At 51.7% G+C, this 57190-nt stretch carries 49 protein-coding genes and 1 pseudogene; 36 read left to right on the forward strand and 14 right to left on the reverse strand.

Annotated features, from left to right (window positions below; all coding sequences use genetic code 11):
* From mnmE to lipA, 23 genes are all read left to right on the forward strand, one after another.
* On the forward strand, positions 1-1276 hold a 1276-nt coding region (mnmE, locus tag J7L64_07170), incomplete at its 5' end, for a tRNA uridine-5-carboxymethylaminomethyl(34) synthesis GTPase MnmE (GenBank protein MCD6452121.1).
* A gap of 4 nt (positions 1277-1280) precedes the next feature.
* Entirely contained in the window at positions 1281-3167 is a 1887-nt protein-coding gene (gene mnmG, locus J7L64_07175) for a tRNA uridine-5-carboxymethylaminomethyl(34) synthesis enzyme MnmG (protein ID MCD6452122.1), read from the forward strand.
* Positions 3115-3744 (forward strand): 16S rRNA (guanine(527)-N(7))-methyltransferase RsmG, encoded by a 630-nt coding sequence (rsmG, locus tag J7L64_07180; GenBank protein ID MCD6452123.1) that lies wholly within the window; start codon positions 3115-3117, stop codon positions 3742-3744. The genes mnmG and rsmG overlap by 53 nt, the downstream gene beginning before the upstream one ends.
* A gap of 87 nt (positions 3745-3831) precedes the next feature.
* Positions 3832-4617 carry a ParA family protein gene (locus tag J7L64_07185; GenBank protein MCD6452124.1) on the forward strand — a complete coding sequence of 262 codons (786 nt, stop codon included), beginning with the start codon at positions 3832-3834 and terminating at the stop codon, positions 4615-4617.
* Positions 4586-5437: a ParB/RepB/Spo0J family partition protein gene (locus tag J7L64_07190; GenBank protein MCD6452125.1), complete on the forward strand. Its 852-nt coding sequence runs from the start codon at positions 4586-4588 to the stop codon at positions 5435-5437. Before J7L64_07185 ends, J7L64_07190 begins: the two co-directional genes overlap by 32 nt.
* Positions 5438-5461: 24 nt before the next feature.
* Positions 5462-5866 carry a polymer-forming cytoskeletal protein gene (locus tag J7L64_07195; GenBank protein ID MCD6452126.1) on the forward strand — a complete coding sequence of 135 codons (405 nt, stop codon included), beginning with the start codon at positions 5462-5464 and terminating at the stop codon, positions 5864-5866.
* Positions 5867-5999: 133 nt separating this feature from the next.
* Positions 6000-6425, forward strand: a complete 426-nt coding sequence (locus J7L64_07200) for an ATP synthase F0 subunit B (GenBank protein ID MCD6452127.1) — start codon at positions 6000-6002, stop codon at positions 6423-6425.
* Positions 6426-6475: 50 nt separating this feature from the next.
* On the forward strand, positions 6476-6979 hold the full coding sequence (gene atpF, locus J7L64_07205; protein MCD6452128.1) for a F0F1 ATP synthase subunit B: 504 nt from the start codon (positions 6476-6478) through the stop codon (positions 6977-6979).
* Positions 6957-7523 carry an ATP synthase F1 subunit delta gene (atpH, locus tag J7L64_07210; GenBank protein ID MCD6452129.1) on the forward strand — a complete coding sequence of 189 codons (567 nt, stop codon included), beginning with the start codon at positions 6957-6959 and terminating at the stop codon, positions 7521-7523. The genes atpF and atpH overlap by 23 nt, the downstream gene beginning before the upstream one ends.
* A complete protein-coding gene (locus J7L64_07215; GenBank protein ID MCD6452130.1) occupies positions 7504-9072 on the forward strand; it encodes a F0F1 ATP synthase subunit alpha in 1569 nt (522 codons plus the stop codon). The genes atpH and J7L64_07215 overlap by 20 nt, the downstream gene beginning before the upstream one ends.
* On the forward strand, positions 9029-9898 hold the full coding sequence (atpG, locus tag J7L64_07220) for an ATP synthase F1 subunit gamma (protein MCD6452131.1): 870 nt from the start codon (positions 9029-9031) through the stop codon (positions 9896-9898). The genes J7L64_07215 and atpG overlap by 44 nt, the downstream gene beginning before the upstream one ends.
* 2 nt (positions 9899-9900) lie before the next feature.
* Positions 9901-11319: a F0F1 ATP synthase subunit beta gene (atpD, locus tag J7L64_07225; GenBank protein MCD6452132.1), complete on the forward strand. Its 1419-nt coding sequence runs from the start codon at positions 9901-9903 to the stop codon at positions 11317-11319.
* A gap of 3 nt (positions 11320-11322) precedes the next feature.
* Complete coding sequence (gene atpC / locus J7L64_07230) at positions 11323-11742, forward strand: ATP synthase F1 subunit epsilon (protein MCD6452133.1); 420 nt, start codon at positions 11323-11325, stop codon at positions 11740-11742.
* A 6-nt stretch (positions 11743-11748) separates the two neighbouring features.
* Entirely contained in the window at positions 11749-12480 is a 732-nt protein-coding gene (locus tag J7L64_07235) for a tRNA1(Val) (adenine(37)-N6)-methyltransferase (protein MCD6452134.1), read from the forward strand.
* Between the two features lie 62 nt (positions 12481-12542).
* Positions 12543-13331, forward strand: coding sequence for an ABC transporter permease (locus tag J7L64_07240; protein ID MCD6452135.1), 789 nt, complete (start codon positions 12543-12545; stop codon positions 13329-13331).
* 1 nt (position 13332) lies between these two features.
* A complete protein-coding gene (locus tag J7L64_07245; GenBank protein ID MCD6452136.1) occupies positions 13333-14628 on the forward strand; it encodes an ABC transporter ATP-binding protein in 1296 nt (431 codons plus the stop codon).
* Entirely contained in the window at positions 14625-15101 is a 477-nt protein-coding gene (rfaE2, locus tag J7L64_07250; GenBank protein MCD6452137.1) for a D-glycero-beta-D-manno-heptose 1-phosphate adenylyltransferase, read from the forward strand. Before J7L64_07245 ends, rfaE2 begins: the two co-directional genes overlap by 4 nt.
* Positions 15102-15113: 12 nt before the next feature.
* Positions 15114-18524 (forward strand): transcription-repair coupling factor, encoded by a 3411-nt coding sequence (gene mfd, locus J7L64_07255; GenBank protein ID MCD6452138.1) that lies wholly within the window; start codon positions 15114-15116, stop codon positions 18522-18524.
* A gap of 17 nt (positions 18525-18541) precedes the next feature.
* Positions 18542-19492 carry a peptidyl-prolyl cis-trans isomerase gene (locus J7L64_07260; protein ID MCD6452139.1) on the forward strand — a complete coding sequence of 317 codons (951 nt, stop codon included), beginning with the start codon at positions 18542-18544 and terminating at the stop codon, positions 19490-19492.
* Positions 19479-20444, forward strand: coding sequence for a peptidyl-prolyl cis-trans isomerase (locus J7L64_07265; GenBank protein ID MCD6452140.1), 966 nt, complete (start codon positions 19479-19481; stop codon positions 20442-20444). The genes J7L64_07260 and J7L64_07265 overlap by 14 nt, the downstream gene beginning before the upstream one ends.
* Positions 20445-20467: 23 nt before the next feature.
* The gene (locus J7L64_07270) at positions 20468-20728 is read left to right on the forward strand and encodes an RNA-binding S4 domain-containing protein (protein MCD6452141.1); all 261 of its coding nucleotides are present in this window, start codon (positions 20468-20470) and stop codon (positions 20726-20728) included.
* A 2-nt stretch (positions 20729-20730) separates the two neighbouring features.
* Complete coding sequence (locus J7L64_07275; protein ID MCD6452142.1) at positions 20731-21693, forward strand: HD domain-containing protein; 963 nt, start codon at positions 20731-20733, stop codon at positions 21691-21693.
* A 3-nt stretch (positions 21694-21696) separates the two neighbouring features.
* Positions 21697-22563, forward strand: a complete 867-nt coding sequence (gene lipA / locus J7L64_07280; GenBank protein ID MCD6452143.1) for a lipoyl synthase — start codon at positions 21697-21699, stop codon at positions 22561-22563.
* Positions 22564-22616: 53 nt separating this feature from the next.
* On the opposite strand, the gene J7L64_07285 is transcribed toward lipA, so the two are convergent.
* From J7L64_07285 to J7L64_07345, 13 genes and pseudogenes are all read right to left on the reverse strand, one after another.
* Positions 22617-22877 carry a hypothetical protein gene (locus tag J7L64_07285; GenBank protein MCD6452144.1) on the reverse strand — a complete coding sequence of 87 codons (261 nt, stop codon included), beginning with the start codon at positions 22875-22877 and terminating at the stop codon, positions 22617-22619.
* Positions 22878-22903: 26 nt separating this feature from the next.
* The gene (locus tag J7L64_07290) at positions 22904-25108 is read right to left on the reverse strand and encodes a UvrD-helicase domain-containing protein (GenBank protein MCD6452145.1); all 2205 of its coding nucleotides are present in this window, start codon (positions 25106-25108) and stop codon (positions 22904-22906) included.
* A 1-nt stretch (position 25109) separates the two neighbouring features.
* Positions 25110-26900, reverse strand: a complete 1791-nt coding sequence (locus J7L64_07295; protein MCD6452146.1) for a chloride channel protein — start codon at positions 26898-26900, stop codon at positions 25110-25112.
* Positions 26901-26923: 23 nt separating this feature from the next.
* On the reverse strand, positions 26924-28753 hold the full coding sequence (gene glmS / locus J7L64_07300) for a glutamine--fructose-6-phosphate transaminase (isomerizing) (GenBank protein ID MCD6452147.1): 1830 nt from the start codon (positions 28751-28753) through the stop codon (positions 26924-26926).
* Positions 28753-30138 (reverse strand): bifunctional UDP-N-acetylglucosamine diphosphorylase/glucosamine-1-phosphate N-acetyltransferase GlmU, encoded by a 1386-nt coding sequence (gene glmU, locus J7L64_07305; protein ID MCD6452148.1) that lies wholly within the window; start codon positions 30136-30138, stop codon positions 28753-28755. Before glmU ends, glmS begins: the two co-directional genes overlap by 1 nt.
* 19 nt (positions 30139-30157) lie before the next feature.
* The gene (locus J7L64_07310; protein ID MCD6452149.1) at positions 30158-30835 is read right to left on the reverse strand and encodes a tetratricopeptide repeat protein; all 678 of its coding nucleotides are present in this window, start codon (positions 30833-30835) and stop codon (positions 30158-30160) included.
* A gap of 59 nt (positions 30836-30894) precedes the next feature.
* A pseudogene (locus tag J7L64_07315) lies at positions 30895-33428 on the reverse strand (efflux RND transporter permease subunit).
* Between the two features lie 24 nt (positions 33429-33452).
* Positions 33453-33797, reverse strand: coding sequence for an efflux RND transporter periplasmic adaptor subunit (locus J7L64_07320; GenBank protein ID MCD6452150.1), 345 nt, complete (start codon positions 33795-33797; stop codon positions 33453-33455).
* Complete coding sequence (locus J7L64_07325; protein ID MCD6452151.1) at positions 33797-34153, reverse strand: efflux RND transporter periplasmic adaptor subunit; 357 nt, start codon at positions 34151-34153, stop codon at positions 33797-33799. Before J7L64_07325 ends, J7L64_07320 begins: the two co-directional genes overlap by 1 nt.
* Positions 34154-34323: 170 nt before the next feature.
* The gene (locus J7L64_07330) at positions 34324-34476 is read right to left on the reverse strand and encodes a hypothetical protein (GenBank protein MCD6452152.1); all 153 of its coding nucleotides are present in this window, start codon (positions 34474-34476) and stop codon (positions 34324-34326) included.
* A gap of 19 nt (positions 34477-34495) precedes the next feature.
* Positions 34496-37378 (reverse strand): PD40 domain-containing protein, encoded by a 2883-nt coding sequence (locus J7L64_07335; protein MCD6452153.1) that lies wholly within the window; start codon positions 37376-37378, stop codon positions 34496-34498.
* 19 nt (positions 37379-37397) lie between these two features.
* Positions 37398-38099, reverse strand: a complete 702-nt coding sequence (locus J7L64_07340) for a hypothetical protein (GenBank protein MCD6452154.1) — start codon at positions 38097-38099, stop codon at positions 37398-37400.
* Positions 38096-38455: a tetratricopeptide repeat protein gene (locus J7L64_07345; GenBank protein ID MCD6452155.1), complete on the reverse strand. Its 360-nt coding sequence runs from the start codon at positions 38453-38455 to the stop codon at positions 38096-38098. The genes J7L64_07340 and J7L64_07345 overlap by 4 nt, the downstream gene beginning before the upstream one ends.
* A 149-nt stretch (positions 38456-38604) precedes the next feature.
* Here J7L64_07345 and dprA point away from each other — a divergent pair, with 149 nt between their 5' ends.
* The 13 genes from dprA (at position 38605) to J7L64_07410 (ending at position 55896) form a co-directional block, all read left to right on the forward strand.
* Positions 38605-39714: a DNA-processing protein DprA gene (dprA, locus tag J7L64_07350; GenBank protein MCD6452156.1), complete on the forward strand. Its 1110-nt coding sequence runs from the start codon at positions 38605-38607 to the stop codon at positions 39712-39714.
* Positions 39715-42111, forward strand: a complete 2397-nt coding sequence (gene topA / locus J7L64_07355; GenBank protein MCD6452157.1) for a type I DNA topoisomerase — start codon at positions 39715-39717, stop codon at positions 42109-42111.
* Positions 42108-43415, forward strand: a complete 1308-nt coding sequence (trmFO, locus tag J7L64_07360; GenBank protein MCD6452158.1) for an FADH(2)-oxidizing methylenetetrahydrofolate--tRNA-(uracil(54)-C(5))-methyltransferase TrmFO — start codon at positions 42108-42110, stop codon at positions 43413-43415. Before topA ends, trmFO begins: the two co-directional genes overlap by 4 nt.
* 8 nt (positions 43416-43423) lie before the next feature.
* Positions 43424-44359 (forward strand): tyrosine recombinase XerC, encoded by a 936-nt coding sequence (xerC, locus tag J7L64_07365; protein MCD6452159.1) that lies wholly within the window; start codon positions 43424-43426, stop codon positions 44357-44359.
* A gap of 3 nt (positions 44360-44362) precedes the next feature.
* On the forward strand, positions 44363-45700 hold the full coding sequence (locus tag J7L64_07370; GenBank protein MCD6452160.1) for an NCS2 family permease: 1338 nt from the start codon (positions 44363-44365) through the stop codon (positions 45698-45700).
* Positions 45701-45751: 51 nt separating this feature from the next.
* Positions 45752-46318, forward strand: coding sequence for an ATP-dependent protease subunit HslV (hslV, locus tag J7L64_07375; GenBank protein ID MCD6452161.1), 567 nt, complete (start codon positions 45752-45754; stop codon positions 46316-46318).
* Positions 46319-47710, forward strand: coding sequence for an ATP-dependent protease ATPase subunit HslU (gene hslU / locus J7L64_07380; protein MCD6452162.1), 1392 nt, complete (start codon positions 46319-46321; stop codon positions 47708-47710).
* 19 nt (positions 47711-47729) lie between these two features.
* Entirely contained in the window at positions 47730-49283 is a 1554-nt protein-coding gene (locus J7L64_07385) for a fibronectin type III domain-containing protein (GenBank protein MCD6452163.1), read from the forward strand.
* A 25-nt stretch (positions 49284-49308) separates the two neighbouring features.
* On the forward strand, positions 49309-50136 hold the full coding sequence (locus J7L64_07390) for a diaminopimelate epimerase (GenBank protein MCD6452164.1): 828 nt from the start codon (positions 49309-49311) through the stop codon (positions 50134-50136).
* A 110-nt stretch (positions 50137-50246) separates the two neighbouring features.
* Positions 50247-51596, forward strand: a complete 1350-nt coding sequence (locus J7L64_07395) for a sodium:alanine symporter family protein (protein MCD6452165.1) — start codon at positions 50247-50249, stop codon at positions 51594-51596.
* Between the two features lie 4 nt (positions 51597-51600).
* Entirely contained in the window at positions 51601-52812 is a 1212-nt protein-coding gene (locus J7L64_07400) for an Nramp family divalent metal transporter (protein MCD6452166.1), read from the forward strand.
* A gap of 14 nt (positions 52813-52826) precedes the next feature.
* Complete coding sequence (locus tag J7L64_07405; protein ID MCD6452167.1) at positions 52827-54749, forward strand: glycosyltransferase family 39 protein; 1923 nt, start codon at positions 52827-52829, stop codon at positions 54747-54749.
* Positions 54750-54762: 13 nt separating this feature from the next.
* Entirely contained in the window at positions 54763-55896 is a 1134-nt protein-coding gene (locus tag J7L64_07410; protein MCD6452168.1) for an aminotransferase class V-fold PLP-dependent enzyme, read from the forward strand.
* Here the strand turns inward: J7L64_07410 and J7L64_07415 are convergent.
* Positions 55893-57134, reverse strand: a complete 1242-nt coding sequence (locus J7L64_07415) for a DNA helicase UvrD (GenBank protein ID MCD6452169.1) — start codon at positions 57132-57134, stop codon at positions 55893-55895. The two genes, J7L64_07410 and J7L64_07415, sit on opposite strands and share 4 nt — an antisense overlap.
* Positions 57135-57190: the final 56 nt, after the last annotated feature.

A 57190-nucleotide genomic window follows, 5' to 3' on the forward strand; every position in this document is an offset into this window, starting at 1 on the left:
CTCCATTGCCAAACGGGTATTCGTTCCCAGAAGGGGGAGGGTAGAGCCTTTCCGGGCGGAACTGGGGGAGGTAGTGGACCCAGAATCGGGCGAGGTGATCGATATCGCCCTTCTCACCTATTTCAAAGCACCCCGTTCCTACACCAAAGAGGATGTAGTCGAGATAAGTGCTCATGGGAGCCCGGTCGTCCTCCGAGAGATCCTCTCTCTTTTGATTAGGGAGGGGGCACGACTCGCCCAGCCCGGCGAATTCACCTACCGTGCCTTTATAAATGGGAGGCTCGATCTCCTCCAGGCGGAGGCGGTAGCCGACCTCATTTCCGCCACCACGAAGAAACAGGCGAAATCAGCCTTAGCCAAACTATCGGGTGAGCTTTCATCGCGCATAAGAGAGGTGGATGAGCTTATGCTCGATCTCATCGCCCGAGCGGAAGCGTCCCTTGACTTCTCCGAGGAGGAGGATGAATTTATAACCCAGAAGGAGCTTTTGGAAGGGCTTCGTCTTCTTGCTCGTCGGGTAAGGGAACTCAAGGAGGCGATGAGCCGGGGTCGACTTCTCAAGGAGGGGATAGCCCTTGCCATAATCGGGCGCCCCAATGTCGGCAAGTCCAGCATTTTCAATAGGTTAGTCGAAAAGGAGCGGGCGATAGTTACCGAGATCCCCGGCACCACCCGTGATGCCTTGGCGGAGGAGGCGGAGATAGAGGGAATCCCCATAAGGTTTGTCGATACCGCTGGCATTGCCTCTCCCCGCAACCGGCTCGACGAGGAGGGGATGAAGCGCTCTTTGGCTGCCACCTCGGAGGCGAAGCTAATCCTTGCTGTGTTCGATTCCTCCGAGCCCCTCACCCCGGAGGACGAACGTATTCTCTCCCTTCTTAGGGACAAGGAGGCTCTTTTGGTGGTGAACAAGAAAGACCTCCCCCTGGCGCTTGATCTTTCTCGCCTTAAGACCCTCTCTGAGGGGAAGAAGATGGTCCGCACCTCGGCGAAGACCGGTGAGGGGATAGAGGAGTTAAAGCGAGAGATAGCCTCCTTCTTCAGTGAGGGCTTTTCTGGGGATCTCATCCTCGCCGGCTTGAGGGAGCTCGAGATAGTCTCCGATGTGGAGGAGGGGGTAGCTTCTGCCCTTTCGGCAGCGGAGGAGGGGGAGGGAGAGGAGATCGTTCTTGTCGATCTCAAGCAGGCGTTTTCCCGGCTCGGGGAGCTCACCGGGAGGAGCCCGGTGGAGGATGTACTCCATACCATCTTCTCCCGCTTCTGCATCGGGAAGTGAAACGATGACCGCCTTTTCTTCAGAATACGATATCGTGGTAATCGGGGCGGGCCATGCGGGTTGTGAGGCGGCACTCGCCTCTGCTAAGCTTGGTTATGCCACCGCCCTTTTCACCATCAACTTGGAGACAGTCGCCCAGATGTCCTGCAATCCAGCGATAGGGGGACTGGCAAAAGGACAGCTCGTCCGGGAGATAGACGCCCTCGGCGGGGTGATGGGGAAGGTGATCGACGCCACCGGCATCCAGTTCCGCCTTCTCAACAGGAGCAAGGGGGAGGCGGTCCAAGCGCCGAGGGCACAGGCGGACAAGGTGGAATATCGCCTGCTGATGAAGAGGACCCTTGAGGAAGCGGAGAACCTCCATCTATATCAAGCTGAGGTGGCGGAGATACTCGTATCCGGGGGGAAGGTTCTCGGAGTAGCTTTAAAGGACGGAGAGCGGGTAAAGGCAGGGGCGGTCATCGTTACCACCGGCACCTTCCTGAACGGATTAATCCACATTGGGCTCACCTCCTACCCCGCGGGAAGGGCGAATGAACCTCCCTCTTGCGAGCTTTCTCAATCCCTTAAACGGCTCGGGTTTGAGATGGGTAGGCTCAAGACCGGCACTCCTGCCCGGGTGCTCAAGGACAGCATAGACTTCTCCAAATTCGAGCCTCAGGAAGGGGACCCGGATCCCGTTCCCTTCTCCTTTGAGACGGAGAGGATAGATCGTCCCCAGGTCCGCTGTTATCTCGGCCATACCAACCCTGAAGTCCACCGGGTGATAAAGGCGAACCTCGACAAATCCCCTCTTTATTCAGGGAGGATCGTGGGTATCGGTCCCCGGTATTGCCCCTCGATCGAGGACAAGGTGGTCAAGTTCCCGGATAAGGAGCGTCATCAGGTCTTCCTCGAGCCGGAGAGCCTCCATTCGAACGAGATCTATCTCAACGGAGTCTCGACCAGCCTTCCCGTCGCGGTGCAGAGGGAGTTCCTGAGGCGGATCCCTGGGCTGGAAGACCTGGTGATTATGAGGCCGGGATATGCCATAGAGTATGACTTCGTTCAGCCTACTGAGCTTTTCCCTTCGCTCGAGACGAAGCGGGTCTCCGGGCTCTTCTTGGCTGGGCAGATAAACGGGACATCGGGTTACGAGGAGGCGGCAGCACAGGGGCTCATCGCTGGGATAAACGCGGTTCATAAACTCAAGGGGAAACCACCCCTCGTCCTTTCCCGGTCCCAAGCCTACATTGGGGTGTTGATAGATGACCTGGTCACGAAGGGGGTGGATGAGCCCTATCGGATGTTCACCTCCCGGGCGGAATATCGTCTTCTCCTTCGGGCAGACAACGCTGATGCCCGGCTTACCCCAATCGGCTATGAGATCGGTTTGATCTCCGAGGAGCGATACGAACGTTTCAGAAAGAAGCAAGAGCGGATCAAGAGAGCCCTTTTCATTCTCGAGAAGGAAAAGACGAAGGGTGATCATCCCTTGGGAGAGGGGAGGAGTTTCAAAGAGCTCCTGAGGCGTCCCGAGATTAAACTCCTCAAGATTGTCTCAGAGCTTCCCCGGTTTCCTTCGCTGACCGTTGAGGAGATGCGCCGGGTGGAGGCAGAGGTGAAGTACGAGGGGTATTTGAAGAGGCAGGAAAGGGAGTTGGCGCGACTCTCCCGACTTGAGAAGCGGAAGATACCACCAGGTTTTCCTTTTGGAAAGATCCCCGGTCTCTCCCGGGAGGTGGTGGAGAAACTTTCTCGAGTCCGTCCCCTCACTCTTGGTCAGGCAAACCGGATCCCGGGGATCACCCCGGCGGCGATCGCCATTATCGATATCTATTTGGAGAAATGGAGGAAGGATGGTACCCTTCAAAAAGTTGCTGGAGGAAGAGGGAAAGAGGATCGGGCTTGAGCTTCCTCCAGAGGTTTTGGAGAGGAGTGATCGTTATTACCGCCTTCTGGCTGAGTGGAATCAGAAGGTGAGCCTTACCTCGATAGTGAAGGAAGAGGAGGTGGTTCGCTACCATTTCCTGGAGGGCTTTTTCCTCGCCCAATTCCTTCCGGGGAGGGGGAAGATGGTCGATGTGGGAAGTGGGGCTGGTTTCCCTGCTCTTCCTGCGAAGCTTCTCCTTTCTAAAATGGAGCTCATTTTGGTTGAGCCGGTGATGCGGAAGGTATTGTTCTTACGAGAGGTGGTGCGAGCGCTTTCCCTTTCCTCGGTCGAGGTTTTTCGGGGGCGGATGGAGGAATTGTCCCACTTCTATCGCGATTTGCAGGCTGATGTGGTTACCTCCCGTGCTTTGGGACGATATGACGCGTTTTTTTCTTTTTGTCGGCAGGCGCTCTCCCCTTCGGGGCGGGCTATCCTTTTTGTATCCGAGCGAGGGCGTCGCGATCTAAGTTCTTCTACATCGGGTTTTAGCCTCGTTCAAGAGGTTCAACTTCCCACCAGGAGGAGGGGTTTTCTCCTTTTTTTCTCCCCGGGTTAGTGTTTCACGTGAAACTTTTGCTTGTCTCTCATCCCCCTTTTTGTTATCTTAAAAGGGGCAGGTAAGGATCTTCCACACTATGAGATTATGGGAAAGATAATCGCGATCGCTAACCAGAAAGGAGGGGTGGGGAAGACCACCTCGGCGGTGAACCTTTCGGCTGCTCTGGCAGTTGCCGAGCGAAGGACGCTCCTGGTTGACATCGATCCCCAGGCAAATTCCACCTCGGGGCTCGGGTTCACCCCCGATCCTACCCGGAGAAGCATCTACGATGCCCTTCTCCTCCAAGCACCGGTTGAGGAGCTCATCCTCGATACCGAACTTAAGTTCCTAAAGCTTCTCCCATCGGAAAAGGATCTGATAGGGGCGGAGGTAGAACTCCTTTCCCTCGAGAAGCGCGAGTTCATTCTGAAAACGATCTTGGAGAAGGTGCGGTATAACTTCCATTACATCGTTATCGATTGTCCTCCCTCCCTGGGTATCCTCACCATAAACGCTTTGGCTGCCGCCGATTCCCTGCTCATCCCCCTTCAGTGCGAGTATTACGCCTTGGAAGGTTTGTCCGAGCTGATGCGCACCCTAACTCGGGTGAGAGAGGGGCTTAATCCTCACCTGAAGATAGAGGGGATACTATTTACTATGTACGATGAAAGGACCAACCTGTCCCAGCAGGTGATGGAGGAGGTACGGAATTACTTTAAGGGGAAGATATTCAGAACAATTGTCCCCCGCAATGTCCGTCTAGGAGAGGCGCCCAGTTTCGGGAAGCCTATAATCCTCTATGACCTTAAATCGAAGGGAGCAATGGCATATCTCAATTTAGCCAAGGAAATCATCGAAAATGAAAAGGAAGGCATTAGGAAGAGGGCTTGACGCCTTAATCCCGAGGCGGCAGACCGCGGAAGGCGGGAGACCGTTTGAGGTCGATATAGACCTTATCTCTCCCAACCCCTATCAGCCCCGGGATAATTTCGACGAGACGAAAATAGAGGAGCTCGCTCGCTCAATAAGAGCCAATGGAGTGATCCAACCCCTTCTCGTCCGTCCCATCAAGGGAGGATATCAGCTAATCGCTGGAGAACGGAGATGGCGAGCGGCTCAGCTCGCTGGATTACTTAAGGTCCCGGTGGTAATTCGGGAGGTGCCCGACGACAAATTACTCGAGCTCTCCTTGATCGAAAACATCCAGCGGGAGGAATTGAACCCGATAGAGGAGGCAAAGGCTTACCAGCTTTTGGTAGACCAGTTCGGCCTCACCCAGGAGGAGATCGCCAACCGGGTGGGTAAGGATCGTTCTTCGGTTGCCAATTACCTTAGGCTTCTAAAACTCCCTCCGGAGGTGCAGAGTGAGTTGACCCGGGGAAGGGTAACTATGGGACACGCTCGGGCTCTTCTTGGACTTGAGGAGAAAGAGCTCCAACTCGCTTTGCTCACAGAGATAATCAAACGAGATTATTCGGTGAGAGAGACCGAACGGGCGGTGAAAAGGTTAAAACGGGGGGGGAAGAGGAAGAGAGAGTCGATATTCGATCCCTTCATCGCCGAGATCGAAGAACGCCTTTCTCGGACCCTTGCCACCAAGGTGGAGGTGAGGAAGGAGGGGGCGAAGGGGAGGATCGTCGTCCATTTCTACTCCCGGGAGGAGCTCGATCGTATCCTCGATCGACTCCTTTCTTCTGGGGATAATCGCTGATATGTTCAGGTTAAAGGAGGGGAAATGAAGTTCCGAGAGGAGGAGTTTGGAGAAATTGACGCTTTTATCGGGGAGAAGACGGTTATCGAAGGCACCCTTAAATTTGAAGAGACGGTGAGGATAGATGGTAAGGTGAAAGGGAAGGTCGTCTCTCAGCATTCCCTGGTGCTGGGAGAAAAGGGAAAGGTGGAGGGGGAGATCGATGTCGCTGTGGTTTCGATAAGTGGTGAGGTTCGAGGAAAGATAAAGGCTAAGAAGAGGTTGGAGCTTCTTCCTAAGGCGCGGGTTTACGCTGATGTCATCACCCCCTGTCTCCGGATTGAGGAGGGAGCCCTTTTTCAGGGAAGTTGTCAGATGGAACCTCCGCGAGGAGAGGTCTCCATCCCTGGACTTACATTCACCCCCATCAAGAGGGAGAAAGGGGGATAGGGTAACCGCTAACTCCGGAGTCATAATCAGGGAGAGGGTCCTTTGCCGAGGTCAATGGTCAGGGAAGGGGGTTGATAGAGCTGGTGATCTGTTCTATAGTAATAAAGCAAATAGCTTAAGGTAAAGGTGGGAGATGTCGCTCGATTATTCGGTCTTCATCATCATCATTTTGGTATTACTCCTTATGTTTATCCTTGATCATTACCTCTTCAGTCCCCTCGTTGATATCTTGAGAAAGCGGAGGGAGATAGTAACCGAGGCAAGAAAGAAACGGGATGAGACCTTCGCCCGGGTAGAAGAGCTCCTTCGGTGCTATCGAGAGGAGATCGAGCGAGCGGAGGAGGAGGGGAAGGCAGTAAGGGAGGCTTTCCGAAAAGAGGGCGAGCGGATGAAGAGGGAGATAATCGAGCGAGCAAGGGAGAAGGCGGAGGAGATGGTGGCTCGGGCGGAGAGGGAGCTTAGCGAGGAGGTCGCCCGTTCCCAAAGGCTTCTTGCCGTTGAGGGGAAACGGCTTTCCTCTGAATTGGCTGAGAAATTATTAGGGATGAGAGGAAAATAGAATAACGAGGAGGAATTGAAAGGTGTTCCTTCTTGATTGAGGTTGGATGGATGAGTGGATTCTGGCGGTTCCTGTTTGAGGGGGTTAACTTAACCCTCTTTTTATATTTAATTCACCGCTACTTATGGCATCGAGTGAAGGGGTACCTCGACAGAAGGGTAGCGAGGATGGAGGAGGAGCAGGAAGAGGCGGAGCTCGAGCTCGAGGGGGTTGCTGCTGAGCTTGAGGAGGCGAGAGCCCTTCTCACCCAAGCCACCTCGGAGGCGGCGGAGATAGTGGAATCGGCTCGCGAGGAGGGGAAGAGGATCTTGGAGGAGACAATTCATCAAGCGGAGGAAGAGGCGGAGAAGATCCTCTCTTCTGCAGAACGGAGGATAGAGCGGATGTCCCTTGAGGCAAGGGTTGAACTTCGCACCTTCTTCGCCGAATTTGTGTTCAGGGAAACGGAGAGGAGGTTAAAGGGGAGATTGAGTCCGAAGGAGGATAGATATCTATTCTCCTCCTTCCTCAACAGGATGAAAGAGGAGAGGGATGTTCTCAAGGCGGCAAGCTAAGGAGTTCGCCCTTGCTCTTATCCCCTTGGCTGAGGAGAGGGGGGTTGGGGAAAGGGTTGTTTCGGAGCTTTTATTCTTCTCCAAGCTTATCCAAAGAGAAGAGAAATTAAGGCGCTTTCTCGCTCATCCTGAGGTTATTTCCGATGAAAAGAGACGAATAGTAGGGGAATTGGCTAAAAAACTTTCTTTTTCTCCTATTTCCATCGCTTTTCTCAACCTCCTCATCCGGAAGAGGAGGGCGCATCAGCTTCCGCTCATCGCTGAGGTATATGCCGAGCTCCTCGATGAGAAGCGAGGAGTGGCGAGGTCTAAGGTGATAAGTGCCAGGAGGCTTACCAAGGAAGAGCGGGAACAGCTTTGCCTCCTGTTAGAGGAGGGTTTAGGGAAGAAGGTTAAGCTTGAGGCGAAGATAGACCCCTCCCTCATAGGGGGGGTGATGGTTATGGTTCGAGGTCTCCTTATTGATGGAAGTTTAAGGGGACAGCTTAATAGGATAAAGGAGAAACTGCTAAGGGGGGATATAAGTGAAGCTGAACGCAGATGAGCTATCAGAGTTACTCAAGAAGGAGCTTGCTTCCTACGAGATGAAGCTTGACATCTCGGAGGTGGGCACGGTTATAGCAAGTAGTGACGGGATCGCCCGAGTTTATGGGTTGGAGCGGGTGATGGCAGGAGAGCTGGTTAAGTTTCCTCAAGATGTTACCGGTATCGTCTTCAACCTCGAAGAGGATGAGGTGGGGGTGGTCATTCTTGGTGACCCAACCGCGGTGAAGGAGGGGGATATCGTCCGTCGTACGGGACGCCCGGTGGAGGTGCCGGTTGGGGAGCCCCTTCTTGGCAGGGTGGTCGATGCACTGGGTCATCCCCTCGATGGACGGGGCGCGATAAAGGCAAAGGAGTATCTCCCGGTGGAGCGAAGGGCTCCGGGGATCATAGATCGCCAGCCAGTCCATCAGCCCTTGATAACTGGGATCAAGGCGATAGATTCGATGATCCCAATAGGAAGGGGACAGAGGGAACTCATTCTTGGCGATCGGGGTATCGGCAAGACGGCGATAGTTATCGACACCATAATAAGTCAGAAGGGGGAGGATATCTTCTGCATCTATGTGGCGATAGGGCAGAAACGAGCCGATATTGCCCGTATCGTCAAGGTATTAAGGGAGGCTGGGGCGATGTCCTACACGACGGTGGTTGTTGCTTCGGCAGCGGATCCCGCCTCCTTCCGTTACCTTGCACCTTATGCCGGTTGTTCTATGGGGGAATACTTCCGAGATAAGGGTAAAGATGCCCTGGTGATCTATGATGATCTGACAAAACATGCCCAAGCCTATCGTGAGCTCACCCTCCTTCTCAGGCGTCCTCCGGGGAGGGAGGCTTATCCGGGCGATATCTTCTATCTTCACTCCCGTCTCCTCGAGCGGGCAGCTAAGCTCTCTGAAGAGAAAGGAGGAGGTTCTCTTACCGCCATTCCTATTGTGGAGACCCAGGAGGGGGATATCTCCGCCTACATCCCCACAAATGTGATCTCCATCACCGACGGACAGATATATTTGGAAACAGAGCTCTTCTATGAAGGGATAAGGCCAGCGATAAATGTTGGGCTATCCGTATCCCGGGTTGGCGGTGCAGCTCAGATAAAGGCAATGAAGCAGGTGGGGGGAAGGTTGCGCCTCACCTTAGCCCAGTATCGGGAGATGGAGGCGTTTGCCAAGCTTGGCGCTGAGTTACACATATCCACCCAGCTTCAGCTTACCCGGGGAAGGAGGCTTGTGGAGTTGTTGAAACAGGACCAGTACAATCCCATCCCGGTGGAGAAGCAGGTAGCACTCCTTTATGCGGGGATAAACGGCTATCTTGACGACCTGCCCCCCTCTGAGGTCGCCCTCTTCGAGCGGGAATTTCTCCAATTTCTGGAAACCGAGGGAAAAGAATTTCTTCGGAGTTTATCGGAGAAAAAGGAGCTCACCCCCACCATTAAGGGGAAGTTGGATAAGCTCCTCGAGGAGTTCAAAGGAGAGTTTGTAAAGAAGCATAAGGTGGTCTCCGATGTCGAAGCTACTCGCTTACCGAAGAAGGCTGAGGAGTATTAGGCATACTCAGCATATTACCAAAGCGATGCAGATACTTGCTGGCTCTCGCCTCTCCTCCCTCACCAAGAGGTTGGAGAGTATTCGTCCCTACGCCCGGGAACTTTCGCGAACGGTAAGCCGGCTTGCAGCAATGGTACCCCCGTTTCATCCTCTGCTTATTGAGAGGAAAAAGAAGAAAATATGTCTTGTTATAATCACCTCAGATAGGGGGTTATGCGGAGCGTTTAACCATAATGTGATAAGGAGGGCTCTCTCCTTCATCGAGGAGGAGCATAAAGGTGAAGTGCCTCTTCTTATTATTGTGGGGAAAAGGGGGTGGAGTTATTTTCGGAATCGAGAGTATGTAGTGCAAGAGAAATTTCTCGATATATTCCGCCATCTCCACCGAGGGCAGGCAGAGGTTATTCTCAAAAACACCCTCCCCTTATATCTCGCTGGGGAGGTTGATGCAGTCTATCTCCTCTTCAATTCCTTCCGCTCGATGTTGGTTCAACCGACCGTGGTGGAGAGGCTACTTCCCCTACCGCGAGCAAAGGGGGTTTCGCTTCCTGGGGAATATCTCTTCGAGCCGACGCTGGAATCCACCCTTCCCCAGCTTTTTCTTCATTATCTCGAGGTGGAGCTTTACCGAGCATTGGTAGAATCGTTAGTCGCGGAACAGGCGGCACGGTTGGTGGCGATGGAAGAGGCAACGAGGAACGCAGGGGAGATGATCCACAATCTCACCCTTACGCTCAACAAATTGCGTCAGGCAACCATCACCGAGGAATTGGTGGAGGTGGTGAGTGGTGCCGAGGCGCTTCGTAAGATAGAGGGAGAAGATTAAGAATGAAAAGGGAAAAGGGACTGATAGTTCAAGTGATGGGACCAGTGGTTGATGTTCAGTTTCCTTCGGGACATCTCCCTCCCATCTACAACGCCCTCGAGGTGGCATTTAAGGAAAAGGGAAGGGAGCGGCTTGTCCTGGAGGTGGCACAGCACATTGGGGAGGAAAGGGTGAGGGCGATAGCCCTCGCTCCTACTGAGGGTCTTGTTCGGGGGATGGAGGTGAGTGATACTGGAGGACCGATCACCGTTCCTGTGGGTCCCGCTACCTTGGGGCGGATGCTCAATGTGCTTGGGGAGCCGATAGACGGCTTAGGACCGATAGAGACGAAGGAGAGGTGGCCCATCCATCGTCCTGCACCAGAACTCACTGAAGAGGAGACGGAGATCCAAGTGGTGGAGACGGGGATCAAGGTTCTCGATCTCCTCGAGCCCTATGCCCGTGGTGGGAAAACGGGGCTTTTTGGAGGTGCTGGAGTGGGGAAGACGGTGCTCATTATGGAGCTAATCCACAACATCGCCATAGAGCATGGAGGCTATTCCATTTTTGCCGGGGTTGGCGAGCGGACGCGCGAGGGTAATGAGCTTTGGCTCGAGATGAAGGAAGCAGGGGTTCTCGAGAAAACGGTGCTCATCTATGGACAGATGGGGGAACCACCTGGAGCAAGATTAAGGGTGGCGTTGACCGCTCTCACCATTGCTGAGTACTTCCGGGATGTGGAGGGTAAGGATGTCCTTCTTTTCATCGATAATATCTTCCGTTTTTCCCAGGCAGGTTCCGAGGTTTCAGCACTCCTTGGAAGGATGCCCTCGGCAGTGGGCTACCAGCCTACCTTAGCCACCGAGATGGGAGAACTCCAGGAAAGGATCACCTCTACTAAACAGGGGTCGATAACCTCAGTTCAGGCGATATATGTTCCTGCTGATGACCTCACCGACCCTGCTCCCGCTACTACCTTCTCCCATTTAGACAATATCACCACCCTTTCCCGCTCCTTAGCTGAGCTGGGGATATATCCCGCGGTCGATCCGCTTGCTTCCTCTTCAAAAGTGCTCGACCCCCGGATAGTGGGGGAGGAACATTATAAGGTGGCGAGGAAGGTACAGGAGATACTTCAACGGTATCAAGAACTTCAGGATATTATCGCCATCCTTGGGGTGGAGGAGCTCTCCGAGGAGGACAAGGTGATAGTAGCCCGGGCGCGCCGTATCCAGCGGTTCCTCTCCCAACCCTTCTTCGTTGCCGAACGATTCACCGGCACTAAGGGGAAGTATGTGAAGCTCGAGGATACCATCCGCGGCTTTAAGGAGATTGCCGAGGGAAGGTATGACCATATCCCGGAGCAGGCGTTTTATATGGTGGGAACGATCGAGGAGGTTCTCGCCAAGGCAGAACAGCTTAAAGGAAGGGAGATCGCCTGATCGATGGGAGAGGAAGGGACGATAAGGCTCAAGATCCTTACTCCCGATGCCAGCTGTCTCGAAGAGGAGGTAAGCGGGGTGATGGTGCCGGGGGAGGAGGGATATTTTGGTGTCCTTCCGGGCCATATTCCTCTTTTCAGTCGAGTAAAGCCGGGTCGCCTCACTTATTGGATGGGCAAAAGTATCAGACACTTTGCAGTAGGAGGAGGCTATGCTGAGGTGCTTCCCAATGCGGTAACCATCTTTGTCGATGTGGCAGAGCCGGGGGAGAGGATCGATAGAAAGAGGGCAGAGCTCGAATTACATCGGGCAGAGGAGATCCTTCTCCGAGAGAAGGATGAGGAAAAGAGAAGGAGGGCAGAGTATTCTCGGGCGAAGGCGCTTGCCCGGCTTGAAGTGGCAAAGTTGGTTAAAGGAGGCTAATCACGGATGAGGGCGAAAGGGGAAAGTGCTGAGGAGACGATCGACGATATACTATGGGGCAAGCTTAAACTGATCCAGACGAAGGAGGGGTATCGGTTCTCGGTCGATGCTCTTATCTTAGCCGATTTCGTCGAGGTAAAGGCGCGGGATAAGGTGATCGATCTTGGAACCGGGAATGGCGTCATACCTTTGCTCCTGGCAGTTAAGAAGAATCCCGCCTATATATTGGGGGTAGAGATCCAACCGAGGCTTTCCTCGCTTGCCAGGCGGAATGTGATCCTTAACAAGATGGAAGGCAAGGTGGAGATAAAAACGGGGGACTTCCGCGAGCTCGAACTGGGAAAGAGGTTTGAAGTAGTAGTCTCCAATCCACCCTATCTCCGTTCGGGGGCGGGAAGGACGAGCCCGGAACCGGAGCGGGCGATAGCAAGAAGCGAGATCTACTGTACTCTACCCCAACTCATTGCCGCTGCCAGCCGTTTCCTTGCTCCGGAAGGGCGGTTTTATCTTATTTTCCCTGCTAAGAGGTTGTTTGAACTTATGCTCGAGTTAAGGCATCAGGGGTTCGCTCCGGTGAAGATGCGGTTGGTCCATTCGAAGCCGAAGTTACCAGCCACTTTGGTTCTCCTCGATGCGAGAAAGAGGCCAAAACCTGAGCTTTCCATCCTTCCTCCGCTCGTTATATACAATGAGGATGGAAGTTACACTAAGGAGATGAACCGTATCTTCAGCCCTTGATCCCTTCTTTGCTTGACAGTTTTCACTCCTTCTGTTATTTTTCTACCTTTGAAGGGTGAGATATGTTGGAGAATCTTAAGAACCTTTTTCGGTATCGGGTATTGGTGCTGAGTCTCGTTTCCCGGGAGCTAAAGGCGCGGTATCGGGGCTCGGTACTTGGTTTTTTCTGGTCGCTTCTCAATCCGCTTCTTCTCCTCCTCGTTTACAGCTTCGTTTTCTCGGTCGTCTTCCATCCAGCAAGGGCTGAAGGGATCGATCCTTATGCTCTCTTTCTCTTCTGTGGTATACTTCCCTGGACCTGGTTTTCCTCCTCCCTTCTTGAATCAGCGACGGTGCTAATAAACAACGGCAATCTGATAAAAAAGGTCCTCTTTCCTGCCGAGGTTTTCCCTGTGGTTTCGGTGCTTACCAATCTGGTTCATTTCCTGCTGGCGCTTCCGGTGCTTATCTTCTTCCTCATCTATTACCACAAACCGTTTACCATCTATTGGCTTTTCTTTCCCCTTATCGTCTTCGTTCAGCTCGTCTTCACCTTAGGGCTTTCCCTTTTTATCTCTTCATTGAGCGTCCATTTCCGCGATATACGGGATCTGCTCGGCAACCTCGTCACCCTTTGGTTCTTCACCACCCCTATCATCTACCCGGCAAAGTGGTTGCCGGCAAAACTCCGCTTCCTCCTCGATTTCAATCCGATGACCCATATTATGGTGAGCTACCAGCGGACGCTGTTTCAGGGGGCGATGTTACCTTGGAAGAAGATGTTGGTGACCTTCCTCGTTTCCCTTTTGGTATTTTATGTGGGCTACTTCGTCTTTGACCGGCTGAGAGATAGCTTTGCCGAGGAGGTGTAGGATGGAGGATGCGGCAATAATCGTAGAGGATCTCACCAAGTATTACCGGAAGTATTCCCGTCGCCATCAATTTCAGACCTTAAAGAGCGCTATTGTCCGGGGGAGCATCTTCCGGGAGTTAAAACCGGCGGAGCGGATACTCGCCTTAGAGGATGTCAGTTTCACCGTCCCTAAGGGGAAGACGGTGGGGATCATCGGAAGCAACGGGGCAGGAAAGAGCACCTTACTCAAGATAATCGCCGGTACGCTCAAGCCCACCTCGGGAAGGGTGGAGGTACGGGGTCGAGTTTCTGCCCTTATCGAGCTTGGAGCTGGTTTTCATCCTGAGATATCGGGAAGAGAAAATACCTACATCAATGGGATAATGCTCGGCTTGAGCAAAAAGGAGATAGATAGGAAGTTCGATGAGATCGTTCGCTTCGCTGAGCTGGAAGATTTCATCGACCAGCCGCTTAAAACCTACTCCTCGGGGATGTACTTGAGGCTTGGCTTCGCCATTGCCATTAATGTCGATCCCGATGTTCTTCTCGTCGATGAGGTGATCGCGGTGGGGGATGAGTCCTTTTCCCGGAAATGCGTCGATAAGTTCAATGAGTTCCGCTGGCGGAAGAAGACCATTCTCCTCGTTACCCACTCCTTGGGTATGGTGACCAAGCTCTGCGATCAGGCGATCTGGCTCGATCGAGGGAGGATAAAGAGGATGGGGGATCCCCAGATGGTGGTCGATGCCTACCTCGCCGAGGTGGCAATGAAGGAAGAGGAAGAGCTTATTCGCCTTCACGGTGAGGCGGCGAAGGAGGTTATAAGGAGGAAGAGGCAGGGGCTGGAGACCGATTTTGGGATGAGCCGTTGGGGCTCTCGAGAGGTGGAGATAGAGAAGGTGCGTCTGCTCGATTTTAAGGGTAAGGAACGCCATGTCTTTGTCTCTGGGGAGCCTATGGTGATCGAAATGGAGGTCTCCGCCCAAAAGAAGATAAAGGACTTCGTCTTTGGAGTAGGGATATTCAACGCCGAAGGGGTTTCCTGTTATGGTACAAATACCTATATCGAGAACTTCCAGCCGAGATCGCTTGGTCGGAGGGCAAAGGTGAGGTTCATTATCGATAAATTGAACCTGATCGAAGGAACCTATTATCTCGATGTCGCTGTCCACAAGGAGAACGGCTTCCCCTACGATTACCACCGACATCTCTACACCATAAGGGTCAATTCCCGGCTTAAGGATATCGGCATCTTTCGCCCAGACCATCGTTGGGAGTTTGAGGGCGATCTTACCATCGAGCGTAGAGGGCGATGAAGGAGAAGATACTCCCCCTTCCTGAGCTCATTCCCGTTCTTCAAGATGAGAGGAAGAAGGGGAGAAGTGTAGTTTTTACCAATGGTTGCTTCGATATTATCCACCCAGGGCATATTCGTTTCTTGACTCAAGCCAAATCGCTCGGTGATATATTGGTGATCGGGGTCAACTCCGATCCTTCAATAAGGAGGATAAAAGGAGAAGAAAGGCCGATAATCCCTCTTACCGAACGGCTTGAGCTCCTTTCCGCCTTCTACTTCGTTGATTACCTTACCCCCTTCGATGAGGACACCCCGGAACGGGTCATCACCGCCATAAAGCCCGATGTTCTGGTGAAAGGGGGAGATTGGCGAAAGGAGGAGATAGTTGGCGCTTCCTTCGTCGAATCCTATGGTGGGCGGGTGTACTCCCTTCCCTATCATTCCGGCTACTCAACCACTGCTATTATCGAACGTATCCTCTCTTCGGGCTGAGGACCTTTAAAAATGAGGAGCGTTTTAGAGAGGTTCCTCAAAGAGGAATTTCTCGAGTTTTCAGAAGAGCTTCTTGGTAGAGGAAGGGTCTCCCTCTCTGGCTTTACCCTTACCGGAAAAGCTTTCTTCCTTTCTTTCCTTCTCAGGGAGCAGATGGATAAGGCTATTGTCCTCGTTTCCCGAGACGATGAGCGGGCATACCTTTTCTCTAAGGCGCTATCCTTCTTCCGGGGGATCATTCACAAAAGGGAGGTGGCGTTTTTCCCCTACTGGGATAAGGAACCCTACGAGATCACCCCGCCCCACCCCGATATCCTCCGTCGTCGGGTGGGAGTGCTCTTTCAGCTGCTTAAGAGCAAGGGGAAGGGAGTAATTTCTTTATCTCCTGGCTCTCTTATCTTTCCCACCATACCGCAGGAAGAGCTTTCTTCCCTTATCATCGTGCTTCGCAAGGAAGAGGAATTTCCCTTTTTAAAACTTCCAGAATTCCTCTCCCGCATCGGCTATGAACGGGTGGATCTAGTGGAATCCCCTGGCGAGTTCGCCGTGCGGGGCGGGATTGTCGACATCTTCTCCCCCCTTTATGATGAGCCGGCGCGGGTGGAGTTCTTCGGCGAAAAGGTAGAGGGGATAAGGAACTTCGATCCCCGAACCCAACGGTCTCTCTCCCCAGTTGATGAGTTGGTGGTGATCCCGATGAGGGAGCTGGTGCTCGATAGTCTTCCCCCATCCCTTTCCCAGGGGAGCGCGGAGGCGTCTTATGCGGAAAAGGAGCTTTCCCTCTTTTTAGAGGATGGTTCTCTTCGCGATCTTATCTACCTCGTTCCCAAGGAGGATCGGGAGAGGCTCTCTTCCTATTTTTCCTCTCCCCTGGTTGTGTTTGATGAACCCGCCCTGCTTGAAGATGAGTTCGATCACCTGCGGTATCAATTCGCCCGGGGCTATGAACGGGCGGTTGCTGAAGGGAGGCATCCCCTTCCGCCGGAAGCACTTCTTTTCTCTCCTGAGGAGTGGCTTAATGGGAAGCCTCTCCTCGAACTAAGGGAGCTCGGTCCCCTCTCCGGGATCTCCTATCCCGATTTCTATTATCAGGGGGAGAGGGTGCCGAGCTATCGTGGTGATATCTCCCGGCTTGCCTCCGATCTCGCTAAGGCGAAGGACGAGGGGGTAGCGGTACTTATCGTTCTTGGTAGCGAGGGGGAGGGGGAACGGTTGTCCGAGCTTCTTTCGGAAAAGGGGCTTTCCCCCGTACTCGCCTCTCATTCCGATATCTTCGATTGTTTACTCCCCGGCACCATCGCCATCACCAAGGGGGAGCTGGTTGAGGGCATCCGTCTCCCCGCGTTAAACCTTCTCATTCTCACCTCGCGAGAGATCTTTCCTCCAGAGAGGAAAAAGGAGGTCCCAAGGAAGGGGAAAAGCGCCTTCTCTTTTTCCCTAAGGGAGCTCAGGGTGGGGGATTATGTGGTTCATGAGGAGCATGGCGTCGGCATCTTTCGAGGACTGACCAAGATGGAGCTTGGTGGAGAGGTGGCGGAGTTCATTGAGATAGAGTACCGAGGCGGAGACAAGCTTTATATTCCCTTCGATAAGCTTCACTTAGTTCACAAGTATAGCTCCGGAGAGGGGGCGCCACCGCGGATTGACAAATTAGGGGGTAGCTCCTTCGCTAAGGTAAAGCGAAGGGTCAAACGGGCGGTGAGGGATATGACCCGGGAGCTTCTCAACCTTTATGCGGTGCGGAAGGCGATAAAGGGATATGCCTTCGGTCCCGACACCCCCTGGCAGAGGGAGTTTGAGGATGCCTTCCCTTACGAGGAGACTGAGGATCAACTGATCGCTATTGCTGAGGTGAAGCGGGATATGGAGGAGGAAAAGCCAATGGACCGACTCCTCTGTGGAGATGTTGGCTATGGTAAGACCGAAGTGGCGATGCGGGCAGCGTTCAAGGCGGTGATGGAGGGAAAGCAGGTGGCGGTACTTGTACCCACTACTGTACTTGCCTTTCAGCACTTCCGTACCTTCAACGAGCGATTTCGCGCTTTCCCCATTCGGATCGAGCACCTTTCCCGTTTCAGGAGCAGGAAGGAGCAGAAGAAGATAGTAGAGGCGCTTGCCAAGGGGGAGGTGGACATCGTCATCGGCACCCATCGTCTTCTTTCAGCGGATGTTAAGTTTCGGGATTTAGGATTACTCATCATCGATGAGGAGCAGCGGTTTGGAGTTGCCCAGAAGGAGAAGATAAAGAGGATGAAGAAGAAGGTGGATGTCCTCACGATGACCGCCACTCCCATTCCCCGAACCCTCAATATGGCGCTTGCCGGGGTGCGTGATCTCTCCATCATTGAGACACCGCCCAGGAACCGTCTCGCCATTCAAACGATAGTCGCCAAGTTCTCTCCCGAGTTGATACAGGAAGCGGTGGAAAGGGAGTTGAGGCGAGGGGGACAGGTCTATTTCGTCCACAACCGGGTGGAGACGATATACTCGATGGGAGAGTACCTCTCCCGCCTTCTACCCGGGGTAAAGATCGCCATCTCCCATGGTAAGATGCGGGAGCGGGACCTTGAGCGGACGATGCTTTCCTTCATCGAAGGAGAATATGATCTCCTCCTCACTACCACCATTATCGAAAACGGGGTGGATATTCCTCGGGTGAATACCTTGATAGTGAATCGAGCGGATCAATTCGGACTTGCTCAGCTCTATCAGCTGCGGGGGCGGGTTGGCAGATCCGATGTTCGCGCCTACGCCTATCTCCTCGTCCCCTCGGAGCGAGGACTGACGGAGCAGGCGAGGATGAGGCTGAAGGCGATAAAGGAGTTCGCCGAACTCGGCTCAGGCTTCCGGTTAGCGGCGATGGATCTCGAGATCCGGGGGGCGGGAAATCTTTTAGGACCAGAGCAACACGGGCATATCGAGGCGGTGGGTTTTGAGTATTATTGCCGTTTGCTTGAGGAAACGGCGCGGGAGCTTAAAGGGGAGAAGCTTCCTGAGGAGGTGAGCTGTAAAGTTAGCCTCAGGCTCGACATCCATATCCCAGAGGATTATCTACCCGATGCTAACCTCCGTTTAATTACCTACCGTAGGCTCTCTACAATCCGGGACGAGGAGGAGCTTTCCTCCCTTGAGGCTGAGCTGAGGGATAGATATGGAAGGCCGCCCGAGCCAGTGAGGAACCTCTTAGGTTATGTCCGGCTTAAACTTCTTGGGGAGAGACTTCGTATCTCCTCGATAGACAGGGAAGGGGGAACCATCATCCTTAAACTCGCCCCCGACACCAAGGTGTCGCCGGATAAGCTCATTGCCCTCGTCTCCTCAGGGAAGGGGGAATTCTCCCCCTCTGGGGTGCTCAAGGTCCCTTTACCCGATGGGGCTTCTCCTATTTCCTTCGTACAAAAGCTGTTGCTCGAGCTTTCCTGATGTGTTATGTTAAGGCTATGAGAAGGAGAATATTACTATCATTTCTCTTTTCCCTTCTTCTTGTTTGTTCCTTCTGTGGCAAAGAGCCTCAGGTAAGGAAGGAGGGGAAGCTCATCCTTGAAATTGGGGAGAGGAAGATATATTCTCCCACCTTTGAGAGCTTTGTCGCCTATAATCTGGGGAAGGAAGATGTAAAATTGGATGACTATGTGAAGAGTAGGTTGTTAGACCACTTCATTGAAGAACAGCTCCTCCTCTTGGAGGCGAGGAAGAACAATGTTCTGATAAGCAATAGCGAGCTCAAGGAGGCGATAAGGGCGATTGAGAAAGAGGCAGGCTCTCAAGGAGGGCATTTCACCAGAACATTCTATCAATGCCTGAGGGATGAGCTTACGGTGAAGAAGTACCTTTCCGAGTTCATCTTGGCGGACATCACTGTGGGTTACCAGGAGGTCAATGAGTATTACCTCGCCCATCAGGATGAATTCGTTATTCCTGAAGAGGTGCGAGTAGCACAGATATTCCTTACCGATGAGAAGAAAGCGAAGCAGGTGTATCGGGAGCTCCGAGGAAATCCCAAGAAATTTCAGGAGCTTGCCAAAAAATACTCGGAGAGCCCCGATGCTACGCAGGGTGGAGAAATGGGTTATTTCCGGCGGGGTCAGCTTCCTCCGGAGTTCGAGCGGGCGATATTCCGGCTGAAACCCGGGCGGTTTACCAGGGTTATCCAGTCTCCTTATGGGTATCACATCTTCCTCCTTGAGGAGAAGAAAGAGGGGGGAAGGTTAAGCGAAGAGGAGGTGCGGGATAACATCCGCCTTAAATTATTACAGAAGAAGAGTGATGAGAGGCTGTCCCGTTATCTTAAGAAGCTGAAGAGCGTCACCCCCCTGAAGATCTATACCGAGAATCTTGGTTTTAAATATATCGCCCCAAGAAAGGGGGAAGAGCGAAATGAAAGCAAATAGGGTTTACCGATATTTTTCCTTCGTTTTTCTTCTGGTTTTTCTATTACAGAACACCCAGGTAGTGGAGGAGATAATTGCCAAGGTGAACGATCAGATCATTACTCGTCGTGCTTACGAGAAGAAACTTTTACCCTTGGAACGCCAGCTTTACCTCCGCTATTCCGGTGAGGAACTTGTGAAGAGGTTGAAGCAATTGCGGAAGCAGGTGCTAAATCAGATGATAGAACAGGCACTTATCAGCTATCAGGCGAGGATTAAAGGGATAACCGCCACCGAGGAAGAGGTTTTAGCGGTGATTGAGCGGATAAAGAAGGAGAATAAGATCAACTCTGACGAGGAGCTCGACCGCCAACTTAAGCTCGAGGGGACATCACTCGCCGAACTCAAGGAGGTGATCAAGAACAACATCATTCAGCGGAAACTGGTAGAACAGGAGGTTTCCACCAAGATAGTGGTTACCAACCTTGATGTTCGCCGTTACTACAATGAGCACAAGAAGGAGTTCACCACTGATGAAGAGGTTAGGATAAGTCAGATATTCATCCCGAGGAATAAGAGGAGTGATGAAGAGTTACTTGCCAAGGCGAAAACGATCAGAGAAAAGATAAAAAACTATCAAGACTTTGTCCTCGTTGCCTCAGAGCTTTCTGGGGAAGCTTCTCCCGATCTTGGTTACTTCAAGCGAGGAGAGCTGGCTAAAGAGCTTGAGAGGGTTGCCTTTTCCCTCAAGGTGGGAGAGATAAGTAAGCCGATCATTACCGAGAAGGGAGCTTTTATCATTGCGGTTACCGATAGGAAGGAGGCGCAGGTAAGACCTCTCTCTGAGGTAAAGGCGGAGATCCAGAGGAGGATTTGGCAGGAGAAGGCTCGGGAAGGTCTCAGGGAGTATATCGATAGGCTTAAGAAATCGAGCTATATCGCCATCCTTCATGATCCCACGAAGGAGGAATGAGAAGGGAAGGCTCCGATGCCGGGATAAGGCTTGATCTTTTTCTCGCCCTTTCCCGGTTGATCAAGCGGAGGACCGTTGCGAAGAAAGCGTGCGAGGAGGGGATGATATTGCTGAACGGGCGAGAGGCAAAGGCGGGGCGGAAGGTGGTTCCTGGTGACCTCATTACCGTCGTTTTCCCCCGAAGGAAGGTAACGGTGAGGGTAATGGAACTTCCCAAGAGGGGAGCGAGGTTGGGGGATGTGTTTCAGGTAATATCTGAGGAAGAGTGCAAGGAGGAACCTTGAGGATGGCTAAGCTCTTCATCAAGGATTTTGTCCCTGACGAGGTGGTAACTACTACCCTGCTTGTGCGGAAAAAGGAATTGCCAAAGAAGAAGACAGGTGAGCCCTATCTCAAGGTGATCCTTACCGATAAGACGGGAACCATCACCGCAATGATGTGGAGCAATCCCGAAGAGGCGGCTACCGGCTTCAGCGAGGAGGATTTCGTTCGAGTTAAAGGGCAGGTTTCCCTATACAATAATCGGCTTCAGCTCGTGCTCCATAAGATAGAACGGATACCTGAAGAGGAGATCGACCCTTTGGACTATCTCCCCACCACCTCTTACGATATTGAGGAAATGTACGGCGAGCTCCTCTCTATGATCAAGGAGATTAAAAACCCCCATCTTTCTAAGCTTCTCTCCCTCATTTTCTCCGATGATGAATTCGTCTCCCGGTTCAAGATCGCTCCAGCAGCAAAGAGTATGCATCATGCTTATTTAGGAGGTCTCCTTGAGCATACCCTATCGGTAGTTAGGCTTGCTTTAGCTGTTTCCCCTCTTTACCCGATGATCGATAGGGACCTCTTACTCACCGGTGCTGTGCTCCATGATTTAGGAAAGGTAAGAGAGATGCGGATCGGGAGCGACTTCAACTATACCGACGAGGGAAGACTACTTGGTCACTTGATGATCGAGCTTTTAGAGATAGAACGACTTATTGCCAACCTCCCGGATTTCCCCGAGGAGCTTGCCCTCCAGCTAAAACACATCCTCATCAGCCACCACGGAAATCTTGAATTCGGTTCACCAAAACGGCCAAAGACACTTGAAGCGTTGATCCTCTATTACTTGGACGATTTGGATTCCAAATTAAATGCTATGCTGGGGGCGATAAACGATACCGCCCTTACCGGTGATTGGTCTGGATATAATAGGCTTCTTGAGCGCTATATCTACCGGAAAAGACCCAACGAAAAGAGGGGATGAGATATGGCACGTCGTCATCCTGATTGGCTTAAGGTCCGTTTCCCCAGTGGTGAGGAGTACCGGCGGGTGAAACTCTTACTGCGGAGGCTTCATCTCCATACCGTATGTGAGAGTGCTCGCTGTCCTAACATTGGGGAGTGCTTCAATCGCGGGGTGGCTACCTTTATGATCCTCGGTGATGTTTGTACCCGGAACTGTCGCTTCTGCAATGTAGAGAAAGGCGTCCCCTTACCCCTGGACCCTGAGGAGCCAAAGCGGGTGGCTGAAGCAGTGGTGAAGCTTAATCTCCGCTATGCGGTGATCACCTCGGTTACTCGGGACGACCTTCCCGATGGCGGTGCTGGCTTTTTTGCCGAGACGATAAAAATGATAAGAAAATATTCACCCTCAACCCGAGTAGAGGTGCTGATCCCCGATTTCAAGGGAGATCCTGAGGCGCTGGAGACCGTCCTTTCCGCTTCCCCCGATGTGCTCAATCATAACCTGGAAACGGTGAGAAGGCTCTACCCCGAGGTTAGGCCCCAGGCGGATTACGAGCGTTCACTCGCTGTTCTGAAACGGGCGAAGGAACACGTCCCCTCTCTTCTCACTAAGTCTGGATTAATGGTTGGGTTAGGGGAGGATATCTCGGAGATAAAGGAGGCGATGGCAGATCTCCGGGAAACGGGATGCGACCTTCTCACCTTGGGACAGTACCTCCAGCCTACCCCTTCTCATCTCCCCATTGCCCGCTATTACCATCCCGATGAGTTTAGGAAGCTCGCCAGAGAAGGGATGGAGATGGGGTTTTTGCATGTGGAGGCGGGTCCCCTTGTCCGCAGTTCTTACCGAGCAGATTTACAGTTTTCTCACCTGGATAGAGGTAAGTAAAAAAGAGGGCAAGATCGCCCTCCAAAAGTCTCCTCGTATATTGGTTAGCTTTTCTACTTGAAATCTTCGCTGAACTTATAGGGTCTTCCAATGAAGGTGATCTGCTGGTTCTTTATCTTGTAGGCGTTTATTACCCCTCGTTGGGTGTTTATCAGCCATACGGTGCCTTTGCTTTCTACCGCGATCCACTCGCTATTGCCGCTTCCCTGAGCGTAAGCGATCACCGGCCGGGTGTAGCTGGTGTAGACCAAGGCAAGAAGCGCAAGTAGGATAAGGGTAAGTAGTATTTTGGTGGTTAAATCTACCTTTCCCATTTCACCCCTCCCTTTTTATTTAGTCACTAAAGCCTCTTTATTGGAGCATATTTTAACACAAATTTCTTCCTTCCTCGATTGGGGAAATAGACGGTTATCTTTTTCTCCTCTCCCTTTCCCTCCTCGTCGAGGACCACTCCCTCCCCGTATGTTTTGTGGATTACTCGACAGCCTGGAGCGATTTCTTCCTCTTCTTTTTCTTTAGGCAATTCTATCTCAATACCTCTTTCGGCGAAGAACCGTTTTATGTTCTCTAAGCTCCCACCTTTCTCTTCTTTTCTTGGGGGAGTAGTTCTTCTCTCCTCCTCATCAGGGAGGTTGATGAGCTCTGGGGGGATCTCGTTGAGGAAGCGGGAGGGATGGCGAAACTGATAACTCTCGAACACCCGCCTTCTTCCCGCTGAGGTGAGGTAAAGTTTCTTTTTCGCTCGGGTCATCCCCACATAGCAGAGCCTCCGCTCCTCCTCAAGCTCGTCCGGAGAATTGAGGCTTTTTGGATGGGGGAAAAGTCCTTCCTCCATCCCTACAAGGAAAACAACCGAGAATTCAAGTCCCTTAGCACAGTGAAGGGTCATTAACACCACCCTTGCTTCCTCTCCAAGATAGTCCTGATCCGAAGTGAGATGAATCCGATCGAGGAACGAGGTAAGATCACCACCCTCGCTCTCCTCGAACTCCCGAGCAGCAACAATGAACTCCCTGATATTTGCGAGGCGGTCCTCTCCCTTTTCTCCCTCCTCGAGGAGATAGGAGGTATATCCGGATGCCTCAACCACCCTCCTTATCAACTTGGATGGAGGAAGGGTTTCGCTCTGTCTTCTGAGTTCTTCGATGAGGCTTACGAAGGAGCGAAGGGAGTGTTTCCCCCGGCTGGGAAGGGAGATCTCCTCAAGATGGTCTCGAATGGCGATGTAGAGGGGAAGTTTGTGGGAGGAGGCGAAGGAGGAGAGGACGGCGAAAGTCTTCTCCCCGATGCCCCGCGACGGGGTGTTTATCGCCCGTCTTAAGGCGATTTCATCATCGGGGTTTACCAGTAGGTTGAGATAGGCGGTTATGTCTTTGATCTCCTTTCGTTCGAAGAAGCGGAATCCGCCAATGATGGTATAGGGGATGCCCCTTCTCACCAATGCTTCCTCGAACACCCGGGATTGGAAATTTGTTCGGTAGAGAACCGCTATCTCGGAGAAGGGAACCTTTCCCTTTAGCTGAGAGATCTTTCGGGCAACGAACTCTGCTTCCTCGAGTTCATCTCGCCCCTGAAAATAGCATATTTTCTCTCCTTCCTCATTATTAGTCCATAGATTTTTGCCCTTTCTCTTTTTGTTGTTCTTTATTAGGGCACCTGCAGCACTTAAGATCCTTTTGGTCGAGCGGTAATTCTCCTCGAGTCTTATCACCTTCGCTTCGGGGAAATCTCGCTCGAAGTCGAACACATTTCCTATCTCTGCCCCTCGGAAACGGTAGATGGACTGGTCCTCATCTCCCACCACACAGAGATTGCGATGTTTTCCTGCGAGTAGCCGTAGGATGAGATATTGGGGGCGATTGGTATCCTGGAACTCATCGACCAGGATATAGCGATAGAGTTCTTGATAGCGGGTTAATACTTCGGGAGAAGAATCCAGAAGATCAAGGGTTAGAAGGAGGAGATCGTCGAAGTCGAGGGCGTTTGCCCGTTTTAGTCGTTCCTGGTAGTGGGGAAATATCTTTTTTGTAAGTTCGTTTTTCGCCCCCGGGGGTAACGCTTCGATCGGGATCATTCGGTTTTTGAGCCAGCTTATCCTTGAGAGGGCTTCCCGAGGTTTTATCAAGGAGGGAGGGATGCTCAACTCTCGCATAACCTCTTTCAACAAAGAGAGCTGGTCCTCTTCATCGTAGATAGCGAAATGGGAATTTATTGGGGAGTTAAGCTTTTCCACTTCACATCTTAAAAACCGGGCGCAGAAAGAATGGAATGTGCCTATGAAAGGAAGGGATTTGAGAGAAACGAGCCCTTTTATCCGCTCCTTCATCTCGGAAGCGGCTTTGTTGGTGAAGGTAAGGGCGAGTATGTTTTCTGGGGGGACCCTTTCCTCTGAAAGGAGATAAGCGACCCGATAGGTAATCACCCGGGTTTTACCTGAGCCGGCACCCGCAAGCACCAGAAGTGGTCCCTCTGTGGTAACCACCGCTTCCCTCTGGGAGGGGTTGAGTTGAGATACGAGATCGAGCTCTGTCTTTCTTTTTGGCACCTTACCCCTCTATGAGCGATCGTTTGGCAAGTGCCTGTTGGTAGGTACGGAGGATATCCCTCCTTCCCAATATACCTATCACCTTTCGCGATCCTTTAGATTCTACCACCGGGATATGTTCGAAGTCTTTGATGCTGAAGGTTTCGAGGGCGGTAAGGAGATTAGCATCCTCAGGAATCGAAGGGACATCCTTCGTTTGAGCGATGTCTCGGGCTACCGCTTTCTCCCTTCTTCCTCCTCCTTTGCCTATGAACCGCTTTATTAAATCGTAGGAGACGATTCCGACGAGTCTTCCCTCTTTATCCACCACCGGTAATTGGCGGTAAGGGCTCTCAAGGAGGATACCCACCACTTCAGTGAAGGGAGCGTCCTCCGGTATCACCACCTTTGACCCCGATAAGGCGTTCTTAACCAAAATCGAAGCAAGGATCGCCTCTTCCCTTCCTCGTTTAATATTGACCCCTCTACGGAGCAGTTTTAGGGTGTAGATGGAGGGTTCTTTCAGCCTTCTTGCTACCACAGTGCTTATTACGGCGGCAACCATCAGGGGGAGGATTATGGTATAGTCCCTGGTGAGTTCGAAGAGGATAAGAATAGCGGTTATTGGGGCGTGGGTCGTTCCGGCAACCAATGCCCCCATTCCTACCAGGCTGTAAGCCCCAGGGCTTGCTGTTATCGCGGGATAGAAATGGTGGAAAAACTCGCCTAAGCTACCCCCAAGCATCGCTCCGATGAAGAGAGAGGGGGCGAAGATACCTCCAGAACCGCCAGCACCGAGGGTGATCGAGGTAGCTACCACCTTTAGAAAGGTGAGGAAGAGGAGGAAGGTCAGAGTGAGCTTTCCGAAGAGAGCGAGGTCTATGGTCTCATACCCCACCCCGAAGATGTGGGGGAACTTGAGGCCTATTGCCCCGATGATCAACCCGCCGATCGCTGGTTTTATAAACTCGGGTATCTTCCCCATATTTTCAAATAGGTCTTCCGTCTTATAAAGGAGGGTGGTGAAGAAGACCGCTACCAAGCCTGCTGCTATTCCGAGCAGAGCGTAGAGAAAAATTTCGTAAGCACTTACCAGTCGGTATGAAGGAATGGAAAAGGCGGGTTGATTCCCGAGGTAGAAGTGAGCGATAACCGTGGCGGTAACAGAGGAGAGAACGATGGGGCTGAAGGTGTTGATACCGAAGTCCCCAAGGATGACTTCAAGGGCGAACATCACCCCAGCAATAGGAGCGTTAAAGGTGGCGGCTATCCCCCCCGCAGCTCCGCAACCCACCAGTGTCTTTCTCATCCTTTCGGACACCCGGAGGAATTGGCCTATGGCAGAGCCAGCGGAAGAGCCGATCTGAACGATTGGTCCCTCGCGCCCCACCGATCCTCCAGAACCAATGCAGATAGCAGAAACGAGGATCTTCACCAACCCTACCCTGCCCCTTATCTTCCCTCCGCGAAGGGCTACCGCTTCCATTACCTCGGGAACCCCGTGTCCCTTTGTCTCCCGAGCGAGCTTGACGATGATCGGTCCAATTATAAGTCCGCCTAAAGCAGGAATGAGGAGAATGCGGTACCAGGGGGTTGAGACGAGGGTCCAAAGGAAGTTTTCTCCTGGTCCATAGAAAAGATTCTGGAAAAAGCGGATCAGAAGACGGAAAAGGACCGCCCCGTATCCACTAATAACCCCTATTGCTACCGCAAGTAAAGCCGCCCCCAGCTCTGGAGAGCGTCGAAACAGATGGTGGAAAAGTTTGCCCACCTTTATCCTGACAGAGCGAATCATCTCTTTCGATCCTTCCATTGGGCTAACCTCGAAGTCGGCTTTTATTCTACAGTAACGCTTTTTGCCAGGTTTCGCGGTTGGTCCACATCGCAGCCACGGCGGATAGCGATGTAATAAGCGAGAAGCTGTAAGGGGATTGCGGTTAGAAGGGGTGAGAGGAGGTAATTTGTCTTTGGTATCTTGAGGACAAAATCCGCCCTCTTTTCAATCTCGGTATCCTCCTCGTTCGCCACCACAATGACTATTCCATTCCGTGCCCTTACCTCCTCGATGTTCCCCAGCATCTTCTCGTAGACCCGATCTCGGGGAGCGATAGCCACTACGGGAAAGGCGCCGTCAATCAAGGCGATGGGACCGTGTTTCATTTCCCCTGCAGGATACCCTTCGGCGTGAATGTAGGATATTTCTTTCAGCTTCAACGCTCCCTCAAGGGCAATGGGATAGTTTATCCCCCTTCCCAAGTATAAAAAGTTCTCAAAACGGAAGAGCTCCCGGGCAATAAGCTCGATCTCCTCCGCATTAGCGAGGATATCTTCCATCTTTTTGGGGATGGTGGAGAGTTCGGTAAGTTCCCCTCTTACCCCATCTGAGGAAAGTATCCCCTTCGCTTGCCCAAGGTGAAGGGCAAAGAGGGATAAAGCGGCAAGCTGTGCAGTAAAGGTTTTGGTAGAAGCGACCCCAATTTCAGGTCCAGCATGGGTATAGATCACCCCATCTGCTTTCCTGGTTGCCATACTTCCCACCACATTGCAGATGGTGATTACCTTTGACCCCATCTTTTTGGCTAAATCCATCGCTGCCAAAGTATCCGCTGTCTCACCGGACTGAGTTATGGCTATGGTGAGATCACTCTCCCCTGCTACCGGTTTCCGATAGCGGAATTCGGAACCATAATCGACCTCAACCGGTATCCGGGCAAGTTCCTCTATCATAAACTTCCCGCAAAGGGAGGCATGCCACGAGGTGCCGCAGGCAACGATGAAGATGCGATTTATTCCGGCGAGCTCCTTTCTCGAGAGGCCAATCTCGTCAAGGATCACCTCTCCCCGCTCGAGGGAGTATCGCCCGAGGATGGTATCCCTTACCGCTCGTGGCTGTTCGTGGATCTCCTTCTGCATAAAATGGCGGTAGCCCCCCTTTTCCGCCATTACTGGATCCCAGTCTATATGTCGGGTCTCCTTTTTAATCTGTTCTCCTGAGAAGTTAATTACTCTTATCCCTTCTTTGGTTATAATGGTAAGTTCCCCGTCATCGAGGAAGATCACTTCCCGAGTATGAAAGAGAAGTGGCGGAAGATCGGAGGCGAGGAAATACTCCCCCTCTCCTATCCCGAGGACGAGAGGGGGTCCTTTTTTCACCCCGATGATCTTTCCTGGGTCACGAGTTGAAATCACCGCCAGGGCATAGACCCCAGCGAGTTTTTTGATGGCAGTGAGTACCGCTTCCTCAAGCGTTTCCGTAAAATTCTCCTCGATCAGATGGGCGATCACCTCGGTATCGGTCTCGGTTATGAACTTGTGCCCTCGGGAGGAAAGCTCTTTTCTCAATGAGAGGTAGTTTTCGATTATCCCATTGTGAACGACTACGATCTCCCCTCTGCAGTCGCGATGGGGATGGGCGTTTTCCTCCGACGGTCTGCCATGGGTTGCCCATCTGGTATGCCCCACTCCACAGGAGCCGGAAATGGGATTGCTTGTTATCAACTTCTCGAGGTTGGCGATTTTCCCTACACTTCGCCTCAACTCGAGCCCATTTTTCCCGATCACTGCTATGCCCGCGGAATCATACCCTCGATAGGCGAGGTGCTTCAATCCATCAATGATGATGGGAACGGCATCTTTTTCCCCTAAGTATCCAATTATACCGCACATCAGTCCTTCTTTTTCCTCCTTTTGAGAGCCCAGTCTTTTATTATCACCTGCTTTGCCCTTCCAATGGCGAGGGCGTTCTCCGGAACATCGTGGGTTATGGTTGAACCAGCGCCAATATATGAACCAGCGCCGATCTTGATCGGAGCGACGAGGGCGGTGTTGCTACCGATAAACGCCTCGGGACCAATTATCGTGGGGTGCTTGGAGACGCCGTCGTAATTGCAGGTGATGGTTCCCGCCCCTACATTAACTCCAGGACCTACGGTGCTATCCCCCAGGTAAGAGAGGTGAGAGGCTTTACTCCCCTCCCCGATTTCGGAGTTTTTCACCTCTACAAAATTCCCTATCTTGGCCTTCTCCCCGATCTTTGTCTCCGGTCTTATTCGGGAAAAGGGACCGATCTTAGCAGCACGGCCGATCTCCGCCCCCATTATCACCGTATTGGGGTAGATTGTTACCTCTTCGGCGGTAACTGTGTCCACAAGATAGGTAAAGGGATGAATTTCACTTCCTCTTCCGATGCGGGAGCGACCTCTTATAACCACGAAGGGGTGAATGATGGCATCTGGTTCCACGATTACCCCAGGTTCGATGAAGGTGGAGAGAGGATCGATAATGGTAGCCCCAGAAAGGGCAAGTTCGGTGAGGATCCGCTCCCGGAGGATCCTGGTAGCTGCTGAAAGCTCGATCCGATTGTTAACCCCAAGGGTCTCCTTAGGGTCAGGAGCAGGAAACAATCCTATCTTTTCTCCCCGTTTCTTCAAAAGGGGGAGGGCGTCGGGAAGATAGTATTCTCCCTGCTCATTATCCCGTTTTATCTCAGGGATTACGGTGAAGGGGTGAGGGAGGGAGAAAATATAGACTCCGGCGTTTACTTCCTTTATTCTTCTCTCCCCCGGGGTAGCGTCCCGCTCTTCGACGATGTGGGAAAATCCTCCTCCGTCGTTGCGAATGATCCGCCCGTAGCCAGTAGGGTCCTCAAGAACAGTGGTGAGTACCGTTGCCTTGTTTTTTTCTTTTCGGTGGAAGGAAAGCATTGCGGAGAGGGTTTCCCCTCGGAGAAGGGGGGTATCGCCGTTTACTACCATTAGTTCCCCCTCTTCATCCTCAAGGTAAGAAGAGAGGATGGAAAGAGCGTGGGCGGTGCCGAACTGTTCCTTTTGGGTGACAAAGGTGAGGGGGAAATCGGCAAATTCTTTTCTTACTTCTTCCTCGCCGGTTCCTACTACGACAAATAATCTCCTCGGAGAAAGATAGCGTACTGCTTCTATTACATAAAAAAGCATTGGTCTTCCCAGGATGGGATGAAGCACCTTAGGAAGAGCAGAAGACATCCTCTTCCCCTTCCCGGCTGCTAAGATGGCAACAGTGAGTTTCTTTCCCATTCGGAGCTCCGGAATGTGGTTAATCTTTCTTTGTACTTCCGGTCAGCTTGATGAACTCCTTTTTCTCTCGAAGAGGGGCAAAGTCGTCCTCTTCCCGAGCGAGGATGCGGTTTGCTGGGTTAAGCTCTATTGCCCGTTTAAGGTTCTTAATCGCTTCCTTCTCCTTTCCCAATTGAGCATAAGCACCGGCTATAAGGTAGAGGATTTTTTCATTGTTTGGAGAGAGCCCAAGAGCTTTTTGGTAGTAAGAGAGGGCTTCTTCATATTCCCCACGATTGCCGTGAATTATCCCTAGATAATAGAAATCCTCAGCGGTTTTAGGGGTGAATATCTCCTCTGAGAGTCGCCGGTCGCAGATGGTGATGTAGGTCTTTGCCCGGTCGCAGATGCTTGCTCGCTCTGGGAACTCCTTGATTATCCGCTCAAACCGTTTTCTTGCCTCAGCGTACTCCCCCTCCCTTAGCTTGAAGAGCCCCTCTTCATAGAGGCAGAGCGCCTTGTCTTTTTCCTTGGGCTTTACCTCGGTCACCTTTTCCACCTCCTTCACTTTTTCCTTTCTCCGTAGCCCTAAGCGTCTTAATTTCGCTTCGATCGAGCGTTCGGTAGTATTGAGTTTCTCTGCAAGCTCTTTGTTGCTAAATTTCCTAAAATTTTTGCGGAGGAAGCGCTCTTCTTCCTCCGAGAAGACCTTAGGCACTGTGATTCTTCCTTTCAATCAATTATATTAACACACAAGGATAAGCGGTTCAAGAGCGTCTACTCCTTCTCCTCTTCCCCCTTTCTCCTGAGCTCAACCGCATAGTAAAGGGTGGGAAGAAGGAGAAGGGTGAGGATAGTGGAGGTAAAAGCGCCCCCTACTACTACGGTGGCAAGTGGCCTCTGGATCTCGGACCCAGCGCCTAAGGAGAAGAGGAGTGGAGCCACCCCGAGCACTGTGGTCGCAGTGGTCATAAGGACAGGTCGCAGTTTTAACATCGCCCCGGTCTCTATCGCCTCGCGGAGAGAGACTCCCTTTGCTCGAAGCCTCAGAAAGTAGGACAGCATCACCGTTCCATCGAGAACCGCGGTGCCGAATAGGGTGATGAATCCAACCAAAGCGGGCACACTCAGATAGATTCCGGAGAAGAAGAGGGCGAGTATCCCTCCTATGAAGGAGAAGGGGATGGCTAAGATGACTAAGGAAGCCGCCTTTGCCGAGTCGAATAGGCTGTAGAGAAGGATGAAGATGAGGAGGATCGATACCGGGATGATGATGGAAAGCCGTTTCATCGCTCGCTTCTGGTGCTCGAATTGACCTCCGAAGGTGACGAAGTATCCCGGAGGTGAGCTCGTCCATCCTCTCCGCTATTGGCTGGCTGAACTCCATCAATATCCCCGGTATCTTATTCAGCCTCTCCCTCATCTTGTCGACCAGTTCAAACTTGGTCTTTGCTGTCTTCCATTCGCTCCTCGGGGCAAGTTCCACATAGCTCTCGGTGTTGTTCACCGATTCTGGACAGAGCCCTTTCTCTGCCCTCCCGATGCGGGAGATGACATGACGCACCTCGGGAAATTCGAGGAGTGCCTTCTCCACCTCTTTTGTGATAAGCACCGCTTCATTGAGGGAGGTGCTCGGTGCCATTGTTACTCGGAGATAGATAGAGCCCTCATCGAGGTAGGGGAGGAATTCAGTCCCGAGGAGGGGCGTTAGGAAGAGGACGATGACGAGGATGGAGCTGGCGATAAAAAGAACCTTCTTTCGTCCTCCAAGGACCCTGCCCAGAATGGGATGGTATACCTTCCTTGCTATCTCGAATAGGGGGGCTTTCCCCCTTTTTACCTTTCCCCTAAAGATAATACTGGTAAGTGCTGGGACCATAGAAAGAGAGAAGATGAGGGAACCTATCATAGCGAAGCTTATAGTATAAGCCATTGGAGAAAATAGCTTCCCCTCTATCCCCTGTAGGGTAAACAGGGGAAGGAAGACAACGATCAGGATGAGGTTGGCAAAGGTAATGGGTCTCGCTACTTCCTTTGCTGCTCGGGAGATGATCGAAAGGGGTGGTTCATCATTATTTTTGCTTAGATGGCGGATGATGTTTTCCACCATTACCGTAGGACCATCGACCAACATCCCGATGCCGATAGCAAGACCTCCCAGAGACATCAGGTTGGCGGAAAGCCCTATTCGTCGCATCAAAATGAAGGAAAGAAGAAGGGAGAAGGGAAGACTGGCGATGACGATAAGGGCACTTCGCACATTTCCTAAGAGGAGGAAAAGGACAATGATCACCAGAATACATCCTATGAGAAGGGCGTTTCTTACAGTTGTTACGCACCGTTTTACTAATCCTGCCTGCTCATAATAAGGGACAACCCGCACCCCCGGCGGGAGGATTTTGTTGATCTCAGCGACCTTGGCGTCGACCCTCTTTATCACCTCTGAGCTGTTTTCGTAGATTAGCTTCAACACTACTCCGGTTACCACCTCACCCTTTCCGTCTCTGGTTACTACCCCCCGGCGGATAGCTGGTCCCACCACAACCTTAGCTACACTACGGAGATAGATCGGGGTGCCCTTATTGGTGGCGAGAACGATGTTCTTTATGTCTTCTATATTTTCTATCATCCCGATCCCCCGGACGATATAGCTTCCTCCTACATCGATGTTGTTTCTCTTTACCGCCTCGATCACCTGGTTTAGGGTTAGGTTATATTTTAAGAGGAGATTGGGATCTACCAGTATCTGATACTGCTTCTCCATACCGCCGACGCTAATTACATCGGTGACCCCCGGGAACGCTTCTAAGGATGTACTTCACCACCCAATCCTGAATCGTCCTTAACTGGATCAGATTATAACCTTTACCCTCGACGATATAAGAGTAAACTTGCCCCAAACCGGTGGTAATCGGTCCCATAACTGGAGGTTCAGCGAACCCTTCGGGGATATTGGTCTTCGCCTCCGCCAATCGTTGGAAGACGAGTTGGCGGTCGAAATAGATATCGCTTTTATCATTGAAGTAAACCGTGACATAGGAGAGGCCAAACTTAGAAAGGGAGCGGATCTCCTTCACCCCGGGGAGCCCATTTAAGGAGACCTCTATGGGATAGGAGATAAACTGTTCTACCTCTTCGGTGGCGAGCCCAGGGGCTACGGTAAATATCTCTACCATTGCTGGGGTGACATCGGGGAAGGCGTCAATAGGGAGCTTCTCTGCAGAATAGATACCTAAAATGGCGATTATTCCAGCGATAAATAAGACCAAGAACCGTTCTTTTAGCGAAAAATCGATTGTCCTATCGATCATTTGCCTCTCCTTGGATTTTATCGCTTAATGTTCGTGGGCGTGGAAACTTCCCTTTTCTTCCTCTGATTTAAGGATCAATGCCCGAGCGAACATTTCTATTTTGAGTTTTCCCTCGGGGTTTACTACCTCTACCCTTGCTTTCACCGTGCGGGTCTTCTCGTCCATCGTGGGGCTGATCGAGGAAAGTCGTCCGAGGAATTTTTCCTCGGGGTAGGCGGTTACCTTTACGATGTCCCTGTTCCCTACCTTTACCAAGGCTAAATCCTTCTCGTAGATATCCACCAGCACCCAAAGGATGGAGGTATCAGCGATCTCGAAGAGTTCGTCTTCCGGACTCACCACTTCACCCACTGCAGCATGTTTGCTCACTATAATGCCCGATATGGGGGTGGTAATAGGGAATATGGAGGGAGAGAAGGGTTGTCTGCCGAGATCTGTGCAATTTCAGCCTCGGTTAGTCCAAGAAGATGAAGTCGTTCATGGCAGGAGGTAAGGTCGATTTTCGCCTCCTGTAGAGCGGTCTCCGCTTCCAGTTTTTTCCTCTCGGGGATGATGTGATCGGCAAAGAGTTTAACTGCCCGTTGGTAATTTGCTCTGGCAAGTGAAAGCCGGGCTTTGCAGGCTAAGTAACGGGCTCTTGCTTCGCCGAGCTCAATGCTGTCGAAGAGGAGTAAAGTCTCCCCCTTTTTCACCTTATCCCATAGTTTTACCTTTACCTCAGCCACCTTCCCTTTGATCCGGGGACGGATATGAGCGTCTGTTGCCGGGTTTGCTTATCCTCCCAGTAACCTCAATGTAATGGGCAAGCTCATGGTAAGAAACAGGCGTTACCTCCAGTTTGAGACTCTTTAGGACATCAGGGCGAACGGAGAACGGCTCTCCAGATTTATGCGTCTTAACAGGGGGGACCCTCCTTGCCTCGGTCATTTTCATAATGTCCTATTGCGGTAAAACCTGCCCCGTTCCTCTTATGGTGAATGCCGAGATAACTGATAGTAATCAAGGAAATAGCCACCACTCCTATTATGGGTAAGAATTTCCCTTTCATTGTTTTTACCCCTGCTGTACTAAAATTTGTTCCCGATCCAGAACGATGTTTTCCACCCCGGCTCTAAGCTTCGTAAGTCGGTTCTCCGGGCAAAGTCCCAGTGAAGTTCGAAGGGACCAAAGTAGAAATAGACCCCGAGGCCAAGCGACCCTTTAGCGTCTTTGAGCCGGAAATTACTGAAATCGAATGGCTTAAAATCTTGATTGTCGAACCAGGCACCACCTATATCGAGGAAGAGACATCCTCTGATCCCCCGGAGGGAGAAACCGATGGGGAAGCGAACCTCGTCGACCAGGGGGAAGCGCAGCTCAAGGTTGGTGAAGAAGGCTCGGTTCCCAGAGAAAGAGAGGTAGGGATAGCCGCGGAGGGTATCGGTGCCGCCGAAATAGAAGATCTGTGGACTCTCGCCAAAACCCATCCCTCCAAATAGACGGAAGGCAAAGAGTGTTTGTGAGGAGAGCCGAGTATAATTACGGAAATCAACGGTTAGGTTGGTAAAGCCGAGGAATTGAGAGGAGAAAGGAGGGGCATACTCTACCGCAAGCCGATACCTCTTTCCTGCGAGCGGTCCGAAGAACTTGTACAAGGTGGTATCTCCCACCAAGGAGAGGCTGAAGGAGAGGTATTTCCCTGAGACATAGTATTTTTCAAATTGCGCCATAACTTCGGGCTTATCTGCTATGAGGTATAAGGGGATATCGTAGACCCGATTGACGAAATTGGCAGAGAACTCTACCCGTCGGAACTTGCTAAAGGGATAGCTTCCATAGATCGACCCCCCTATCTGCTCGATAGCGAGGAGGCGGAGAATGATATTTTCCGGTCTCTGCTCAGCAAATCCAAACCCGGTATAAAAGAATGATTTGTAATCGAAGACGCTGAAGCCGTAGTTGAGCCTCTGCGCCTGGTTGAAGTAAGCGAAGCCCACATTGCGGTAGAAACTTCCATAGGTGCTATAGGTGAAGAGAAACCGGTTTTCTCCCAATATATCGGAGAAGCTTATCTGGGTGGAGGTGATTACAGTGCCGTTGGTCGCTACTGCCCCAGCGGCGGTTATCCCATCTATAAAGAAGCTTCTCCTTGCCTGTTTCTCTTTCTTCCTCTCATCGAGGGTAAAGGTAAGGGTTGGTGGTTTGAACCCGGAGACCTCCACCTTTTCTTCTTCCTTTTCCTTCGTCGCCATAAAGGAGCGGATGGGCTGGGTAAGCTTCATCCGGTAGAGGCGATAGCTTCCTCTGAAGTAGGAAGCATAGATCAGCTCGTTCCCTGCCTCATCTACAGGGCAGGGGGTGAAGGCACCACCGAATAGGTCGGTATACTGGTCTATCCGTCCAGTCGCAAGATCGTAGGTATAGATATTGTATATTCGGTATTGGTTGGAGATGTAGATTATCCTCTTGCCGTCCTTGGTGAATATCGGCTCGATGTCGTCGAATTTTCCATAGGTGAGCTGTTTCTTCTCCTCCGGATTGTCCAGGGTGAAGGTGAAGAGTTTAAGGTATCCCTTAACGCTCGAGAGGTAAACCACCCTTTTCCCATCGGGGGAGAAGATCGGGGAGTAATCGAAGAATTCATCATTGGTGAGGTTTCTCATCTCCCCGGTTACAAGGTTGATGAGGTAGATGTCCCTTATCCCATTTTTGCTTCCGCTTATTAGAACCCTGCTTCCATCGGGGGAAAGAGCGGGGGATAGTGCTTGGTCCAGGGCGAGTTTCATCTTCTTCAATATCTTGCCTGAGGCGACATCGATGATGAACAAGCTCCGGGTATTCCCTGTCCTTCCGAGGAAGGCAATTCTTTCTCCATTAGCAGACCAAGAGATATCCCTTCCTCCAGCGCTAGGAACGGTCATCTGCTCGGCAATGATGTACTCGTAATCGCCGGAGAAACCAGGAGTGAGGTCTTTGAACACTTTACCGTCCTTGGTGGAGAAGAGCAGGATATCGACATCGTCCTTATAAAAGGAGACGGCGGCGACGAGCTCTCCGGTAGGAGAGAGAGCGGGGGAGATGATCGGGGCGTGAAATTTAGGGTCGGTCACCCGTTTTCCATAGTCGAGAGGTTCCGCTTTGTTTACCAGCAAGGGGAGGTACTTCTTCCTCAGATGGCGACGGAATTCGGTGTAGAAATCCTCCATACTGAGATTGAAGGCTTCCTTTATTGCCCGTTTTATACCACGGAGTCCTGTTCCCGCCCGGCGGAGCTCCCAGACGAAAGAGCGGAGCCCATCTTCACCGAATCTTTCCTCAATAAAATCCCAGAAAAGCTGGCCCACGATATAGGAGGCGATAGGGTTAGTGGGGGATAGTTGCTTGAATGGGGGGATGAGGTCGTTTGCCACCAGGTCGCGGACGATCATCTCATCCATCGAATCGAGGTTATTCGCCATATGCTCTGCCATCCCCTCAAGGAGCCAGCCTGGAGGGTTTGCTCTCGCCCGCTTCATAAAGTTGTTCTGGTAGAAGATATCGAATTGGAAGATGTGGGTGAGTTCGTGTACTACCAGCTTATACATCTTCTCTGGAGGATCATCCAAAGGGATGACCACTCGGTTTGCCATAGGCTCGGCGAAGCCCCCTACACCCTCGGGAAGGAAAATCGGCACCACATGCTGCTGTTCGAATTCACCGTGGGTCTTGAAGAAGATAAGCGAAGCCCTTTCCGTCAGCTCGTAATTTAGCTTTTTACTCAGATATTGATAGGCGTTTTCGCTCCAGCCCACCATATCATCGAGGAAGGCTTCCTCCTCAGGGTAATAGTAGATATCGAAGTGAGGTGCCTGATAAACCCGCCAATTGAACTTGGCATAATTTACTTTGTTTTTGCCAAACTCTTGGTTTAAGGTGGGCAAGCCGGTCGATACTATTATCAGCAATGTTAATAAGATGCTTACTTTTTTCATTTTGGTTGCCCCAAATTGCTTAAACGATTATATTTCTCAAAGCTTTAGAGGAGTATGGAGTGATTATCTCGAGAAACTTGGCGATTACCCTATTTAAGAGGTGGAAGTAAGCCTCACTCTTTGGTGGCGATGGCTCTCGATAGGTGATCTCCTGCTTCAATATATCCTGATAGATTGGCTTTCCTTTTGCCCCGTCGATGAGGTAAAGGGTGAGTTCCAATTGATGTCTTCTCTTATTCACCACCCGGGTTCCTTTAATCAACCGTTTGCTTACCGGATGACGGTAAACTACCTCCTCAAAGGCGGTAAACGGTTTGCTCTTGTAATCGATCTTGCCGAGAAGAATCAGGTCGGCTCCCGCTCTTAAGCTTAGCCTTCTCAGATAGTCAGGATTGGCTACGATCTCATCCACCTTCTTCGGAGTGAGCTCAAGGGGTTCTTGTACCACCAATTTTAGTTTGCTATGGCTTCTTAATGCCTGACGAAAATAACGGGCAGCTTCCTTTCCCAGATCGAATTTAATTTCTTTCACCTTTCTCTCAGCGGCAAAGCCAGCGACGAGGATGGTTTTATACTTCTCTATCTTTAGCCGTTCCCGTTCCGGATGATCTATGGTAACCGTGTGATAGTAGGTGATGCAGGCGTTTAAGAGAAGAAGAAGGCATATCGGGAGAAGGAGTTTTAACACAGAAAAAAGGTTTTTCCCCTTTCCTTTATTCATTTTTTCTCCCTCTTTTTTTCCTTCTTCTTCTCTATCTTTAAGTAGAATTCGCGAAACTCATTGTAGTTCTTCTTGATGATGGAGTTTCCCGGGTCGAGCTTTAAAGCGATCTGGTATTCCTTTAGCGCTTCTTCGTATCTGCCCGCATTTTCGTAAGCGATAGCGAGGTTGTTGTGAAATTTGGCGACATTGGGATATTTTTTCACCAATCGCTCCCAGTAGAAGGTAGCCTCCTTCCACAGCCCTCGCTGGGCGGCTTTCACGGCAAACTCGTTTTCCGGCGCTTTCATCCCGGCGGTACAGGCAGAAAGGATGAAAGCCGCCCCCATCAAAATCCCAATAATCTTGAGATGCATTCCTCCCCCTCAGCCTTTGTCTGTTCCTTTGAGCTCAATTATAAATAAAATATAGAAAGGCTTGCAAGGATAGAATGTAAGATGTCTTCCGATTTGGCTTGACAGGGTAGCTCCTGCGGATTATAAGACAATAGATTTGAGGAAGAGTTATGGAGAAGGAGGAGCTTTTCTATCTTCTTGCACTCTCCTTTGTTCCCGGAGTAGGAAGGGTGCTCTTCCTCCGATTGATCGAGTGTTTCGGTTCAGGTAAGGCGGTTTTTTCCGCCAAGAGGAAAGAGCTCAATCAAGTCCCAGGGTTAAGGGACGAGGCGAAGGAGGCGATAATACGCTTCGATGGGAAAAAGAAGGCGGAGGAGGAGCTTAGAAAGGTGGAAACCCTTGGTATCTCCCTTCTCACGATCCGGGATGAGGATTACCCTACTCTTCTTTATGAGATCCCGGATCCCCCACCGATCCTTTATATTAAGGGAAAGCTCCCTTCGGATGATGACCCTGCTCTGGCGATAGTGGGTACGAGAACTCCTTCCCGCTATGGGAAGAAGGTCGCTTCGGAGCTCAGTGAGGTACTTGCTTCTTTGGGAGTGGTTATCGTAAGCGGTCTTGCTCGGGGGATAGATGAAGAGGCGCATAAGGCAGCTCTTTCCGCTTCTGGAAAAACGGTGGCAGTTTTAGGAAGCGGGCTCGATGTGATCTACCCTCGAGAGAATAAACCGCTCGCCGAGAGGATCGCTGAAAACGGCGCGGTCATCTCCGAATTTCCTTTGGGGACCGCTCCTGAGCGAGGCAATTTCCCGGTGCGAAACAGGATCATAAGCGGATTATCATTGGGAACCTTGGTAATTGAAGCCTGGGAAAGGAGCGGTGCCTTGATCACTGCAAAGCTCGCCTTGGAACAGAACCGGGAGGTATTTGCCGTGCCGGGGAATATAGATTCAAGGATGAGCATCGGGACCAACTACCTGATAAAGCGAGGGGCAAAGCTCGTTCAGTGCTCCGATGATGTCATTGAAGAGTTTCCCCCGAAGTTTAGAGATAGGTTGATATCGAAAGAGAAGGAGAAGCGGGAGCCTTTGCCAGATCTTTCCCCTGAGGAGGAAAGGGTTTATAATGAGCTTTCCCCGGTTGATCCTCTTCATATAGATCGGTTGGCGGAGGTGCTCGATCTTTCTCCTTCCTCCCTGCTTCCTCTTCTCTTGAGCCTCGAAATAAAGGGGCTCATAAGTCAACTTCCAGGTAATAACTATTTGAGGAAGAGGTAGATGGCTTCAAAGCTCGTTATTGTGGAATCACCTGCCAAGGCAAAGACGATAAATCGTTATCTCGGCAACGAGTTTATGGTAAAGGCATCGCTTGGCCATATAAAAGATCTCCCTAAGAGCGAGCTCGGGGTGGATGAGGAGAAAGATTTCGCCCCCACCTATATCGTGATCCCGGAGAAGGAGAAGGTTCTTGCCGAACTCAAGAAGACAGCGGAGAGGATAAGGGATATATACTTAGCGACCGACCCCGACCGGGAGGGGGAGGCGATATCGTGGCATCTTTCCGAGGAGCTTACTGCGCCAGGAAAGAGGTTCCATCGGGTTCTCCTCCACGAGATCACCAAGAAGGGGGTTGAGGAGGCGTTTTCTCATCCTACCGAGATAGACAGGAGAAAGGTCGATGCCCAGCAAGCACGGAGGGTGCTCGACCGATTGGTGGGCTATAAGATAAGCCCCCTCCTCTGGGAGAAGGTGAGGCGAGGCTTGAGCGCTGGGCGAGTGCAGTCGGTGGCCCTCAAGCTTGTCTGCGACCGAGAGCGGGAGATCCGTGCTTTTGTACCCGAAGAAAGCTGGTCCATAACCGCTGAGCTCTCTCATTCTGGCTCTCCGCCATTTCCCGCCAAGCTGCTTAAGAAGAAAGGAAAGACGCTAAAGTTAAAGACCAAAGAGGAGGCGGATAGGGTCATCGCGGAGCTGAAGAACCTGCCTTTCGTCGTTTCCCAGGTGAAGATAGAGGAGAAGAAGAAGAACCCACTTCCCCCCTTCACCACCTCCAAGCTTCAGCAGGAGGCGTTTCGCAAGCTCGGTTTCCCTGTGAAGAAGACGATGATGCTCGCCCAGGCACTCTACGAAGGGAAGGATTTAGGGGCAGGGGAGCGAGTCGGTCTTATCACCTATATGCGTACCGATTCGGTCCGGGTGGCAGCATCCGCTGTAGCTGAGGCAAGGGAGTTTGTGAGGAGTTCCTTTGACTCCTCGTTTATTCCGGAGAAGCCGAATGTCTATAAGAACAAGAAGAATATTCAGGATGCCCACGAGGCGATCCGCCCCACCTCTGTCTTTCGGAGTCCAGAGGAGGTGAGACCCTATCTTACTAACGACGAGTATCGTCTCTATCGTCTCATCTGGCGGCGGTTTGTAGCCTCTCAGATGTCCCAGGCGCGTTATCTCGAACACACCATCGAGGTGGAAGCGGGTCCCTATCTCTTTCGGGCGACTGCTTCCAGGTTGGTCTTTCCTGGCTTTTTAGCCCTCTACAAGGATGAGAATGAGGAGGAGTTTATTCCCCTTCCTGAACTCACTAAAGGGGAGGAGCTTACCCTCATCTCCTTAACCCCGAAGCAACACTTCACCAAACCCCCTGCTCGCTATTCTGAGGGTAGCTTGGTCAAAGAGCTCGAGGAGAAAGGCATCGGTAGGCCCAGCACCTATGCGGTCATTATCTCCACCCTCCTCGACCGGGGTTATGTAGCCAAGGAGAAGGCTTATCTCATCCCCACCGAACTTGGTTTCCTCGTTTACGATCTTCTTTCGGAGAACTTCAGGGACTTGCTTGATGTGGGCTATACCGCAAAGATGGAGGAGAAGCTCGATGAGGTGGAGGAGGGGAAGCTCAATTGGGTGGAAGCCCTTCGCGAATTCTATCAACGATTGAAGGAGGACCTTGCCCGGGCAGAGCGGGAGATGCGGGATGTGAAACGGGAAGTGATAGAGACCGAGGAGATCTGTCCCCTATGCGGTGCTAAGCTGGTAAAGCGGTGGGGGAGGTTCGGTTATTTCCTCGCTTGTTCTCGCTATCCGGAGTGTAAATATAGCAGGGAGATAGAACGAGCGGGGGAGACGGAGAATGCGAAGGAGCTCCTTAAGAAGAAGTGTCCTAAGTGCGGTTCCCCGATGACGGTGAAGCGGGGGAGGTTCGGTTATTTCCTCGCCTGCTCCAACTATCCGGAATGTAAGACCACGATAAAGCTCGTCAAGGATAAGGAGGGGAGGCTGATCCCGGTTGAGGATGAGGTTCTTGACGAGCGCTGTCCCATTTGTGGTGCCAACCTCGTTAAGAGAGTGGGAAGGTACGGTCACTTCATCGCTTGCTCCAATTATCCCAAGTGTACCTATATCAAGCCGAAGGAGACCGGGGTCTCCTGCCCTAAGGAGGGCTGTGGGGGGAAGATCGTAGAGAAGAGAGGAAAGAGAGGCAGGGTCTTTTTCGGCTGTAGTAATTATCCTAATTGTGATTTCACCCTTACTAAAAGACCCGTCCCAAAACCCTGTCCCAAATGTGGCTCGCCTTACCTTCTGGTAGAATCGGAAAAGGATGGGAAACGCCATCTAATTTGTCCCAATAAGTCCTGCGATTACGAGATGATGGAGGAGGAAGCGGGAAGGGAGAAGAAGTGAGGATAGTAGTAATCGGTGGTGGTTTAGCTGGTTCCGAAGCGGCTTGGCAGATAGCAAGGAGGGGGGGTGAGGTTGTCCTCTATGAGATGCGCCCCGAAAGGAGTACCCCTGCCCACAAAACCCCCTACTTGGCGGAGCTCGTTTGTTCCAACTCATTTAAGTCGGCTGATCCCTCAACGGCGAGCGGTCTTCTGAAGGAGGAGATGCGCCGGCTCGGCTCCCTGATAATGGAGGTGGCGGAGGAGGTGAAGGTGCCTGCGGGGACGGCGCTTGCGGTTAACCGGGTTGAGTTCGCCAAGAGGATAACTGAGCGAATAGAGAAGGATCCCCGGATAGAGCTCATTCGAGAGGAGGTGCGGGAGATACCCAAAGAGGGGATCGTCCTTATCGCTACCGGTCCCCTCACTTCGGATGCTTTGACTTCAGAGCTAATCAAGCTAACCGGGGAGGAGAACCTCTATTTTTATGATGCCATTTCCCCCATCGTTGATGGAGGATCTATCGATAGGAGCATAGTTTTCCCCGCCTCCCGTTATGGAAAGGGTAAGGGCGATTATCTCAATTGTCCTTTTACCAAGGAGGAGTACCTCCGTTTTTATAAGGAACTTATAAATGCTGAGCTTGTCCCCCTTCGCCCCTTTGAGGAGGAGCGATTTTTCGAAGGATGTCTTCCCATCGAGGTTTTGGCAAAGCGAGGTGAGGATGCTCTCCGGTTTGGTCCTCTAAAGCCGGTTGGGCTGATCGATCCGAGGACGGGAAGGATGCCTTACGCAGTGGCTCAGCTCCGGGCAGAGGACAGGGAGGGAAGGATGTATAGCCTGGTCGGCTTTCAAACTCGGCTCAAGTTCCCGGAGCAAAAAAGGGTGTTTCGCCTCATCCCCGGGCTTTCCCAGGCGGAGTTCGTCCGCTTGGGGATGGTCCATCGGAATAGCTACATCAATGCCCCGAAGCTTCTTTCTCCCACCTTTCAGCTTAAGAAAGAGCCCCGGATTTTCATCATTGGTCAGCTCTGCGGGGTCGAGGGCTATTTGGAATCAGGAGCATCGGGTTTGATCGGGGGGATAAATGCCTTGAGGAAAGCGATGGGAAAAGAGGCTATCGCCCCACCGAGAACCACCGCTATAGGCGCCCTCTCTCACTACATTGTGGAGGTAGATCCTGCGAACTATCAGCCGATGAACATCGTATTCGGTATCTTTCCCCCGCTCGCGAAGCATTACCGTAACAAACGGGCTCGGGTAGAGGCTTACCGCCTTAGGGCACTGGAAGATCTTACTTTATGGATGAAGGAGAACGGGTTATAATTTGATTAATGAAAGCTTTTGCCGAGATAGATGAATTCGTCCGCTACCTTAAAGAGGAGCGGAATTATTCGGAGCATACTGCCCGGTCTTATCGGGGGGACCTGAGGCAGTTTTTCTCTTACATAAATGAGAAAAGGAAGAAAGTCACCCCTCCCTCTCAAGTCACTCCAAGGATGGTGGAGGATTACCTCGTCTTCCTCTACGAAGAGGGAGAAGCTAAGAGTTCAATGGCGAGGAAGCTTGCTTCCCTTCGTTCCTTCTTTCAATTTCTCATCAAGAGAGGGAGGATGACGGTAAATCCCGCCAAGGTGATCTCAAGCCCCCGACTTCCCAAAAGGTTGCCCAGCTATCTCACGGTGGAGGAGGTGGAGGAGCTCGTGGAAGCGCCTTCAACTACGGAGGAGCTTCGAGCGAGGAGCTTAGGGGTTCGGGATAAGGCGATCCTCGAGCTTCTTTACGCCACCGGAATGCGGGTTTCGGAGATAGTCTCGCTAAACCTCGACGATCTCGACCTGAGGGGAAGGAGTGTACTCGTTCGGGGAAAGGGGAAGAAGGAGCGCCTCATCCCCTTTGGAAGCGCTGCTTCCCGCGCGCTTCGGGGTTATCTTTTGCAAAGGAGGAATCTGCTTGGTGAATCAAAGGATGAGCCCGCTCTCTTCCTCTCGAAGAGCGGGAAGAGGCTTTTCCCTCGTGATGTTGCCCGGATAATCGCAAGATATGTGAGGAGGACATCGCTTAAAAAGAGGATTTCTCCTCACACCATTCGCCATTCCTTCGCTACCCATCTCCTGAACCGGGGGGCTGATCTCCGTTTCATCCAGGAGTTCCTTGGTCATTCGAGTCTTGCTACCACTGAGCGCTACACCCACTTGAGCTTGGCAAAGCTCCGTGAGGTTTATGATAAAGCCCATCCGCGGGCAAAAAAGGAGGATGAAGGGAGGTAGACTATGCTGGAAAGGTTTTTTCGTCTGAAGGAAAACGGTACCACGGTATCTCGTGAACTCACCGCTGGTGCCACCACCTTTATGGCAATGTGTTATATCATTTTCGTTCAGCCGGTCATCCTTTCCGCTGCTGGAATGGATAAAGGGGCGGTGATGGTAGCAACGGTTCTTTCCTCCGCTATCGCCACCTTGATAATGGGCTTTTACGCCAACTACCCCATAGCCCTTGCCCCGGCAATGGGACACAATTTCTACTTCGCCTTCACCGTGTGTGGGGCGGTGGCGATGGGTGGGTATGGTTACTCCTGGCAGGTGGCGCTTGGTGCCGTTTTCGTCTCTGGAGTGGTGTTCATCATTCTTTCCTTTTTTGGTTTCCGGGAGCTGATCGTCAACATCATTCCCCCCTCGCTTAAGTATGGCATTGCAGTGGGGATCGGACTGCTCATCGCCTTCTTGGGCTTCGAGTGGTCGGGGTTAGTGGTGGATACTCCGGGGACATTGGTCGGTTTGGGGGATATAAAGAGCCCGCCAGTGCTCCTTTCCCTGTTCGGATTGGGGTTGATCTTCGTGCTTTATCTTCTTCGGGTTCCAGGGGCGATAATCCTTGGGATGATAGGAACCGCCTTGGCAGGACTTCTCTGCGGTCTGGTGCATTATTATGGGATAGTGGCAAAACCTCCTTCTATCTCCTCTACCCTGTTCAAACTCGATATCGCCGGGGTCTTTCGGAGCGTTGATTTCCTGAGCATCGTCTTCGTCTTCTTCTTCCTCGATCTCTTCGACACGGTGGGAACACTGGTTGGGGTATCGGAGCAGGCGGGATTCCTCAAGGAAGGGAAACTTCCCCGGGCGAGGCAGGCTCTTTTCTCCGATGCGGTGGGTACTGTATCCGGTGCCCTTCTTGGTACCTCGACAGTTACCAGCTATGTCGAAAGTGCCGCTGGGGTGGCAGCCGGGGGAAGAACTGGCCTTGCCAATGTCGCCACCGCGGTACTGATGCTTTTATCTCTCTTCTTCTATCCGGTGGTGGAGATGGTGGGTGGGGGTTATGAGATGGCAAAGGGGGTTACCCTTTATCCGGTGATCGCCCCAGCGCTCATTATGGTGGGTAGCTTTATGATAAGGGGGGTGAGGAAGATAAACTGGGACGACCCAACTGAAGCATTTCCCGCCTTCCTCACGATGCTCGTTATGCCTCTTACCTTCAGCATCACCGAGGGGATTGCTTTTGGCTTTATCTCACTCGCTTTTCTGAAGTTGATCACGGGTAGGGGAAAGGAGCTTCATTGGCTGATATATCTCTTCGCTTTTTTATTTGTCCTTCGCTATATCCTTACTTAGGGCGGTTTCTTGACATTCCGCAAGGCGAGGATTATATTACATCATAAGTGGATGAAAGGAGGAGGTAATTTGGCTTTTGATGGAGATTATCGATTTAGGGGGACGACCATCCTTTCTCTTCGCCATCAGGGGAAGGTGGTGATGGCGGGGGATGGGCAGGTGACCTTCCAGGATACAGTGATAAAGACTACTGCGCGGAAGATAAGGAAACTGTTTCACGATAAGGTGCTCGCCGGCTTTGCTGGTTCGTCGGCTGATGCCTTAGCCCTCTTTACCCGGTTTGAAGGGAAGCTCGAGGAGTACCGGGGAAATTTGGGAAGGGCGGCGGTGGAGTTAGCCAAGGATTGGCGGACCGATAGAACCCTTCGCCGGCTTGAGGCACTCCTTATCGTAGCGGATAAGGATAGCTCTTATCTTATTTCGGGAACGGGCGATGTCATCGAGCCGGATGATGATCTGCTTGCGGTTGGTTCTGGTGGGGCTTATGCTTTGGCAGCAGCGAAGGCGCTTCTCGCCCATACCGATCTTCCTCCCCGGGAGATAGCCCTTGAGGCGATGAAGATAGCTTCGTCGATCTGCGTTTACACCAACGACAATATAACGATAGAGGAGTTGTAAATGACCATTCCGCTTCCGGGAAAACCACTTCCCGAGGATGAAACTGGGGTGTTAAAGGTGCTTGAGGGGGAGCTCACCCCAAAGGAGATCGTCGCCGAGCTTGATAAGTACATAATAGGACAGGACAAGGCGAAGAAGGCAGTGGCGATTGCCCTTCGCAATCGGCTCCGGAGGAAGAGGCTTCCGCCGGAGCTTGCTGAGGAGGTCTACCCCAAGAATATCCTGATGATTGGTCCCACCGGGGTGGGAAAGACCGAGATAGCGAGGAGGCTTGCCCGTCTTACCAGATCTCCCTTCATCAAGGTGGAGGCGACCAAGTTCACCGAGGTGGGCTATGTGGGACGGGATGTGGAGTCAATGATCCGTGATCTCACCGAAATAGCGGTCAATATGGTACGGGAGGAAAAGAGAAAAGAGGTAAGGGAGAAGGCGGAAAAAAGTGCCGAAGAACGACTTATCTCCCTTCTCGTCCCCCCGGGGACGGGCTTTTCCCCTGAGGATGAGGTAAGGGAGCGGGAGATAAAGGAAAAGATCAGAGAGCAATTAAGGGCAGGTTTTCTCGATGATCGAAAGGTAGAACTCGAGGTGACCGAGCGTTCCTTCCCCAGCTTCGAGATAATAACCAGCTCCGGCGTCGAGGAGATGGGGATAAACATCAAGGACCTCCTCCCCGGCTTTTTAGGGGGAAAAAGCAAACGGCGGAGAATGACGGTGAAGGAGGCGCGGGAGTACTTGATCAGCGAGGAAGAGCAGAAGCTCCTCGATATGGATGAGATAGCAAGGCTTGCGGTAAAACGGGTGGAGAATTCGGGCATCATCTTCATAGACGAGCTGGATAAGGTGGCGGGAAGGGAGAAGGGCTACGGTCCTGATGTCAGTCGGGAAGGGGTGCAGAGGGATCTCCTTCCTATAGTTGAGGGAACCACGGTTACTACCAAATACGGCTTGGTCAGAACCGATCATATCCTTTTCTTTGCTGCCGGTGCCTTTCATGTTACCAAACCGTCAGACCTCATCCCCGAACTTCAGGGGAGGTTTCCCATCCGGGTGGAGCTTGATCCCTTAGGAAAGAAGGAGTTCATCCGCATCCTCACCGAGCCGAAGAACGCTCTGGTGAAGCAGTATACCGCTCTCCTTGCTACCGAAGGGGTGAAGCTTGTCTTCACCGACGATGCGGTGGAGCTGATAGCGGAGTATGCCGAGATGGTGAACGATCGCGCGGAGAACATCGGTGCGAGGAGGCTTCATACCATTATGGAGAAGCTTCTTGAGGAGATATCGTTCGCTGGTCCCGAACTCGCTGGCAAGGAGGTGACGATAGACGCCTCCTATGTGAAGAAGATGCTTGAGGATGTGGTTGCTGATGAGGATTTGAGTCGGTATATCCTTTAAGTTTCACTTTCTGATGAGGATGGGTAAAAGAAGGGGGGTTTTTCTTTTTGCCGTTTTTCTGCTTTCTCTCCAGCTTGCCTGTGGCAAGAAGGGAAATCCACTCCCTCCGATAATAAGGAAACCCCTTTCTCCCTCTAAGCTCTTTGTTAAGGAGGTGGGGAAGGAGGTTTTTATCTCATTCCTTCTTCCAGCCAGCTACACCGATGGGGCATCGCTTGAGGTAAAAAAGGTAGAGGTCTATCGGGAGGTACTTCCTTTACCTTCGGATAATCCGGCGAAACGGAAAGCGGAGCTCTCCCGGCATTTGAAGAAGTTCAAAGGAAAAAGGTGGCGTTTGTTGGAGGGAAAAGAGCTTAAGAAAGCGCTCCTTAAAAGAAGGGTGTTTCTGAAGGATACCATTGACTTAAAAAAAGAGGGGGCTGTCGCCTATCTCTATGCGGTTCGAGTGGTGGACCCAAAGGGGAACAAGTCGTCTTTTTCCCGTCCTGTTTGTCTCATCCCTCGGTTGGTGGCAGAGCCACCAGCCGATCTTTCCGCCACGGTAGAGGAAAGTGAGATAAAGCTTGCCTTTTCTCCCCCGAAGAAGAACATCGACGGCTCAAGCCCTCCCCTTTTTCTCGGATTTAATATCTACCGCCGGGAGGAAGGAGGGTTCCTTTATATCTCGCCCCGAAACTCAAAACCCTTAGCCTATCTCCCCAAGGGATGGAAGGTAAGTGGAGTGATCGGTTTATCCCGGAATGAGGAAGCAGGAAGAAAGATACTTTCCTTCATCACCGCTGAGGGTACCAAGGCGCTCATCACCAGGGAGATCGATCTTTCTTCGCTAAAAAACGCTCTTTCTGGGACAATTTCCGTCTCCTTTTCCGCCCGGGTGGTTGGAGAAGAGAAGGTGGTAGGGAGCTTTAGTTTTGAGGCAAGTCCTAAACCGAAAGAACCGTTTAAAGAGGAGAGGATTGAGTTCTCAAAGGATTTTTCCTCTTTTTCCTTCAACTGTAAGCTATATAAAGGACTTTCTCGATTGATGGTTAATATCACGCCGTCTCGCTCTCCCAATGGTTTTAGATTCGAGATCGCTGATTTCAAGGTGAGTTATCTTCCGGAGAAAGGAAAGGAGAAACTGCTCCTTAGCGACGAGATCGCTCTTCCCGAGAGGGTCGAATTCGCGGATAGAAGTTTTTCCTTCGGCAAGACCTATTACTATATGGTGCGATCGATATATTCGCTGGGGGGGATGATTTACGAGAGCCCGGATTCTGAGGAGCTTAAGGTAGTGGCGAAGGATACTTTTCCCCCACCTCAGCCTCAGGGTCTTACCGCCATTACCGGCGATGGAACGGTTCATCTTTCGTGGCAGAAGGTGGAAGCTCCCGATCTGATGGGCTATAATCTCTACCGTAAGAGAAGAGGGGAAAAAGATTTTGTAAGGCTGAATGAAAAGCCGATTCTTGAGCCGATGTTTAATGATCGCAAGGTCCTGGTGGGAAGGGTTTATATCTACTTTGTAAAGGCGGTGGATAGGGCACGAAACGAGAGCAAGCGTTCAAGGGCGGTTATGCTGACGGTTAGATGAGTTAATAATTTTTTTAGGAGGGAGAATGAAAGGGATTGAGTTTTATAAGGTCTCAGGGGGAGGGAACGATTTCATCGTCGTCGATAATAGGGAGGGTCAGCTTCCAAGGATTTTCTTGGCCTCTATTCCCGCTATCTGCACCAGGAGGTTCTCTCTTGGGTCAGACGGGGTGATCCTGATTGAACATTCATTGGATGCCGATATCAAGATGCGCTTCTTCAACCCTGATGGGAGTGAGGCGAAGCTCTGTGGCAATGGTATTCGTTGTTTAGCCCGGCTTGCCTATGAAGAGGGCTTTGTCTCTTCTCGCAAGATGAAGATAGAGACTACGGCGGGGATTATGGAAGCTGAGGTATCGGGGGAGATGGTACGGGTCAAGGTTCAGCCTCCTGCTCCTCCGTCACTTTTCCTCGTTCTCGATGTCGATGGAGAGCGGGTTGAAGGACATTATGTTGATGTCGGCGTTCCCCACTTCGTGGTGCCGGTTCTCGATCTCGATCGGGCTCCGGTGGTGGAGCTGGGAAGGAAGATTAGGCATCATAAGCATTTTGCCCCTGAGGGAACCAATGTGGATTTCGTCCATCCTGAGGATGAACATCATCTCCACCTCCGTATCTATGAACGAGGGGTGGAGGAGGAAACCCTCTCCTCGGGGACAGGATGTCTTGCTGCTTCCTGCGTCTTTGCCGCTCTGGGCAAGGTTTCTTCCCCTGTTAGCTGTATTCCCCCAAGTGGGATAGTGAATATCATCGATTTCTCCTACGATGGGAGGGTGTTCCGGGATGTATTCCTTGAGGGAGAGACGCGGATAATTGCTAAAGGAAGACTTCTCCCCGACGCCTTCCTTGGTTGATGTTTTTCTTTTGATTATTCCTCGAAGATAAGAACCCCTTTATGCTATAATTATCTCCTTTTATGTTATTGAGGGGTTCAGTATCACTTAAAAACCAAAAGAGGTGAGGTATGGAAGAGAGATTATCAGCCATCATCTCAGTGATAAGGGTTTGGGTTTGGGGTCCACCGATGCTTATCCTCCTTGTAGGGACCGGGATATATCTTACCTTGAGACTGCGGGGGCTTCAGTTCACCAAGTTGTGGCACTCTCTTTGGCTTGCCCTCGTAAAGAGGAAGGAGGATACCGAGGAGGCAGGAGATATATCCCACTTTCAGGCGCTTATGACCGCTCTTTCCGCCACCGTTGGTACGGGGAACATTGCGGGAGTGGCTACCGCGATCACCGCTGGAGGTCCTGGTGCCCTTTTCTGGATGTGGATAACCGGCTTCTTCGGAATGGCTACCAAGTACTCCGAGGCGGTGCTTGCGGTTAAATACCGTGAGGTGGATAAATTTGGGACGATGAGTGGTGGTCCGATGTACTACATTTCCAAAGGGCTCAACCTGCCCTGGCTGGGGGCGATCTTTGCCATCTTCGCCTCCATCTCCGCCTTTGGCATCGGTAATATGGTTCAATCGAACTCGGTGGCGGATGTGGTTGAGGCTACCTTTGGCATTCCCTTTTGGGTGACCGGGCTCATCCTCGCCTTTGCCACCGGGCTGGTCATCATAGGGGGGATAAAAAGCATCGGCAGGGTGACGGGGACGCTCGTTCCCATAATGATAATCTTCTATTTCGGCGCTGCTTTGTTGGTCGTCTTCATCAATTGGCGAATGATACCAGAGATATTTCGTCTCGTCATTACCAAGGCATTCACCCCGACTGCTGCTGCCGGTGGTTTTCTTGGCGCTACCGTGATGCAGACGATAAGGATGGGGGTGTCCCGGGGGGTGTTCTCGAACGAGTCGGGTTTAGGTTCTGCTCCCATCGCTGCTGCTGCCGCCAAGACCAAGGAGCCGGTTACCCAAGCGCTTGTGTCGATGACCCAGACATTTATCGATACGATAGTTGTCTGCTCCCTAACCGGATTTGTCATCCTCTCTTCCGGCCTCTGGACCTCGGGGAAAACCGGGGCAGAGCTCTCTGCTATGGCGTTTAATCAGGCACTTCCTCATGGTGTTGGTGCCTTGGTTGTTTCCATTGGTCTTATCCTTTTTGCCTACTCCACCATCCTTGGGTGGAGCTATTACGGAGAGAAGTCGATAGAGTACCTCTTAGGAGAAAGAGCGGTTTATCCCTACCGTTTCATATTCTGCGTCGTAGTGGCTATAGGTGCAGTAGTGAAGTTGGAGCTCGTCTGGAACTTGGCGGATGTGATGAACGCTTTGATGGCGGTACCTAACCTGGTTGGTCTTCTCGGTTTGAGTGGGGTCGTCGCCTATGAGACGAGGCGCTATATTGAAAAGTATAAGATATAGTTAGATGAAAAAAGGAAAAGGGGGGTTAGGACCGGGATTGGTGGTTACCGCTGCCTTCATCGGTCCGGGGACAGTTACCACCTGCACTCTGGCAGGGGCAGGTTTCGGATATGCCCTCCTCTGGACGATGGTCTTCGCCACCGTCACCGCCTTCATCCTCCAGGAGATGAGCGGGAGATTGGGACTTGTCGCCGGAAAGGGGCTCTCTGAGGTGCTGAGGGAGCGTTCGCCCTCTCCAGTAGCAAGATACCTCACCATCTCGTTGGTGGTGTCAGCCATTACCTTCGGTTGTGCTGCCTTCGAGGCGGGAAACATCATCGGAGGTGCACTCGGTCTTTCGGCGATAACCGGGATCCCCCTGCGGTTCTGGGTTTTTCTTATCGCCATTTCTGCCTTTGTGCTCCTTTACCGAGGAAGCTACCTTTTGGTGGAACGTGTTCTCATTCTCCTCGTTTTCACGATGAGCCTCGCCTTCATCGCCACTGCGATCATCGTTAAGCCCGATTTCCTCTCCATAGTCAGGGGAATAGTAATACCTCGTGTTCCTCATCAGTCTCTATATCTCATAGTGGCGCTGATCGGAACCACGGTGGTACCCTACAACCTATTTCTTCATTCCTCGATAGCAAGGGAGAAATGGCAGGGGGCAGAGGAGATACCAGCGATGCGGCGCGATCTTGCTATCTCCATTGTGATCGGAGGTTTGATCTCGATGGCGATAATAATCACCGCCTCCGCCGCTTTCTTCGGCAGGAATGTTGAGATAAGGGGAGCGGGTGATATGGCTAAACAGCTCGCTCCCCTTCTTGGGAGATGGGCTAATCTCTTTTTCGGCATCGGGCTTTTTTCCGCTGGTATCTCCTCCGCCATTACTGCACCCCTTGCTGCTGCTTACGCCACCTCGGGAGCTTTGGGCTGGGAGCAGGGGACGAGGGAAAAGGGCTTCCGCTTCGTCTGGTTTTTCGTCCTTTTAGCTGGTGCTATCGTCTCCCTTACCGGGGTAAAACCCATTCCCGCGATCGTCTTCGCTCAAGCGGCAAACGGCTTTATACTTCCCCTCCTCTCCGTCTTTCTCCTCTTTTCGATGAATGATCGTGCTATCCTTAAGGGTAGAGTGAATAATCTTCTTCTGAACTTGGTGGGTGGGCTTATTGTAGGAATCACCTTTATTATTGCCGGCTTGAACCTCCTTCGGGCGTTTGGCTTTGGGAAATAGGGGGAAATATGTGGATGCGGAGGATATTTATTATCAGCGGAGCGGTTTTTCCCCTCTTTGTTCTTTTGGTGGCGATCGCGGGTGGAAAGGGAAAACTTCCCCTCTATCTCTCTGAATTTGGACTTTTCCTCCTTATTCTTTTCGCAACCTACCTCGTAGGAGGAGAGTTTCTTTCCCGCTTTTTCCCCGAGCTCTCCTTTTCTGCGGGTGAATTACTCCTTTCTGCCATTGGACTTGGGCTTTTGTTCTTCTCTTTCCTTGGTTTTCTCTTGGGGATTTTTGGTCTTCTCTTCCGCCCGGTTCTTATCCTTTTGCTCGTTGTTTCTGTTCTCTATGTTCTAATAAAAGAAAGGGGAAAGGTGTTCGTACCCTTCTCTCAACTCCTCCTTCCGGAGAAGGAGAATCTCTTTTTCGCCTTGATCTTCCTCCTTATGGTAATTGCCAATCTTATCTCTGCTTTCAGCCCGGTGATCTTCTACGATGCTTTAGTCTATCATCTTGGTCTTCCTAAGGAATACCTTGATGCTCATCGGATATTCTACCTCCCCTACAATATGCACGGGAGCCTGCCCCAGGGAGGGGAGATGATCTATCTCTTAGCCTTGATCCTGAAAAGTGGGGTGGTGGGGAAGTTGCTGAATGCCTTTTTCGGGTTCTTCTCTGCCCTTCTCCTTTATTTTATCGGAAGAAAGATCACTTCCTCGGACCGGGGCGGTTTTTTCCCCGCGCTACTTTTTTATTCCCTCCCCCAGATCTTTCTCCTTTCGACATTGGTGAATGTTGATCTCCTATCGTGCTTTGTTCTTCTTCTTTCTCTCTATTTCATCCTCCGTTTCCTCGCCGGGGATAAAAAGGCACTTTTTCTTTCCGCTCTTTTTTCCGGTTTTGCCCTCTCCCTCAAATATCAGAATGTCATCGGGGTTATTATCTTGGTCTTCTTCATCTTTTTACTCAAGAGGGAAAAAAGCTTTCGGAGGTGGAGGGCGGTGATGCTTTTTTTGGGGATTTCAGCGCTCATCCTTTCTCCTTGGTTGGTGAAGAATCTCATCCTTACTGGGAACCCGGTCTATCCCTTCTTCTATTCCCTGTTTGGGGGAAAGGATTGGGGGAAAGAAGAGGCATACTTCTTCTACCAGAGCCTGAGTGGAAGAATCGGAGGCAGTTTCAAGTTTCTTCCCTTCCTTGCCACCTTCTTCGCCCTCCTCTCTCGCTGGGCGCAAATAGGGTTTCACCGGTTTATCATCCCGATTGCGGTTCTCCTCCCCTTTTTCCTCATAAAGAGGGAGCGTAATTTGGCTATCTTCGGCATCTTTGGGGTGGTGGAGCTCCTTTTCTTTTCCCTTCTTTCGGGGAATGTTGCCAATCTTTTCCGCTATGCTCTTTTTGCTTATGCCCTTTTATTCCTCTCCTTTGGTTCTTTCTTTGCCCGGTTTAGGCTTAAGAGGTTGGCGACCGCGGTTCTCATAATATTTGCCACCATAGATACCGGCTGGGGCATCGCCTTTCGCGAAACGCTGACCTCGAGCTACCGTGTGGTCTTCACCTCCCTTCCCCGAAGGGTGTATATAACCCAGTTCGTCCCCTCATATCCTCTAATGGTGAAAGCAGGTGAGTTAGCCAGATCCGGGAAAATCCTCTTTATCGGAGAGACGAGGGCTTTTTATGCTCCGAAAGGAGCGATCGTGCCCTCCGCAAATAACGGACGCTACATTGTAAAGCTCATAGAGGGAGGGAAAGGGATCCCAGAGATAGAGAAAAGGCTGAGGTCGAAGGGGATCCGCTTTATCCTGCTCGATGTCCCTGAGTTGGCGAGGCTGAGAAGGGTCCTTGGTTACCTCAGATTTTCCTCGCCTAATGATGAGAAGCTCTTCTTGGATTATATCCGGACCCGGAAGGCTATAGCCCGATTTAGGGATATATATCTTCTTGAAAGTTAGAAAGGAGGCTTAGATGGACCTTGCCAGACTGAGAAAAGAGTTCCCCGTGGTTGAGGAGTGCATTTACTTCAACAATGCCGCTATGGCACCGGTGCCCCTCTCGGTACGCCAGGCGGTAGCTGAGACCTATGTCGATCGAGAGATTCCGGCTGAGGTGAGGACGGAACGGCGTGAGGGGATGGAGCTGAGGGTGAGGGAGAAGCTCGCCCGGCTGATGAACGCCGAGACCGAGGAGATAACCTACATCACCAATACCTCCGATGGGATAAACATCATCGCTTTAGGGGCGGAGATGGAACGAGGGGATAATGTGGTTATCCCTCACGGAGCCTTCCCCGCCTTGATCTATCCCTGGATGTGGCGGGCAAAGAGAGATGGGATTGAGATCCGTTTCGCTCAGCCAAAGGAGGAATATCGGGTTACCGAGGAGGATATCATCGCCAGGGTTGATGAAAGGACAAAAGTGGTGGCGGTGAGTCATGTCAACTGGATGGATGGCTATCGCCTCGACCTTAAGAAGTTGGGGGAGTTCTGTGAGGAACGGGGCATCCTCTTTGCGGTAAATACTACCCACTCCCTTGGGGCGATGGTTATCGATGTGAAGAGAGAGAAGATATCGGCACTTTTTGCGAGCGCCTTCAAATGGCTACTCGCCCCAGCAGGGATCGGAGTTCTCTTTGTATCTAAGGATTGGCTTTCCCGGATAAAGCCAACCTATGTGAGTTATCTCGGGATGACCACCGAGATGGAAGATCTCTCCTACCGCTTTGAGTTCTGCCCCGATGCCGAGCGGTTCCGTACCGGCAATATAAATTATTTGGGACTGGCTGGCTTGAACCGTTCACTGGATATCATATTCGAGTTTGGACCAAGAAAGATAGAGGAGCGGGATATCGCCCTCACCGAGATGATAGTCGAAGGGCTTGAGAAAAGAGGGTATGTGATAAGGAGTGCTCGGGAGAGGATACATCGTTCTTCCATCATCAATTTCAGCGGGAGGAATATCCCCGCCCTTTATGATCATCTCTTGAAGCATAAGGTGGTCGTCTCGAGGCGAGCTGATGGCATCAGGGTTTCTCCCCACTTCTATAATAGTGAGGATGAAGTGGAGCGGATGCTCGAGATAGTGGATGGATTTTCCAGCTAAAAAAGGCTTAGCTGGTTTTTCTCTTCTTCTTCCGCTTCGCCGAATATCTCTATCTTGCCGAAGACGCCGTCATAGCCGGGAGTGATCTTGAGCCTCCCTTGCCGCACTTTTATGATCCCTTCAGCTATCTTTGGGTTGGTAGCTTTTCTTAGGTCTTCTTCCGGCACATCGAGAAGGATTTCGAACTCGGAGCCAAACCGGTTGATCAATCGGAGGTATTCCTCCTCCACCCTTTTTGATTCCGCTCCTTGTTCATAGGCAGAAGCGATTATCTCGGCTAAGGGAACGAGATGGCGTGATGGTATTGCACCAGGCGGGGTGTATCCTTCGGGTCTATCAGCGAGCTCCTCTACTCGGTGCATTACCCCGATGGTGAGCGGTTTTCCACAGACAGGGCAGATATTATTATGCTTTATGCTCTCCTTGGGGGAGAAGAGAATGCCACAATTCCTGTGCCCATCATAGTGGTATTTCCCCTCCTCGGGATAAAACTCCACGGTGAAGAGAAAGGCTCGGCGATCGCGCTCCTTTATCGCCTCGAATATCCGGTAATAATCCGGTTCGCAATCGAAGACATTTGCCTCTCTGCCCAGCTTTTTGGGGGAATGGGCATCGGAATTCGAGATGAGGGAGACGGAATCGAGCGCCGAGACCCGCCAGTTCATCTCTGGATCGGAGGAAAGGCCAGTCTCGATGGCGAAGATGGCAGAGCGAGCATCTCCAAAACACTCCTCAAGCGAATCGAAGCCGGAGTTCGAGCCGAAGACCGAGAACCAGGGCGTCCAGGCATGAGCGGGAACGATGACGATATCGTCCGAGATATCCTTCATCATTTTGACGAGGTCAGAAGCGGGAAAGCCGAAGGTAGGACGGCCGTCGGATTCAAGCTTTCCGTAAGAATCGAGCTTTCTTACGATCCTATCGGCAAGGGCAAAGCTGGGGGCGAAGATGAGGGTGTGAATCTTCCTTAATTTCCCTCCCTGATGGTAGATATTGCTCACCTCAGTGGAGAGCATAAAATGGACCTTTCCTCCTTCCTTTAGGCGGAGGAGACCGCTTCCTGTTTCCTCAAGATGTTCCTTCAACTCAGCTAAATAGGCAGGATGGGTGAAATCACCAGTTCCTACCAAGTTTATTCCCTTGAGCTCCGCATATCGAGCGATCTCAGGGACCTCCATCTCTTTGCTGGTCGCCCGGGAGTACCGGGAGTGTATGTGAAGATCAGCGATTATCCTCATCGGCTAAAAGCTCCTCTGATTATTAGACGGCTTCCCTTTTAGTGTAGCCCATCGAA

It is taken from the genome of Acidobacteriota bacterium, assembly GCA_021161905.1.
Lineage (GTDB): Bacteria > Acidobacteriota > B3-B38 > Guanabaribacteriales > JAGGZT01 > JAGGZT01.

Excerpts from the sequence above, each read along its gene's own strand:
- atpH (MCD6452129.1), top strand. The coding sequence starts at position 6,957 with ATGTTCTCAAGGCGGCAAGCTAAGGAGTTCGCCCTTGCTCTTATCCCC.
- rsmG (MCD6452123.1), top strand. The coding sequence starts at position 3,115 with ATGGTACCCTTCAAAAAGTTGCTGGAGGAAGAGGGAAAGAGGATCGGG.
- J7L64_07370 (MCD6452160.1), top strand. The coding sequence starts at position 44,363 with ATGCTGGAAAGGTTTTTTCGTCTGAAGGAAAACGGTACCACGGTATCT.
- J7L64_07405 (MCD6452167.1), top strand. The coding sequence starts at position 52,827 with ATGCGGAGGATATTTATTATCAGCGGAGCGGTTTTTCCCCTCTTTGTT.
- J7L64_07340 (MCD6452154.1), bottom strand. The coding sequence starts at position 38,099 with ATGAATAAAGGAAAGGGGAAAAACCTTTTTTCTGTGTTAAAACTCCTT.
- J7L64_07265 (MCD6452140.1), top strand. The coding sequence starts at position 19,479 with ATGAAAGCAAATAGGGTTTACCGATATTTTTCCTTCGTTTTTCTTCTG.
- rfaE2 (MCD6452137.1), top strand. The coding sequence starts at position 14,625 with ATGAAGGAGAAGATACTCCCCCTTCCTGAGCTCATTCCCGTTCTTCAA.
- J7L64_07385 (MCD6452163.1), top strand. The coding sequence starts at position 47,730 with ATGGGTAAAAGAAGGGGGGTTTTTCTTTTTGCCGTTTTTCTGCTTTCT.
- J7L64_07195 (MCD6452126.1), top strand. The coding sequence starts at position 5,462 with ATGAAGTTCCGAGAGGAGGAGTTTGGAGAAATTGACGCTTTTATCGGG.
- J7L64_07235 (MCD6452134.1), top strand. The coding sequence starts at position 11,749 with ATGAGGGCGAAAGGGGAAAGTGCTGAGGAGACGATCGACGATATACTA.
- atpG (MCD6452131.1), top strand. The coding sequence starts at position 9,029 with ATGTCGAAGCTACTCGCTTACCGAAGAAGGCTGAGGAGTATTAGGCAT.
- J7L64_07335 (MCD6452153.1), bottom strand. The coding sequence starts at position 37,378 with ATGAAAAAAGTAAGCATCTTATTAACATTGCTGATAATAGTATCGACC.
- glmU (MCD6452148.1), bottom strand. The coding sequence starts at position 30,138 with ATGGGAAAGAAACTCACTGTTGCCATCTTAGCAGCCGGGAAGGGGAAG.
- topA (MCD6452157.1), top strand. The coding sequence starts at position 39,715 with ATGGCTTCAAAGCTCGTTATTGTGGAATCACCTGCCAAGGCAAAGACG.
- atpC (MCD6452133.1), top strand. The coding sequence starts at position 11,323 with ATGGGAGAGGAAGGGACGATAAGGCTCAAGATCCTTACTCCCGATGCC.
- hslU (MCD6452162.1), top strand. The coding sequence starts at position 46,319 with ATGACCATTCCGCTTCCGGGAAAACCACTTCCCGAGGATGAAACTGGG.
- J7L64_07190 (MCD6452125.1), top strand. The coding sequence starts at position 4,586 with ATGAAAAGGAAGGCATTAGGAAGAGGGCTTGACGCCTTAATCCCGAGG.
- atpD (MCD6452132.1), top strand. The coding sequence starts at position 9,901 with ATGAAAAGGGAAAAGGGACTGATAGTTCAAGTGATGGGACCAGTGGTT.
- J7L64_07345 (MCD6452155.1), bottom strand. The coding sequence starts at position 38,455 with ATGCATCTCAAGATTATTGGGATTTTGATGGGGGCGGCTTTCATCCTT.
- J7L64_07245 (MCD6452136.1), top strand. The coding sequence starts at position 13,333 with ATGGAGGATGCGGCAATAATCGTAGAGGATCTCACCAAGTATTACCGG.
- J7L64_07390 (MCD6452164.1), top strand. The coding sequence starts at position 49,309 with ATGAAAGGGATTGAGTTTTATAAGGTCTCAGGGGGAGGGAACGATTTC.
- atpF (MCD6452128.1), top strand. The coding sequence starts at position 6,476 with ATGAGTGGATTCTGGCGGTTCCTGTTTGAGGGGGTTAACTTAACCCTC.
- J7L64_07240 (MCD6452135.1), top strand. The coding sequence starts at position 12,543 with ATGTTGGAGAATCTTAAGAACCTTTTTCGGTATCGGGTATTGGTGCTG.
- J7L64_07400 (MCD6452166.1), top strand. The coding sequence starts at position 51,601 with ATGAAAAAAGGAAAAGGGGGGTTAGGACCGGGATTGGTGGTTACCGCT.
- mfd (MCD6452138.1), top strand. The coding sequence starts at position 15,114 with ATGAGGAGCGTTTTAGAGAGGTTCCTCAAAGAGGAATTTCTCGAGTTT.
- mnmG (MCD6452122.1), top strand. The coding sequence starts at position 1,281 with ATGACCGCCTTTTCTTCAGAATACGATATCGTGGTAATCGGGGCGGGC.
- hslV (MCD6452161.1), top strand. The coding sequence starts at position 45,752 with ATGAAAGGAGGAGGTAATTTGGCTTTTGATGGAGATTATCGATTTAGG.
- glmS (MCD6452147.1), bottom strand. The coding sequence starts at position 28,753 with ATGTGCGGTATAATTGGATACTTAGGGGAAAAAGATGCCGTTCCCATC.
- J7L64_07260 (MCD6452139.1), top strand. The coding sequence starts at position 18,542 with ATGAGAAGGAGAATATTACTATCATTTCTCTTTTCCCTTCTTCTTGTT.
- J7L64_07330 (MCD6452152.1), bottom strand. The coding sequence starts at position 34,476 with ATGAAAGGGAAATTCTTACCCATAATAGGAGTGGTGGCTATTTCCTTG.
- J7L64_07395 (MCD6452165.1), top strand. The coding sequence starts at position 50,247 with ATGGAAGAGAGATTATCAGCCATCATCTCAGTGATAAGGGTTTGGGTT.
- J7L64_07415 (MCD6452169.1), bottom strand. The coding sequence starts at position 57,134 with ATGAGGATAATCGCTGATCTTCACATACACTCCCGGTACTCCCGGGCG.
- dprA (MCD6452156.1), top strand. The coding sequence starts at position 38,605 with ATGGAGAAGGAGGAGCTTTTCTATCTTCTTGCACTCTCCTTTGTTCCC.
- J7L64_07285 (MCD6452144.1), bottom strand. The coding sequence starts at position 22,877 with ATGGGAAAGGTAGATTTAACCACCAAAATACTACTTACCCTTATCCTA.
- lipA (MCD6452143.1), top strand. The coding sequence starts at position 21,697 with ATGGCACGTCGTCATCCTGATTGGCTTAAGGTCCGTTTCCCCAGTGGT.
- J7L64_07185 (MCD6452124.1), top strand. The coding sequence starts at position 3,832 with ATGGGAAAGATAATCGCGATCGCTAACCAGAAAGGAGGGGTGGGGAAG.
- J7L64_07295 (MCD6452146.1), bottom strand. The coding sequence starts at position 26,900 with ATGGAAGGATCGAAAGAGATGATTCGCTCTGTCAGGATAAAGGTGGGC.
- xerC (MCD6452159.1), top strand. The coding sequence starts at position 43,424 with ATGAAAGCTTTTGCCGAGATAGATGAATTCGTCCGCTACCTTAAAGAG.
- J7L64_07200 (MCD6452127.1), top strand. The coding sequence starts at position 6,000 with ATGTCGCTCGATTATTCGGTCTTCATCATCATCATTTTGGTATTACTC.
- J7L64_07275 (MCD6452142.1), top strand. The coding sequence starts at position 20,731 with ATGGCTAAGCTCTTCATCAAGGATTTTGTCCCTGACGAGGTGGTAACT.
- J7L64_07410 (MCD6452168.1), top strand. The coding sequence starts at position 54,763 with ATGGACCTTGCCAGACTGAGAAAAGAGTTCCCCGTGGTTGAGGAGTGC.